Consider the following 53,486-nt stretch of genomic DNA (forward strand, 5'->3'; position numbering starts at 1 on the left):
GCGCTGCACTGCCGCGCGGCGCGGGAGCGCGGCGCGGCAGTGCAGCGCGGAGCCGCGGCGCGGGAGCGCGGCGCGGCAGTGCGGCGCGGCAGTGCGACTAGCGGGGGGTGCGGAGGGCTGCGGCTCGGCGGGCTCGCTCCACGGCGGCGGGGAGGGCCGCGACCACGGCGTCGATCTCGGCCTGGGTGCTGGTGTGGCCCAGGGAGAAGCGCAGCGAGGAACGGGCGCGGTCGTCGTCCGCGGCCATCGCGAGCAGGACGTGCGAGGGCTGGGCCACCCCGGCCGAGCAGGCGGAACCGGTCGAGCAGGCGATGCCCTGCGCGTCGAGCAGGAGCAGCAGGGCGTCACCCTCGCAGCCGGGGAAGGAGAAGTGCGCGTTGCCGGGCAGCCGGTCGACCGGGTCCCCGTTGTAGATCACCTCGGGCACCGCCTGGCGGACCCGCTCGATCAGGTTGTCGCGGAGGGCTGCCACCCGGGCCGCGTACTCCTGCTGGCCCTTGACCGCCGCCTCGACGGCGACCGCGAAGGCGACGATGCCGGCGGTGTCGAGGGTCCCGGAGCGAACGTCGCGTTCCTGGCCGCCGCCGTGCAGGAGCGGCGTAGCCGCCACGTCCCGGGCGAGCAGGAGGGCACCCACGCCGGTCGGACCGCCCAGCTTGTGACCGGTGACGGTCAGCGCGGACACGCCGCTGGCGGCGAAGTCCACCGGCACCTGGCCGACCGCTTGGATGGCGTCGGTGTGGAACGGCACACCGTACTCGGCGGCGGCGGCGGCCAGCTCGGCCACCGGCTGCACCGTGCCGACCTCGTTGTTCGCCCACATGGCGGTGACCACGGCGACCTGGTCGGCGTGTGCGGCCAACTCGGTGCGCAGGTCGGCCGGGTCGAGGCGGCCGGCGGCGTCCACCGGCAGCCAGCCGACCTCGGCACCCTCGTGCTGGGCCAGCCAGTCCACCGCGTCGAGCACCGCGTGGTGCTCCACCGCGCTGGAGACCACCCGCCGCCGGGCCGCCACGACGCTCCGGCGGGCCCAGAAGATGCCCTTGACGGCGAGGTTGTCGCTCTCCGTGCCACCACCGGTGAAGATCACCTCGGAGGGGCGGGCGCCCAGCACGGCGGCCACCCGCTCGCGCGACTCCTCGACCCGGCGGCGGGCACGGCGACCCGCCGCGTGCAGGGAGGACGCGTTGCCGACCTCGCGGGCGGTAGCGACGTACGCCTCCAGTGCCTCATCGAGCATCGGAGTGGTCGCCGCGTGATCCAGGTAAGCCATCACCGTTCAGCGTACGGCGGCCAGCGCGGCAACCGGATGCCGGAGGGGCGGTGCCGGGGTGGGAGGGGACTCATCCACCCCGGCACCACACCATCGGACCCGGTCAGGCCGGGACCGCGGTGACGACGATGTTGTCGCGGTACTTGCGCGCCTTGGCGTCGAACGGCCCGCCACAGGTGATCAGGGTCAGCCGCGGCTTGCCGTCCCGCGCGAAGTAGCGGTCCAACGGAATCCTGGTCTTGCGGTACTCCTCCCGGGCGACGACCCGGTACCGGCGGGTCTGCCCGTCACTGCCGGTCGCGGTCAGGGTGTCACCCTGGTTCAGCTCACCTAGCCGGAAGAACGCGCCCCTGCCCTGCCTGGCGCTGTCCACGTGACCGGCGACGACCACCGACCCGGCACGGGTCTCCAGGCCGGGGCCGTACCGGTACCAGCCGATCTCGTCGACGCTCGGCGGCACCTCGAACTCGTTGGTCCGCCCGTTGATGCCGACCGCGTTGACCGTGGCGGTGACGTCTATCTTCGGGATCACCAGTCGTACCGGCGGGATGATCTCCGGGTCGACCGGCAGCTCACCGGCGGTCACCGGGACCGACGGGGCACCGGCGGTGGCCGACGGGACGCTGGCCAACGTGTTCGCCTCCTCGGCGCCCACGGTCCCGGCGGGTTGGGCGCCGCACGCCACCAGGGTGGCGACGGTGAGCGCGGCAACGCCGGCGGCCATGGCCGCCAGCGCGCCGCGGTTGCGCACCGTCACTTGCGGCCGGTCCGCGCGGTGGCCAGCCGCACCCCGCCACCGAGCAGCAGGAGTACGCCGGCACCGGTGAGCACGTACCACCAGGTGTCCACGCCCGTGCCGGCCTGACCACCGTCACCGCTCGGCACGCCGCCCGGCGCGGAGTGCAGGCCGGTGATCGTCTGGGCCACCACGCCGAGGGTCTTGCCCTCGGCGGAGCCGATCGCGTAGACGATCGTCGCGGTGCCCTCCTTGAGGTTCAGGTCCTTCGGGCCGATGGCCACGGTGTCCGTACCGGCCAGCACCACGTCCGCCTTCACGGTGCCCGCGTCGACGTCGCCCTTGGCCTCGTTCGGGTTGGTCAGGCCCTTGAAGACCGGCGTGCCGCCGGCGCGTACGTCCACCGCCGGAGCTGCGGCGGTGTGCCGGACGATCAGCCGGGCCTTGCCGGCGTCGACCTTCGAGACGTCGTTCACGAACGGCGTGATCTTGGGTTGACCGGCGGCGTCGAGGTGCGCCGCGATGCTGATGTTCGCGCCGCCCGGCACCGCCGCGTTGTCGACCTTGAGGATCGCGCTGCCGATCGGCTCGCCCGGCTTGGTGAGCGCGATGTCGTAGTCGCCCTCCTCCAGGTTCAGCGGGCCGGCGACATCCCCGGGCTTGAAGTTCTCCAACGTCTTCTTGCCGTTGACGTAGACGTCGACCGGGGTGTCCGGAATGCCGTGCACGACGGAAACCTTCGACGTGGCGGCGTACGCGGGGCCGGCGGTGAAGGCGCCGACGCCGGCGAAGGCCAGCGCGGCGACCGCGCCGCCCGCGGCGACCCGACGGAAGTACGAGAGCTGCATGTCTGCCTCCTGGTAATTGGTGCTGATTCGTCAGGCCGGACTTGCAGAACGGGTTACGCCGGCTCTCCGGCGGGCGGATGCGTACCGAAGGCACTTTTCTTTTCCGGCCGCGACCGCATCCGGATCAGGGCCGGGAGACGAAGAGCTGGTGAGATGAGATCGATCGGGGAAGTGGGGCGGAGACTGTGGCAGCTACAGTCGGGCATGCCTCATCGAAGGCGAGTCGCCCGATGACGGCCCTACGACCGGAGTCGGATCCCCCGGTGGACGCGCTCGACCTCCGCTTCCGCGCGGGCGACGACGTGGCGCTCCGCGAGGCGTACGACCGGTACGGCCGGGCCGTGCTGCACCTGGCCACCTCGATGCTGGCCAACCGCAGCGACGCCGAGGACGTGACCCAGGCGACGTTCGTCGCCGCCTGGCTGGGGCGGGACACCTTCGACCCGGCCAAGGGGTCACTGATCGGCTGGCTGCTCGGCATCGGCCGACGCAAGGTGATCGACCGGATGCGCGCCTCGGCCCGGGAGACCCGGGTGGTGGAGACGGTCCGTCAGCTGCCCGAGCCGGCACGGACCGACCCCGACCCGGACCGCGTGGTGGACCGGCTGGTCATCGCCGACGAGCTGGCTCGTCTCCCGGACGACCAGCGACACATGCTGGAGTTGGCCTTCTACGACGACCTGACACACCAGCAGATAGCCACGGTGACCGGAGTGCCGTTGGGCACCGTGAAGAGCCACATCCGGCGCGGCATGGCGAGCTTGAAACGCAGATGGGAGGTGGACGGTGCAGCACCTGGACCACGACCGGCTGGTATTTCTGGCGCTCGGTGAGAGCGAGGCGGCCAACGGGGAGAGCACCCACCTCGACACCTGCGCGCACTGCCGCGCGGAGCTGGCGACGCTCCAGCGGGTGGCCGGGATCGGCACCGAGACGCAGGGCCTGTCTGACCTGCCCGAGCCGCCGGAGAGCATCTGGCAGGGGATCGCCGCCCAGGTCGCAGCGGCACAAGCTTCGCCGGCGCCGGCCGAGACCCGTCGGCCGCAGGTGCCGGGCCAGGTCGATGGCGCGACGGCCGACAGCGTGTCCGCGACGGCCGACAGCGTGTCTGGGCCGGCGGTCCGCCGGCTCGATCCGGCCCGCCGGTCCCGCCGGGGCCGTGGCTGGTCCCGCTGGGCGGCCACCGCGGTGATCGCGGCCGCCGCCGCGGTGATCGGTGTGGTGGGCACGATCGCCGTGTTACGACCGGGCGACCCGGCGCCCGCGCCGACGCAGGTGGTGGTGGCCAGCGCACCGCTGGCGGCCTACGGATCGACACCACCGGCAGCCAAGGGTGACGCCCGGATTTTCCAGGACGGCCAACTACATCTGCATGTGGCGAATCTCCCGCGCGTCCCTGGGTACTACGAGGTGTGGCTGATTGATCCGACGACGATGACGATGTTCTCGGTCGGCACCCTGGGTGGCGGCCCGGATGCCCTGCTACCTCTGCCACCGAACGTCGACCTGAAGAGCTACTCGGTGGTCGACGTCTCCGCGGAGCAGTACGACAACAACACCCGCCACTCCGGCGACAGCCTGCTGAGGGGCTCCCTGACGGGCTGATCGGCGGGCCGGCTCAGCTCCCCGGCCCACCGATCAGCCCTCACGAAGAGGCGTGGCCGCCCGACCAACGGGCGGCCACGCCTTCGTGCTGTGGTGCCAGCACCGTCACTTGCGCTTGCGGATCTCCTCCGCGGCCTGCGGCACGACCTTGAACAGGTCGCCCACCACGCCGAAGTCGGCCAGCTCGAAGATCGGCGACTCGCCGTCCTTGTTGACCGCGACGATGGTCTTCGAGGTCTGCATGCCGGCCCGGTGCTGGATGGCACCGGAGATGCCGAGCGCGACGTAGAGCTGCGGGGAGACCGTCTTGCCGGTCTGGCCCACCTGGAACTGGTGCGGGTAGAAGCCGGAGTCGACCGCGGCCCGGGACGCGCCGACCGCGCCGCCGAGCAGGTCGGCCAGCTCCTCGACCAGCTTGAAGTTGTCGGCGTTGCCGACGCCGCGACCGCCCGAGACGACCACGCCGGCCTCGGTCAGCTCGGGGCGGGAGCCCTTCTGCTCGGCGACCCGCTCGACGACCTTGGCCAGCTTGTCGGTGTCGGTGACCGACACGGTGAGCTGCTCGATCGCCGGGGTGGCCGCCGCCGGGGTCGGGGTGACCGAGTTGGGGCGGACGGTGACCAGCGGCAGACCCTTGGTGACCTTGGACTTGACGATGGTGGAGCCGGCGAAGGCGACCTGGGTCGCGGTGCCGTCGGCGTCCAGGCCGACCACGTCGGTCAGGATGCCGTTGTCCAGCTTGACGGCGAGCCGGGCGGCGATCTCCTTGCCCTCCTGGGCCGAGGCGAGCAGCACGGCGGCCGGCTGCACCCGCTGGACCAGCTCGGCCAGCACGGTGGCCTTGGGGGCCACCAGGTAGCCGTCGATCTCGTCACCCTCGGCGGCGTAGATCTTCTCCGCGCCGTACTCGCCCAGCTTGCCGCTCAGCGCCTCGGCCGCGCCGGCGCCGCCGAGCACGACCGCGCTGGGCGTGCCCAGCTCGCGGGCGAGGGTGAGCATCTCCAGGGTGACCTTCTTGACGCCGAATTCCTTGGTGGCTTCGACGACGACGAGAACCTCAGACATGTCCAGACCCGCTCTCACACGAACTTTTCGGTGGCGAGGAACTCGACCAGCTTGACGCCGCCCTCGCCCTCATCGGTGACCTTGGCGCCGCCGGAGCGCGCCGGGCGCTTGGTGTGCTCGACCACGGCGCTCGTGGCGCCGTCGAAGCCCACCTCGGTCGCCGCGACGCCGAGGTCGGCCAGAGAGTACGTCTGCACCGGCTTCTTCTTCGCGGCCATGATGCCCTTGAAGGAGGGGTAGCGCGGCTCGTTGATGGTGTCCCAGACGGAGACCACGGCCGGGGTGGCGGCGGTGACCACCTCGTAGCCCTCCTCGGTCTGCCGCTCGACGGTCAGCGTGGTGCCGTCGACGGTGAGCTTGCGGGCGCCGGTGAGCGCCGCGACGCCCAGCCGCTCGGCGATCATGTGCGGCATGACCTGGACCCGGCCGTCGGTGGACTCGGCGCCGCAGATCACCAGGTCGGCGTTCAGCTGGCCGAGCGCGGCGGCGAGCACCTTCGAGGTGGCCACCGCGCAGGAGCCGTGCAGGGCGTCGTCCACCACGTGGACGGCCTTGTCCGGGCCCATGGAGAGCGCCTTGCGGATCGATTCGGTCGCCCGGTCCGGACCCATGGTCAGGATGGTGACCTCGCCGCCGTGCGCCTCCTTGATCTTCAGCGCCTCCTCGATGGCGTACTCGTCCATCTCATTGATCACGTTGTTCGCCGAGCCGCGGTCGACGGTGTTGTCGTCATTGCGCAGGTTGCGGTCCGCGCCCGAATCGGGCACCTGCTTGACGAGTACGACGATGTTCATCGCGCTTCGACGACCCTCCTGTGTGGTGGTGCGATTCGCTCGCCCGGTCTGGGGCGCAGCCTCGCGCGTCTGTTGACGTCAGGTCAACCGCGGGATGCTGTGCAGTTGCCCACGGCGCAATGTTACCTGCCAGTAGGTTGCGGCTCCCGGGCACTCAGAGTGACACAGCTCACCACACGAGGCGACAGCGCCGGCCCGGTCAGACCGGGTCGACCAGCGCGTCCCGGATCCGCTCGATGACCGCCGCCTCCGCCGGCACGACCCCGGCGTGCGCCCGCGCCACCCGGTCCGCCGCCGACAGGACCACCGACCGGTACGCCGCCACGTCCGCCGGTGACTTCTCCCGCAGGATCCGCACCGCCCGGCACAGCGCCGGCAGCACCACCGACTCGATCTCCAACTGGGAGTCCCGCGGCAGCCGGGGCAGCGGTCCGGTGGTCAACGCCTCCTTGACCACCCCGCTGGCGTCGGCCAACGCGCCGGAGGCGGCGACGCTCTCCTTGAGCACCCCGAGCAGGCCCGGGTCGGCGTTGGAGACCAGGAAGACGGCACCGAAGACGCCCGTCTTGAGAGTCAGGCGCTCCTCGTCCGTCAACCGCTGCTCCATGATCACGGAGTGTAGACGTACGGGGTGGTGGTGGTGACCGGGACGAGACCGAGCCGCTGCAGGATCGGCCGGCTGTCCTCGGATGCGTCGACCTGCAGCAACGTGCGGCCGCGCTGATCGGCCAGCCGCGCCCGGTAGGTGACCAACGCCCGGTAGATGCCCTTGCGGCGCCACTGCGGGAGGGTCGAGCCGCCCCAGAGCGTGCCGAAGCCGGTGTTCGCCGGGAAGCGCACCCAACCGGCGCTCACGACCGTGTCGTCCGCCTCGGCCACCACGATGGTGATCGACTGCGGGTCGGCGTCGAGCTCCTTGGCCAGCCCCCACACGAGATGCGAGCGGTCCTCCTGCCAGACCTCCTCCTCCATGGCGGCGATCCGCTCCAGGTCGGCTCGGGAGGACACCTCACGCAGGCGTACCCCCTCGGGCGGGACCGGCAGCGCGGCGGCCAGCGCCGCGACCGGCCCGATCACGACGGTCTCCCGCTCCTCCGGCACGAAGCCGGCGGCGCGCAACCGGTCCGCCAGGTCGGCCGGCTCGTCGTGCTCGTTGAGCTTCCACTCCACCGACTGGCCGCGCTCGCGGAACAGCTCCACCTGACGCGCGATCAACTCGTCCAGCGCGTCGCCGGACAACCCGCCGAGGTCGCGGTAGGTCAGGAACCCGCCGGCGTCGAGCCCGGTGATCCGGACCAGCGGCCCGTCCCGTTCCACGGTCACCCCGGCGGGCACCGGGTCCGGGATCTCCGGGCGGAGCTGGTTGTCGTAGGCGGTGCGCAGCGTCAGCACGTCAAGATCGGTCACTGGCTCAGGCTAAGCCGGATGGGAAGCGGATAATCGGGGTCGTGTGGGAGGCGATCAGGCGGTGGTTCGACCCGCCGGAGCTGCGGTCGGTCGGCGAGGCTCCGGACTACCGGTTCTCCCTGGCCAACGAACGGACCTTCCTGGCCTGGCTGCGCACCGGCCTGGCCCTGGTCGGCGGCGGGCTGGCCGCCGCGCAGTTCCTGCCCGAGATGCCGCTGACCCACCTGCGGGAGGCGATCGCGATCGCGCTGCTGCTGCTCGGCGGCACCGTCGCGGTCCGCGCCGTGGACCACTGGGCGCGTACGGAACGGGCCATCCGACTCAACCAGGAGTTGCCGACCTCCCGCTTCCCGGCCGTCCTCGCCCTCTCCGTCGGCATCGGCGCGGTGCTGCTGGTGGTCGCGGTGCTGGTCCGGGCGGTCGGGCAGCGGTGACGACCGGGTCGCGCCGGCCGGGGCCCGGCGGGTGAGCGCCGAGGGTCGGGACCCGGGGCTGCAACCGGAGCGCACGCGGCTCGCCTGGCGGCGCACCGGGCTGACCCTGACCGTGGTGACCGCGCTGGCCGTCCGACTGGGATCGACCGGCGGCCCCACCGAGGTGCTCATCGCTGGCGTCACCGTCCTGCTCTGGGGTGCCGCGCTCGCGCTCTGCTGGCCCCGCGGCACCGGTACGGGGCCGGCGCCGATCGGCGGGCGGACGTTGCCCCTGGTCGCGCTGGCCACCGCCGGGCTCGCGCTGCTGGGTGCGCTGCTGGTGGTCCGCGGGCTGTGGTGACGCGACGGGGTGCGTCATGATGGGCGTATGGCCCGGCTGTACGTACTCCTCTTCCTGGTGCAGATCGTCCTCGCTGTCTGCGCGTTGATCAGCTGCCTCTCCGCCGAGGAGGGCCAGATCCGCGCCCTACCCCGGATCGCCTGGGTGCTGATCATCCTGTTCTTCCCGCTGGTCGGCTCGATCGCCTGGTTCGTCGCTGGCCGCGAGCCCGGCGTTGGCGGCCGCCCCACGACCCGGTCGACCGGCGGCGGCTCCGCCAACCGACGGCGCCGCCCGATCGCCCCGGACGACGACCCGGAGTTCCTCCGCTCCATGCAGGATCGCGCCAAGCAACAGGACCAGGAGCTCTTCCGCCGCTGGGAGGAAGACCTGCGCCGCCGCGAGGACGACCTGCGCCGCCGCGATGAGCCACCCCGCGAGGGTGATCGGCCCGAGGTGTGATCGGCAGCCCGACCGCGCCGACGGCCGGGCCGCCGCGGGTCACACCCGGCGCTTGAGCCCGCGCACTGCCAGCGGTGCGAAGATCACCGCGATGCCGAGGCCCCAGAGCAGCGTCTGGAGCACCGGGCCGGCCACCGGCCCGCCGACCAGGAGCCCGCGCAGCGCGTCGGCCACCACCGTCACCGGGTTGACCTCCACCCAGCTCTGCAACCAGCCCGGCATCCGGTCGGTGGGCACGAAGATGTTGCTCGTGAAGGTGAGCGGGAAGATCACCATGAAGCCGAAGATCTGCACCTTCTCCGGTTCGTTCACCAGCACCCCGACCAGCACCGAGATCCAGGACGCGGCCAGCGTGAACGCCAGCAGCAGGGCGAACGCCCCGACCACCCCGAGCAGTCCGTTGCCGACCCGGAAACCGAGGATCGCCCCGACGCCGAGCAGCAGCGCGATCGACCAGGCCTGCTTGACGGTGTCGGCGAGGATCCGGCCGGCCAGCGGCGCCCAGCGGGCGATCGGCAGCGCCCGGAGGCGGTCGAAGACGCCCTTGGTGAGGTCGTTGTTCAGCCCGAACCCGGTCGTCATGGTGGCGAAGAGAGCGTTCTGCACCATGATGCCCGGCAGCATGAAGGTGAGGTACTCGCCGGACGAGCCGGCGATGGCGGTGCCGAAGACGTAGGTGAACAGCAGCACGAACATCACCGGCTGGATGCTCAGGTCGAGCAGCTCCATCGGGTTGTGCTTGATCTGCACCAGGCTGCGCCAGGCCAGCGTGAAGGTGTGCCGCAGCCCGGCGGCCGGGCCGATCCGGCGGGCCGGGACCAGCGCGGGGCGGAGGGTGGCGGCGGTCATGCCGGGGTCCTTTCGAGGTCGGTGTCGGCCGGGGAATCCTCGGCCCGGTGGCCGGTGAGGGAGAGGAAGACCTCGTCCAGGCTGGCGCCGCGCAGCGCCAACTCCGCGACCGGGATCTCGGCGGCGTCGAGGCGGCTCACCACCGCGGGGAGCACACCGGGGTCGTTCACCGCGACGGTGACCGCGCTCTGGGCCACCTCGGGTGTCGCGCCGGACACCTCGCCGACAATGGCGACCACGGTGCCCAGGTCGGTGAGGTCGGCCGGCCGTACGGTCAGGGTCTGCCCGCCGGTCTTGGCCTTCAGCTCCTCCGGTGTGCCCTGAGCGATCACCCGACCGTGGTCGACGACCGCGATCTCACCGGCGAGCTGGTCGGCCTCCTCCAGGTATTGCGTGGTGAGCAGCACCGTCACCCCGTCGGAGACCAGGGTGCGGACGATGTCCCACAGGTCGTTGCGGCTGCGTGGGTCCAGACCGGTGGTCGGCTCGTCGAGGAAGAGCACCTGCGGCCTGCCGACCAGGCTGGCGGCGAGGTCCAGACGACGCCGCATGCCGCCGGAGAAGGTCTTGGCGGCCCGGTCGGCGGCGTCACTGAGCTGGAAGTCGGCGAGCAACTGGCGAGCCCGCAGCTTGGCGTCGGCCCGACTCATCCCGAGCAGCCGGCCGATCAGCAGCAGGTTCTCCGCGCCGGTCAGGGTCTCGTCGACCGAGGCGTACTGACCGGTCAGGCCGATGAGCTGGCGCACCTGGTGGGCGTCGCGAACGACGTCGAACCCGCCCACGCTCGCGTGCCCCTCGTCGGCGCGCAGCAGGGTGGCGAGCACCCGCACGGCGGTGGTCTTGCCCGCGCCGTTCGGCCCGAGCAGACCGAAGACCGTGCCGGTCGGCACCGCCAGATCAACTCCGGCGAGAGCCGTGGTGGCGCCGAAACGCCGCACCAGGCCCTCGGCGCGGATCGCGTAGTCCATCGCAACTCCTGTCGTCTTCACTGGTGACTTCACCATGGACGACAGGTCTGACAGCCCGCCGATCCCGGGCTGAGGTTACGACGACCGGCGCTGACATTCCGCTGATTTAGCTGCGGGAAGACGCCGCGCCGCCGCCCACCGGGGGGCGACGGCGGCGGCGGGTGCGACTCAGGCCAGGTTCGACGACCGGGGGTACGCGTCGGTCGGGTCGGTGAGCACGTTGACCAGGTACGGCACTCCGGCGTCGAACGCCCGCTGCAGTGCCGGCCCGAGGTCGGCGGCCTTGGCGACCGTCTCCCCCGCGCCGCCCAGTGCGCTGACCACATTGTCGTAGCGCAGCTCGGGCTGCAGGTCGGCGGCCACGTCGTAGCCGTACATGGCCTGCATGGGGTGCTTCTCCAGGCCCCAGATGCCGTTGTTGCCGACCACGATCACGACCGGCAGCTTCTGGCGGACCAGCGACTCGACGTCCATCAGGGAGAAGCCGGCCGCGCCGTCGCCCATCAGCACGCAGATCTGTCGGTCCGGGTGGCTGACCCGGGCGCCCATCGCGTAGCCCATGCCGGTGCCGAGGCAGCCGTACGGCCCCGGGTCGAGCCAGGTGCCGGGCTGGGCCGGCTCGAGGTACCGCCCGGCGTACGAGACGAAGTCGCCACCGTCGCCGATGGTGATGGCGTCGCGGGCCAGCACCCGGCGCAGCTCGCCGTAGATCCGGGCGGGCCGGATCGGGTCGGTCTCGGCGGTCATCTCCGCCGCGTCGCGGGCCTTGGCGGCGTCCTCGGCGGTACGCAGGTCGGCGATCCAGTCGGTGTGGTCGGCCCGGTCCCCCGCGTGGTCGGCCAGCGCGGAGAGGATCAGGCGCAGGTCACCGGCGGGAGCGGCGGCCGGCTGCACGTGCGAGGCCCGCTGGCTGGGCGCGTCGACGATGTGCACCACCTTCGCGTCGCCGAAGTCACCGAAGCTGAGCCGGAAGTCCAGCGGAGTGCCGACCACCACGACCACGTCGGCGCCGGAGAGCGCGGCCCGACGGGCCTTGGCGAAGGCGAGCGGGTGCTCCGGCGGGAGCGAGCCGCGCCCCATGCCGTTGGTGAAGACCGGCACCTGCAACGCCTCGGCTGCCTCGCGCAGCGCGGCCACCGCGTCGCTGGCGTACACGTCGGAGCCGGCGATGATGACCGGCCGCTGTGCCCCGGCGATCAACGTCGCGGCCCGGGAGACCTCGTCCGGGTCCGGCTCGATCGGATCGATGGGCGTCGTGTCGGGCAGGTCGGCGTCGGCGATCGAGAAGACGGTCTCCAGCGGGAAGTCGAGGAACACCGGCCCCCGGTGCGGCGTGAGCGCCGCGGTGAGCGCGGCGTCCACGGCGCGGGGAATGTCGTCGGTGCTGAACACCGTCTCGGCGTGCTTGGTGACCGGTGCCACCAACGGCAGGTGGTCCATCTCCTGGAGGCTGCCCGAGCCCCAACGGAACGCGGGGGCCCGGCCGCCGAGCACCAGCACCGGGGAGGCGTTGAAGAAGGCGCTGGTCATGCCGGAGATGCCGTTGGTGACGCCGGGACCGGCGGTGAGCACGGCGAGGCCGGGGCGGCGCTGCAACTTGGCCACCGCCTCGGCCGCGAAGACCGCGGACTGCTCGTGCCGAACGTCGTAGATCGGGAAGTCGTTCTTGTGCGCCGCGTCGTAGAGCGGAAAGACGTGACCACCGGAGAGGGTGAACATCTCGCGTACTCCGCGCGCCCGCAGCGCCGCGAGCGCCAACTCCCCGCCGTGACCTTCGATCCGCTCCGTCATCGCCGCTCCTCTTCCTCGCTGATGGCCGAAGTCACACGCTACTGGCCGGTAGGCAGAATGTGAACTGTTCTCGACTAACCGCCCCCGGGCGGCGTGAGCCGCCGACCACGGCCGGTCAGCGGCCGGTGAAGTCCGGCTTGCGCTTCTCGACGAAGGCGGTCATGCCCTCACGTCGGTCGTCGGTGGCGAACAGCGCCGCGAAGAGCTGACTCTCCCAGGCCAGGCCCGAGTTCAGGTCCATGTCCAGGCCGCCGTCGACCGCCAGCTTCGCCGCGCGCAGCGCCTGCACGGGCCCGGTCAGGTACGGCGTGACCAGCGTGACCGCCGCGTCGTAGACCTCGGCGGCCGGAACGACCCGGTCGGCCAGGCCGATCCGCAGCGCCTCCTGGGCATCCACCATCCGCCCGGACATGATCAGATCCTTGGCCCGGGCCGGGCCCACCAGTCGCGCCAGCCGCTGGGTGCCGCCCGCGCCGGGGATGATGCCCAGCTTGATCTCCGGCTGGCCGAGCTTGGCGTCCTCGGCCACCACTCGCCAGTCACAGGCCAGCGCCAGCTCACAGCCGCCGCCGAGGGCGTAGCCGGTGATCGCTGCGACCACCGGCTTGGGGATCCGGGCGATCGCGCCGAGGGCGCTGGACAGGTTGGCGGCCCGGTCAGCCATGTCCACGTAGGACATTTCGGCCATCTGCTTGATGTCCGCGCCGGCCGCGAAGACCTTCTCCCCGCCGTACACGATGACGGCGCGGACCTCGGGGTCGGCGGTGGCCGCCGAGGCGGCGGCGCGCAACTCCTCCTGCACCTGGGTGTTGAGCGCGTTCATCGGCGGCCGCTCCAAGCGGATGGTGCCGATGCCGTCCTTGGTCTCCAGCCGAACGAACTCGCCCACGCTGCCCTCACTTCCTCGTCGAAGTCGCGTGCCAACCTTACGACCCGGCTCGTTGGGGTAAGTAGTCTGGTGTGAGCCCGGCGGGTGGGAGTCCAGCGATGGTCACGTACTACGACGACAAGTCGGTGCAGGTCACCTCCGCCGCCATCTGGGTCGACGGTCGCAGCTTCGCACTGGCCGAGATCACCATGGTCTGGCATCGCCAGGGCAGCCGCTCCTGGCGGGTGCTGGTCGGGCGGGGCGCCATCGGCGCCGCACTGGCCGGCCCACTGGTCGCGGCCGTACTCGGCATCGCCCTGGCCGTCTGGCTGCACCGCTCACCCACCGTGACGATCGCGATCGTCGGCGCCTCGGTGCTTGTCGGGCTGGCCGTCGGGCCGGTCGCCGACTTCCTCTTCGAACACCTGGACCGGTCGTACGCCAAGGGCAGCCGGCAACTGGAGATCTGGGCGCGTTGGCGGGGCCAGCCGGTGCGACTGCTGTGCACCGGCGACGCGTTGCGCTTCGGTCAGATCTACCGGGCGGTGCAGCGCGCCGTCGAGCACAGCAACCCCGCCCGCCCCGCCGGCCGCCGCTAGCCCCACAGCGGCAGCGACGGCTCGGCGGGGTTGCCGCCGGGTGGTTAGGCTTAGTGATGACCCTCTATTACCGGGACGACGCGGTGCAGGTGACCTCCGAGTCGCTCCGGATGGGCGGTCAGGTGATCGCCCTCTCCGACGTGACGTTCGTCTGGCACGCGCGCGGGCCGAAAACACTCGCGGTGCACGGTCGGGTGCTCGGCCGTGGCGTTCTGATCCTGCTGCTCTCAATGCCGCCGCTGGTCGCGCTGGTCTGCGTGCTCTCGCTGGCCTGGGCCGCGCAGGACCGGGGCAACTGGAAGCTGGCGCTGACCATCCTCGCCGCGTGCGCGGTGGGGGCGCTGGCGTTGATGCCGTTCCTGGAGATCCCGCTCGGGTGGCTGGACCGCTCCTACGAGCGCGGCAGCCACGTGCACGAGTTGTGGGTGCAGCACCACGGCCGGGAGGAGTTGCTGCTCAGCACGCCGGACGCGTTACGGTTCGGCCAGATCTACCGGGCCGTGCAACGTGCCGTCGAACAGCAGGGGGACCACCGCTGACCAGGTCGCCTGGCCGCTGGTCAGCTCAACGGCAGGGTGGTGGCGATCGGCCAGCCCACCAGGACGGCACCCGCGAGGGCCGGCAGCCAGCGCGGGCCGGCGTACCGGCGCAGCACCGCCGCCCAGGCGGTCTGCCAGCCGAGCAGCACCGCGAACAGCGGCACCACCAGCAGCACGAACCCGGGCGCCACGCCGACCACCGCCGCCGCGGTCAGCACGGCCACGGTGACCGCGACGACCAACAGATGCCGCCCGGTCCGCCCGCCGGTGACCAGCTCGACGCTCAGCAGAAACAGCAGGCAGGCGGCCACCACCAGCGGGAGCAGCCACCAACGCGCACCGACCGGCACCGCCGAGGTCAGGCCCAGGTGGATGGGCAGTGCGACGGCGAGGACCGCGTACCCGGTCAGGCCCAGCGTCGCGACGACGGTCCGGGCCGGCGCGCGGTGGTCCACAGCCACGTCGGTCGCGCCGCGCAGGCCGGGCAGCCAGCGGTGGCTGGCAATCAACAGCACACTCGTGACCAGCAGGAATCCGGTGACATAGCCGCCGACCGCGAGCGGGATCCGGGTGGTCGGCAGCACCGCCGCGACGACCGCCCCGAAGCCGGCCGCGAGCACGGCCAGCCCGAGCAGAGACAGACCACCGATCGACGACCGGGTCTCGGGCGGAGCGGGCGGTTCGGTCGGCCGACGGCCGGGGGCCCGGGGTAGGAGCAGGCTCGCCAGGGGAACCACGCCGACGCCGAACGCGAGCAACAGGAGCGCCGCCCCGCCGAGCCGGGCGGTCGGGCGCGGCCGGGTCGTCCCGTCGCCGTCGGGCAGCCAGGCGGCGATCTCCTCGTGGGTACGCGGGGCGAAGAGCACCGAGATGTGTTCCACGCCGGGCACCACCACCGCCGACCGTCGACCCACCCCCGCGCCACGTCCGACGGCATCGTCGGCCGCCCGGCGGAAGCCCGGGAACTCTGCCCCGCCCACGATGAGCAGCAGCTCCGCCGGCCGCCCCGGGGGCAGCTCGCCGGCGTCGGGCAGCGAGATCGCCACGGTCCGGACGATCTCCGGGTGCTCGGCGGCGTACCGGGTGACCGCACCGGCACCCATCGAGTGTCCGACCAGGACGATCCCGTCCGCGTCGACGTCCGGCCGGGCGCGCAGGTAGCCGACGGCAGCGTCCAGGTCGGCGGCGAGCGCGGCGTGGGAGGTGCCCCCGGCCGCGCCGGTCAACCGGGCGGGGTTGGCGCCGTGCCCGGCGAAGTCGAACAGCAGCGCGACCGCGCCCTGTCGGGCGACGGTGTCGGCGATCGGACGCATCAGCCGCCCCGAGCCGGCGAAGCCGTGCGCGATCACCACCCCGGGCCGTCGGAGGCCGGGCGTCGGAGGGCCGGCGCGTACCTCGGTCATCGGCACCCCGTCGACGGTGACCTGCCGGGAGGTGAGGCCCGCGTCCGCCCGGACCAGCACCAACGTGCCGAGCGCAGCGGCGACCGCCGCCAGCAGGGCGAACAGAACGGCGGTACGGGTGCTCGGCGGGCGGTACGGCGAGGGGGCCGACATGCCGGCACCCTACCGCCGGGCGGCTCCTCCGAACGCTCACCCGACGGCGCTGGCCGGCACGCGCCGGGCGGTTGCGGCGCGGCCGACGCACACTGGTGGCATGGCGATTCCCCTCCCCCGGCCGACCGCGATGGTCGGCCTGACCCGAACCGCACTCGACCAGGCGCTCGGCTCGGCCGCCTCCTTCGCCGCCGTTCCCGCCCGCGCGTTCGCGGTGCTGGACGGGGTGGAGGCGCTGCTCGCCCGGATCAACGGCGTGGTGGACCGGATCGAGACGACCCTGGACCGGACCGACCAGGTGCTCACCGACGCCGAGACGGCGGTCCGCGAGGTGGCCGTGATCAGCGCCGCCGCGACCACCGCCATCGACACCGCCACCGAGGTGGCGACGGCCGCCGCCGTGGTGGTCCGGGAGGCCGACCAGGTTGCCCGAATCGCCGGCACGGTGGTCGCCGAAGCCGAGGCGGTGGCCGGCCGGGCCGCCACCACCGTGGGCACCGCGGCGGAGGCGGCGGGCACGGCGGCCGAGTTGCTGGCGGCGTACGAGCCGGCGCTGCGACGGGCCGCACCGATGGCGGGGCGGTTCGTGGAGCAGCTCAGCCACGAGGAGTTGACCGCGGCGATCCACCTGATCGACGAGCTGCCGAAGCTCAAGGAACACCTGACGGCCGACATCCTGCCGATCCTGGCCACCCTGGACCGGGTCGGGCCGGATCTGCACGACCTGCTGGACGTCACCCGTGACCTCAAGCTCGCCGTGGCGGGCATCCCCGGCCTGGGCATGCTGCGTCGGCGCGGCGAGAAGCTCAGCGAGGACGTCGCCGGCTGAGCCGCGCTCAGGCGGCGCGGGCGGTGTACCGCTCGCCGGACCGCTCGACCACCAGCGGCAGGCCGAAGGTCTTGGAGAGGTTGTCACCGGTCAGCGTGTCGGCGAGCAGGCCCTGCGCGACGACACCACCCTCACGCAGCAGCAGCGCGTGGGTGAACCCCGGCGGGATCTCCTCCACGTGGTGCGTGACCAGCACCAGGGCCGGGGCGTCCGGGTCGTACGCCAGCTCGGCCAGCCGGGCGACCAGGTCTTCCCGCCCACCCAGGTCGAGGCCGGCGGCCGGCTCGTCGAGCAGCAGCAGTTCCGGGTCGGTCATCAGCGCGCGGGCGATCTGCACCCGCTTGCGCTCACCCTCGGAGAGGGTGCCGTAGCGGCGCTCGGCGAGCCCCCCGATGCCGAGCTGGCTGAGCAGCGCCCGCGCCCGGGCCTCGTCGCCACGCTCGTAGCTCTCCCGGAAGCGCCCGACCACCGACCAGGCGGCGGTCACCACCACGTCGCTGACCTGCTCGTCGGCGGGTAGCCGCTCGGCGAGCGCGGCGGTGGAGAGCCCGATCCGGGTACGCAGCTCGTTGACGTCGGTACGGCCGATCCGCTCGCCGAGCACGTGGGCAACACCGGTGGTGGGGTGCAGCCGCCCGGCGGCGAGATTGAGCAGCGTGGTCTTGCCGGCGCCGTTGGAGCCGAGCACCACCCAGCGCTCGTCCAGCTCGACCCGCCAGGTCAGATCCTGCAGCAGCGCGGTGCCGGACCGGCGTACGCCGACGCCGTCCAGGCTGACCACCAGATCCGGGTCCACGGGCGAGGCGGCGGATGCGGCGCCGACGGCACCGGGGGTCAGGTCACCAGTCACCGGACCATCCAACCACGCAGCGCCGCGCCGCCCCCCACGGGCGGCGCTCCGGCCATAGGGTGAAGCGCCGTGTCGTTGATCACCCCACCCGGAGGACGCCTCATGCCCACTCGAGGTACGGATCCGCGCGGATGAGCGCGGTCATCGAGATCGAGGGTCTGTCCAAGACCTTCCAGAGCTTCCGGCGTGGTCGACGGGTGGCGGTCGACGAGTTCGACCTGCTGGTCGAGGCCGGCCAGATCCACGGCTTCCTGGGCCCCAACGGCTCCGGCAAGACCACCACCCTGCGTGCCCTGCTCGGCCTGGTCCAGGCCGACAGCGGGCGGATGACCGTGCTCGGCGAGCCGTCGCCGCAGTTGCTGCCCCGGGTGGCCGGCCGGGTGGGCGCCATCGTGGAGAGCCCGCAGTTCTTCGGCAACTTCACCGGCCACCGCACGCTGCGGCTGCTGGCCCGGGCCGGCGGGGTGCCGGTCGCGCGGGTGGACGAGGTGCTGGAGCAGGTGGGCCTGCGGGACCGTGGCGACGAGCGGGTGAAGGGCTACTCGCTCGGCATGAAGCAGCGCCTCGCGGTGGCGTCCGCGCTGCTGAAGGACCCGCAACTGCTCATCCTGGACGAGCCGGCGAACGGGCTGGACCCGGCGGGCATCCGCGAGATGCGGGATCTGATGCGGTCGCTGTCGGCGGCCGGCGTGACCGTGCTCGTGTCCAGTCACATCCTGGGCGAGATCCAGCTGATCTGCGACCACGTCACGATCATCTCGCGGGGGCGGCGGGTGGCGTCCGGCCGGGTCGAGGAGGTGCTGGCCGGCCATGACCGGCACGAGTTCCTGGTGCGGGTGGCCGAGCCGGAGCGCGCCGCCGAGTTGCTGGGCGCCGCCGAGCTGACGGCGACCGTGGACGGCGATTCACTGGTGGTGGGCGGAGCGACCGATCCGACCGTGATCAGCCGGTTGCTCGGTGAGCAGGGGTTGTGGGTCAGTGAGCTGACCCCGCTCCGACCGGATCTGGAGAGCGTCTTCCTGGAGCTGACCGGTTCCGGCGGGCACCTCTCGGTGCCCCGACAGGTCGACGGTTCGGGCCGGCCTCCGGGCGATCCGAGCAACGCTTCGATCGATCTCGACGTGCGGGGAGTGGACGCGTGAACCTGGTCCGTGCCGAGCTGGAGCGGCTGTCGGCACGCCGCTTCGTGCAGCTCATGGTCATCCTGTTGGTGTTGGCGTTCGGTGTCACCGCGGCGACCACCTTGGCGGGCACCCACCGGCCGAGCGCGGACGAGCTCGTCGACGCGCGGAACCAGGCCGCCGAAGCGCGGCAGAGCATGGAGGCCAGCTTCCAGGAGTGCCAGGCCCGGCAGACCGCTGAGTTCCCGTCGCTCGACGCGGAGAAGTCGTACCCCACCGACTGCTCGCAGATCGACCCCACCCGGCAGGAACGGCTGCCGATCGCCGCCGACTTCCTCCCCGGCGTGTTCAGCTTCGCCCAGCAGGCCCGCCCGCTGCTCTACTTCCTCATCGCGTTCCTGGTGTTGTTCGGGTTCCTGGTCGGCGCCTCGTACATCGGAGCGGACCTGAACTCCGGCGGCGTGGTCAATCTGCTGCTCTGGCGACCGCGCCGGCTGACCGTGCTCGGCACCAAGCTCGGCACCCTGCTCGGCACGGTGTTGGCGCTGGCGCTGGCAGCCTCACTGGTCTACCTCGTCACGTTCTGGGTGATCGGGCAGACCGCCGGGCTGTCCGGCCAACCGGGTGGCGAATTCTGGGGCGACCTCGCCGCGGTGCACGGACGCGGCATGGTGTTGGTGCTGCTGGCCAGTGCGGCGGGCTTCGCCATCGCCACGCTGGGCCGGCACACCTCGGCAGCGCTGGGCGCGATCGCCGCGTACGCGGTGCTCTGGGAGTTGGGTGCCCGGCTGGTGATGGAGATCGTCGACGCCCGACGCCCGGACCTGTTCATGCTCTCCAGCTATGTCGGGGGATGGCTCAGCGGTGAGGCGCGGTTCTATGACAGCCGACTCTGCCGGGGCAACTACGACGGCGGCTGCGAGGGTTTCTACACGCTGACCTGGACGCCGTCGCTGGCGGTGCTGCTCTTCGTCACCGGCGCGTTGACCGCGGCGGCGTTCGCCGTCTTCCGTCGCCGCGACCTGATCTGAGCTGCCGTCCGGGTCGCCCGTCTGGTGCGGGCGGCCCGGCGGCACAGAGGGCAAGACCTTGCAGCACGCCGACTGTCGGTGAAATATTCCTTCACATGACCGCCCCAGCGGGCTCAGCCGACGGTGGAGCCGAACACCTCGTCCCGTACGGCGTTCAGCGCGGTCCGCAGCGCGCCGTGCAGGATCGGCTCCTCGGTCAGCCCGGTCGGCAAAACCCGGGGCCGGACCAGGGTGATCGCCGCGACCTCGTCCTGCACCCGGTCGGCGAGCGCGGCGCCACCGGCCTGGCCGACCTCGCCGGCGAGCACCACGAGCGGCGGGTCGAGCACGACACAGGTGCTGGCGACCCCGAGCGCGAGCCGGCGGGCCAGCTCGTCGAGCATCGGGCCGCCCGCACCGCCGTCCGCCACAGCGGCACGGACCGCGTCGGCGGCGTCCGCGTCCGGGTAGCCGTGTTCGCGGGCCACCGCGCGCACCGAGTCCGCGCCGATCAGCTGCTGGAATGCCGGCTTGGCGCGACGGGAGACGTCGCGCGGGATGGGCGCCCCGGGCACCGGCAGGTAGCCGATCTCGCCCGCCGCGCCGCTGCTGCCGTGGTGCAGCCGCCCACCCAGCATGATCGCCAGGCCGACGCCGGCACCCACCCAGACCAGGACGAAGTCGGACAGCCCCTGCGCGGCGCCGGACTGCGCCTCGGCAACCGCGGCCAGGTTGACGTCGTTCTCGAAGACCACCGGGGTGTGCAGGTCGTCCCGCAGGGCGGCGAGCAGACCGCTGTGCCAGCGCGGCAGGTTGAACGCGAAGGTGATGTCGCCGGTGCCCGGGTCCACCAGGCCCGGCGTGCCGAGCACGATCCGCCGTACGCTGCTCAGCTGCGCCTGGGCGCTGCTCGCGGCCCGCACCACGGCGTTGTGCACCACACCCACCGGGTCGTCGGTGTCCCGGGTGGACTGCTCCACCCGACCGATCACCGCACCGGTGATGTCAGCGCAGGCGGCGACCACGCGGTCCGGGCCGACGTCCACTCCGACCACGTGCGCGCTGCTCGGACGGACGGCGTAGAGCTGGGCGTTCGGCCCCCGCCCGCCGGCCTGCTCGCCGACCCGGCTGACGAGGCCGCGCTCCTCCAGCCGTTCGACCAGCTGCGAGGCCGTGACCTTGGACAGCCCGGTCAGCTCGCCGAGCCGGGCGCGAGTCAACGGCCCCCGCTCGAGGAGCAGTTCCAGCGCCGCACGGTCGTTGAGCGCCCGCAACAGGCGGGGGGTGCCGGGCAGCCGGATCGCACTCATGCCACGTCCTCTAGTTTTAGAAAACTTTGCTAACTGTAACTGACCTGCGAACGGGTAGCCGTAGCGTATCGGCCACCCGCAGTCAGAGCGCTCGGCCAACCCGGCAGGGCGATGACCACCGCCGGTACGACTTTCGTGGCCAGCGGGCATCAGAGGGGAAGATCACGTGGGGCTGGATCCAGGACTGCGCCGACTCGCGCTGGGCACGCTGCTCGCCGCGTACCAGGGACCGGTCCCGCCGGGGTGGGCGGTCGACCTGGTGGCCGAGGGGCTGGCCGGGCACACCCTGTTCGGCACCAACGTGCACGACCCGGCCCAGTTGGCGGCCAGCACCGCCGCACTGCGTACGGGCCGTGCGGACGTGCTGATCGCCATCGACGAGGAGGGTGGCGACGTCACCAGGCTGGCGCACGCCACCGGCAGCCCGTACCCCGGCAATGCCGCCCTCGGCGCGATCGACGACGTGGCGCTCACCCGGCGGGTCTACCAGGCGATCGGCGCCGAGCTCGCCGATGTCGGCATCACCGTCAACCTCGCACCGACGGTCGACGTGAACTCCGCCGACGACAACCCCGTGATCGGCACCCGGTCGTTCGGCGCGGACCCGGTGCGGGTGGCCGCCCACTCGGCCGCCGCCGTGACCGGCCTCCAGGCCGCCGGCGTCGCGGCCTGCGCCAAGCACTTCCCCGGCCACGGCGCGACGGTCACCGACTCCCACCACGAGCTGCCCACCGTGGACGTCCCGCTGGACCTGCTGCGCCAGCGCGATCTGCCGCCGTTCGCCGCGGTCGTCGCGGCCGGAGCACGCGCCGTGATGACCGCGCACATCCGGGTGCCGACGCTGACCGGCACCGGCCCGGCCACCTTCAGCCGGGCCGTCTTGGTCGACCTGCTCCGCACCGAGTACGGCTTCACCGGCACCGTCATCACCGACGCGCTGGAGATGAAGGGTGCGGCGGTGGCGGCCGGCGGCGTCGGACCGGCCGCGGTGCGGGCCCTGGCGGCCGGCGCCGACCTGCTCTGCATCGGCGCCAAGGTCGACGCCGAGCTGGTCGAGCGGGTGGCCGCCGAGATCGTCGGCGCGCTCTCCGACGGGCGGTTGGCCATGTCGCGGGTCGAGGAGGCGGCCGGCCGGACCGCCGCGCTCGCGGCCTGGACCCGGACCGCCGGCGGGTCGCCGGCCGCCGACGACACCGACCTGGGGTACGCGGCGGCGCGGCAGGCGGTCCGGGTGGACGGGGTGCTCAGCGGCCTGGACCGACCACTGGTGGTGCAGCTGCACACCGAGTCGACGATCGCCGAGGGGCGGGTGCCGTGGGGCCTCGGCCCGCACCTGACCGGTGTGCCGGAGATCAAGGTGATCGCCACCGAGACCGATCCGGCGACGTTGCGTCAGATGGCCGACGGCCGTCCGATCGTGCTGGTCGGGCGGCACCTGCACCGGCTGCCCGGTGGTCCGGAGCTGATCGTCGGGCTGGCCGCGGAGCACCCGGTGACCGTCGTCGAGATGGGCTGGCCGGCGCAGTGGCGGCCGGCCGGCGTACGGGCCTTCGTCACCACGTACGGCGCGAGCCACGCCAACGGTCGGGCTGCGGCCGAGGCGCTCGGTCTGACCGACTGACCGGGGGCGGAAGCCCGCCCACCACTCGCACTTGAACATGTTCAAAGACTGTCCTAAGCTGACGCCGTCGGTAGTTGAACATGTTCAAGAAGGGCGTCCGCATGGACATCAAGGTCTGGATGTACCTGGTCTACCTCGCGGTCAGCATCGGCCTGACCATCTGGGTGGCCCGGGCGTTGTCCCGCAACGGGCTCGTCTTTCTCGAGGAGGTGTTCGCCGACGAGCGGCTGGCCCGAGCGGTGAACAGCCTCCTGGTGGTCGGCTTCTACCTGCTCAACCTCGGCTACGTGACGGTGGCCATGAAGCACCCCGACCCGGTGGGTTCGACCAGCGAGGCGATGGAGGAGCTGTCCCTCAAGATCGGCTTGGTGCTGCTGGTGCTCGGGGCGCTGCACTTCTTCAACGTCTTCGCACTCGGCCGCTATCGCCGGGGCCGGCTCCGTCAGTTCGCCACCCACCCGCCCCTCGCACCGGTCGGCCGGCTGCCCATGCAACCCACGCCGCACGGCCCCTACCCGGCCGCCCCGTACCCGACCAGGCCGCTCCCGCCGACCGGCGCTCCGACCACCACCCAGCCGACCACCACCCCGCCGACCGGGTCGCGGCCGGACGCCGGGCCGACCAACCCGCCGCCGCCGCCCCGATGACCGTCCCACCGACCGACGGCCCCGGCCGGTTCCCGGATCCCGCCGCTCACGGGGGCGGTGGGATCCGGGGGTTCACGGTCCTGTTCGACGCGAACTGCCCGCTCTGCCGTGCCGCCCGCCGATGGCTGTCGACCCGCGCTCAGCTCGTACCCCTGGAGTTCGTGCCGGCCGGCTCGACCGAAGCCCGGCGGCGCTTCCCCGGCCTCAACCACGAGACGACGCTGCGCGACCTGACCGTGGTGGCCGACACCGGCGAGGTGTACGCGGGCGACGGCGCCTGGTTCGCCTGCCTCTGGGCGTTGGCCGACCATCGCTCGACCGCGGATCGGCTGGCTCGGCCGCACCTGCTGCCGCTCGCTCGGCGGGTGGTGGCCACCGCCTCGGCGATCCGGGAGCAGGTCCGCGATCCGGGGGTTGAGCAGGTCGACGAACTGGCGGGATACGGTGACCTCGATGACCGAACAGACTGCGCCGCCGACCAGTGCGGGCGAGCCGACGACCACCCGAGGTGAGCAGACCCGCCTGCTGATCCGGGACACCGCGATGCGGTTGTTCCGGGAGCGCGGTTACGCCCAGACGACCATGCGGGCCATCGCGCAGGAGGCGGGCGTGGCGGTCGGCAACGCCTACTACTACTTCGGCTCGAAGGATCACCTGATCCAGGAGTTCTACGCCCAGTCCCAGGTCGAGCACCACGCTGCCAGCCGGCCGGTGCTCGACCGGGAGGACGCCTTCGGTGCCCGGCTCGCCGGGGTGCTGCACGCGGGCATCGACGTGCTCACCCCGTCGCACAGCTTCGCGGCCACCTTCTTCAAGACGGCGGCGGAACCCACCTCGCCACTCAGCCCCTTCTCCGCGGAGTCCTCCGGCCCGCGCGAGGCGGCGATCGCGCTCTTCGGCGAGGTGCTGACGGGGTCGACCACCAAGGTCGACGCCGAGCTGCGCCCCCAGTTGCCCGAGTTGCTCTGGCTGGCCTACATGGGCGTGATCCTCTACTGGGTGCACGACCGGTCTCCCGGGCAGACCAAGACCCGACAGTTGATCGACGGAGTGGTGCCGCTGATCGACCGGCTGGTGGCGCTGTCCCGGCTGCGGGTGCTCCGCCCGGTGACCCGACAGGTCCTCGACCTCATCCGCACGCTACGTCACTGATTCGGGCCCTCGCGCTTCAGCAACGAACCCCCAGGTCAAGTCCGCTATTCGACACACCGAACCGACAGCTCACACCTTGCCCCGAGCCTCTTCGATACGTAGCGTGATCGCCGCAGGGGGCGGCCCGCCCGCCGCGCGGCCGCTTGCCCGAACGGGGACCTGGGGGGAGACCGCGGACCGTGGATCCGGCCCGGGATCCACGGTCCGCGACCCGTGCACCCGGCGCTCCGCTCAGCGCGGATAGAGCCCGTACGCGCGCCAGCCCCGGTCCGGGAATCCAGCCTCGTCCGCGACCCGGGCCGAGGCGAAGTTGTCCCGCTCGTGCAGGTACGTCGGCACCGCGCCCTCGTCGAGCACCCGCCGCGCCGCCTGCGCCACCAGCCGGCGGGCCAGACCGCGACCACGGGCGGCCGGCACGGTTCCGACGGCCAACTCGTGCCCGTACGCGTCGTGCCGCTTGATTGCCGCGCCGGCCAGGTAGTTTCCGTCGGGGTCGAGGACCACCAGCACCGGCCGATCGAACAGCCGCAGCCACGGCGGCAGGCCGGGGGCGGTCGGCTCGGTCCACTCCCCCACGTCGGGCAGCGGCGCGGGGGCCAGGCTCCACCGGAAGGGGCCGTCGTGCACACAGAAGTCGGGCAGGCCGACAGCCTCGGGTAGCGCCGGCAGCAGTCGGGCCGTGCCGCGTCGGGCCAGCGTACGGATCGCCTCCACCCGGTCCGGCGACACGGAGAGCACGCCGCTCTGCCCGGTATCGACGGCGAGCGCCGGACGCAGTCGACCATCCCACGCCGGCTGGGCTCGTCGGCGCGACGCGACCACGTGCAGCCCCGGCCCGGCCGGCCACTGGCCGAGCCAACTGGCCAGGTGCAGCTGAAGCCGCCGGTCGAGCATGCGCGCACCTCCCCCGTCACCCGGCCCGTCATGATCACAGTACTGTCCGCCGGTGCGCTTACGTCCGAATTGCCGCCCGCGAGCCTCCGCTTGATCGACACGGTGTCGCCGATATCGCGGTATCCCGCCGGCGGTGACGACCCGATGTCGGTGATCTCGAGTCGATCAAGTGTCAACCCGGGAACCAAATGCATCGATCGGCCGTCATACGCATTTCCATACATTGACACCTTTGTTTGGGACGGTAACGTCATGCCGATTCAACCGAACGACCGCTGCCAGCAGGACCCCGACGGGCTCTGGCCCGCAGCGGAGGGCGCTGAGCGGTTCCCGATCCAGCCGCGCTACCGAAGGGCCCGCGCGGGGGGCAGCGTCGATCTCCTGCCGTGGTCCGAGCTGAACAAACTGCCCGTCGGCAGCTCCAGCAGGCACGGCCTGAACACTCGCTGACGCACCAATACAGTGCTGAAGATGGTGCGTCGAAGGCGTTCCGCCTGATGTATCGTCGAGGTCATGACCCGCATCACGGTGGACGTGAACGACGACTGGCTGGACGCGGCACGCGAGGTGCTCGGGACCGACACCAAGGTGGCCACCATCAATGCCGCGCTGCACGCGTTCGCCGTACGTCGGCAGGCCCGCGAGATCGTTGCCGCGTTCGACCAGGTGGAGATGGATTTCGAGGGGTCCGCTGACGCCTGGCGCTTCGGCGGCGGGCGCGACCTGGACCAGCTTGCCGAGCAGGCACGCGACGCAGAGGCTGCCTAATGGCTGGCCAGGTCTACCTTGCGGACACCTCGGTCTACGTTCTGCAGGGCCGCCACGGTTCCGTCCGGCGGCGCTTCGAGACACTGTTGGCCGAAGGGCGGCTCGCCGCCTGCCACATGACCAGCCTGGAATATCTCAACAACGCGCCCCATCCAAAGGGGTACGAGATCCTCTGGCAGGCACTGCACGGACATCGATGGATGGACGTGACGACAGCGGCGATGGACCGCGCCCTGACGGTCCATCGCATACTGGCCGCCGACAGTCAGCACCGTAACTTCCGGCTGCCCGATCTGATCATCGCGGCGACCGCCGAGGAGCATGGCGCGACCGTGCTGCACTATGACGCCGACTACGACCGGATCGCTGCCGTCACCGGGCAACCCACGGAGTGGGTGGCACCGAAGGGCAGCCTTTGAGTTCACCCGGGGACGACACACCGGGGTGGGTCCAGCGCGGGCTTTCGCACACCTGTCGGGTAATTTCTTGTGGTCCGGAATCCCGACCTACGACAGGAGTAGCTCCGCGCATGGGCAAGAAGACGATCCAGGTCTCCGACTTCAGCGGCACGGTTCTGCAGACCGACGACGAGGTGGTCCGCATCGTCGTCCTGGAGCACCCGGACCTGGTCGCGGGGCCCGTGCAGTTGGACGCCACTCCCGACGAGGTGGAGAACATCGACGACGCCGCACTCGACGTGGCGGTGGTCGAGATCCACGACCGACACGGTGGTGGCGAGCCGCGCCGGGTGGTGCTGACCGCCAGCGAGTTCGACGCGATGGCCACCGACGTGCCGATGGCGCAGCTGTTGAAGACCGCCGAGCGGGTCCGACCGCCGAAGGCCCGCAAGAGCCCCGAGAAGATCGACTACGGCACGCTGGAGCACGCGGGCCGGCCGCACCGGGGACGGGTCACCGAGGAGGAGGCCCGGCTCGTCCGCGAGCAGCTCGACGAGGTCAACAAGCGGCTCGCCGACGCGGGCGTACGCCAGATCGACCCGGCCGATCCCGAGCACGCCCTGCGTTACGGCTTTCCCGACGTCTCCTGATCGAGCACGTCAGCAGACCTTCTTCGCCCGGTCGCGGAAGGCGGTCTCGGTGACCGCCTTCCGCTTCGACCCGCCGTCGCCGACGAGGACCTGCTCCGGCCCGAGCCCGGTCACCTCGGCCAGGGTGAAGTGCACGGTCTCGGCGTCGTTCTGTCGGCCGGAGGCGGCGAGTGCATACTCGACATCGGGCTTGAGGGCGACGAGCGACTGCTCGCCGACCGTCCAACCGGATGGTGGCTGCAACAGGGTCACCGCCGTGACCTCCGTGGCACCGCCACGGTCGATCGTCCAGCTCTCGCTCGGGGTGGCGTCGGTGGTGGAGACGCTGATCCGGTCCGCGGTAAAGACGGAGCACTGCGCCAGGACGAGCGCCGGCTGCCCGTCGACGACCCGCAGCGCGCTCACCGGTTTCTCCGCCGGGGAGCATGCGGTGAGCCCCAGCAGAGCAGCGAGCGCCACCAGGGCGCCCGCCACCCGGACACGTGGTTGGGTCATCGCCCACCATCCCTCAGCTCGTCCGCGAGTTTCGCTCGGGACCTGAGACACCGAGGTTAGGTGTGGGCCACCACGTGCGCTTCCCCGTGGACGGATGTACGACTCACTACTGGCCGCCGGTGCCCGTCGTCGGCGGAGCGACCATCTTGAGTACGGCGAGCAGGTCCGCTTCGACGGCCGCCTTCTCCAGACCCAGGTCGGTGAGCACGCCCGTGCCGTCCTCCTGCTCCAGCAGGGCGAGCAGGATGTGCTCGGTGCCGATGTAGTTGTGCCCGAGCCGCAGCGCCTCCCGGAAGGTCAACTCCAGTGCCTTCTTGGCCCGCCCGTCGTACGGGATGAGATCCGGGACCTGGTCGGTCGACTGCGGGAGTGCGGCGGTCGCCGCCTCCCGCACGCCCTCCAGCGACAAGCCCTTGGCGACGAATTCGCGAGCGGCCAACGCCTCCGGCTCGGCCAGCAGGCCCAGCACCAGGTGCTCGGTGCCGATCTCGGCGTGCCCGCTGGCGCGGGCCTCCTCCTGCGAGGCGATCACGACGTTGCGGGCCCGGGGGGTGAACCGGCCGAAGCCGGCGCTCGGGTCGAGTGCCGCCGCCGCTTCGGTCGACACCTTCGGCACGAAGCGCTTCTGCGCGGCCTGCTTGCTGACCCCCATGCTGCGGCCGATGTCGGTCCAGGAGGCGCCCGAGCGCCGGGCCTGGTCGACGAAGTGGCCGATCAGGTGGTCGGCGACCTCACCGAGGTGGTCGGCCGCGATGACCGCGTCGGTGAGTTGGTCGAGGGCATCGGTGTGCACCTTCTTGATCGCCTGGATCAGGTCGTCGAGCTTGACCGTCTGGGAAACGTCGATGGGTTCCGTCATGCGTCAACCATAGGTTGACGCACTGATTTCGTCAACCCTAGGTTGACGATCGGCCGACCGACGTCGACGTTTCCGTTCGATTAACATTGACGATCTGCTATGTCAGGAGAACACTCGGACGTGGCTACGGGCGACCTGCCGACCCGAGCCCTCGACCGATGGACTCCGCCGCCGCGGGAGGACCCAGGATGCGTAGAACAGCTCGTCTCAGTGCCGCGTTGCTGCTGCTCGTGGCGACGACCACGACCGTCGTCGCGACCACCGAGGTGCCGGCGTCGGCACTGGAGAACGGTCTGGCCCGCACCCCGCAACTGGGCTGGAACGACTGGAACAGCTTCGGCTGCAACGTCAACGACGCTCTCATCCGACAGACCGCCGACGTCATGGTGTCGAGCGGAATGGCCGCCGCCGGCTACCAGTACGTCAACATCGACGACTGCTGGTCGACACGCAGCCGCAACGCCAACGGCGACCTGGTCCCCGATCCGCAGAAGTTCCCGAACGGGATCGCCGCGCTCGCGACCTACGTCCACAGCAAGGGTCTGAAGCTCGGCATCTACTCCTCCGCCGGGCTCACCACCTGCGCCGGGTACCCGGCGAGTCTCAACAACGAGCAGCGCGACGCCAACCTGTGGGCGTCCTGGGGCATCGACTACCTGAAGTACGACAACTGCGGCGACACCCAGGGCCGGACCGGCCAGCAGCGGTACACCGCGATGCGGGACGCGCTGGCCCGCTCCGGTCGCCCGATCCTGTACGCGATCTGCAACTGGGGCAACGACGGCGTCGGCTCCTGGGGCCCGGCCACCGGCAACTCCTGGCGCACCACCGGCGACATCGCGGGCAACTGGGGCTCGGTCATGGGCATCCTGGACGCGCAGCCCGGATGGGCCTCGTACGCCCGACCCGGCGCCTGGAACGACCCGGACATGCTCGAGGTCGGCAACGGCCTGACCGACACCGAGTCGCGGGCCCACTTCAGCCTCTGGTCGCTGCTCAACGCGCCGCTGATCGCCGGCAACGACCTCCGCTCGATGAGCGCGGCCACCCGCACGATCCTGACCAACACCGAGGTCATCGCGGTGAACCAGGACTGGGGCGGCCGGCAGGGCAACAAGATCAGCGACAACGGCGACCAGGAGGTCTGGCTCAAGCCGATGGCCAACGGCAGCGCCGCGGTGGTGCTGCTCAATCGGGGCGGCGGCACGGCGACCGTGTCGACCACCGCGTCCGCGCTCGGGCTGGGCAGCGCGTCGAGCTACTCGGTACGGGACCTGTGGGCGCACACCACCGGCACCTCCGGGCCCACGATCAGCGCATCCGTGCCGTCGCACGGCGCGGCGATGTTCATCGTCTCCGGCGGCGGCACCCCACCGCCCGGCGGCGGCACGAGCGTGCTGCGCGGCGTCGGCTCCAACCGCTGCCTCGACGTGCCGAACGGCAACGAGACCGACGGCACGCTGGTGACCATCTGGGACTGCAACGGCGGCGCCAACCAGCGGTGGACACGGACCAGCGCCGGCGAGTTGCGCACCGCCGGCGGCAAGTGCCTCGACGTGTACGACAACCGCACCGCCAACGGCACCGCGGTCGAGGTCTGGACCTGCAACGGACAGACCAACCAACAGTGGCGGCTCAACGGCGACGGCAGCGTCCTCGCAGTCGGGGCCGGCAAGTGTCTCGACGTCCTCGGCAACGCCACCGCCAACGGGTCCACCGTCGCTATCTGGGACTGCAACGGCGGCAACAACCAGAAGTGGGGCACCAGCTGAGCACACCGACTCATCGGTAGCCGGCGCGCGTCAGCGCATCGCGGCGTACTCCGGTAGGCGGCGGGCGACCTCGGCCGGCGCGGGCATCCGGGCGATCTCCTCGGCGATCGTCCGGGCCGCGTCCCGATGCTCGGCGCCCCCGCGCCGCCCCAACAACCTGCTGGTCTGCTCGGCGATCGCCGCCGCGGTCACCTCGCCGGGAAGCAAACGCAGCGCGGCGCCCGCGGCGCTGACCGCGTCGGCATTCGCGAACTGGTCGGCACCCTGGGGCAGGATCACCTGGGGTACGCCGACCGCGAGCGCACCGAGGGTGGTGCCGCTGCCACCGTGGTGCACCACCACGTCGGCGTACGGCAACAGGTCGGCCTGCGGCACCCAGCCCCGCACCGTGACGTGGTCGGGCACCACACCGAGCTGCTCCGGCGGCACCCGCCCGGCGGCGACCACCACGCGGGCGTCCACCATCGCCAACCCCGCGATGGCCGTGGTGAGCAGCTCGGCTGTCCCGAACGCGGTGCCGAGGGTCAGGTAGACCAGCGGCCGGGACGTAGCGTCGCGCACCCCGTCGGGCAGCGCGGCCGGCGTGGAGTACGGGACCGGTCGCAGCTCGATCCGGCGGGCCGTGGCGAGGAAGCCCCGGTCCTGGAGCGAGGGCGGGCAGATGTCGACGTGCGGCCGATCGGGGGCCTCGGTGTTCCGCGTGGGCAGTTCGAGGCCGATACCCTCGGGGAACATCCGGCCGAATCCGTGCCAGACGCCCGGAATGCCGGCACGCTGGGCGGCGAGCGCCGCACCCGGCAGACCCCACTCATGGACCACCAGGTCGGGCCGCAGTCGGGCCAGCTCCGGTTCGAGGTCCTCGGCGTACACCTCGTAGAACGCGTCGCCGGGCCGGAATGGCCGCAGGCCGTTCGCGGCCAGCGGCGCGTGCACCTCCGTGCCGGCGGCGAAGTGCACCTCGTGCCCGGCGTCCCGGGCGGCGACCGCCAGCGGGATCAGCGGATACGTGTGACCGACGGACGCAAGGCTGGCAAACAGCACGCGCATGGCGCTGGACCCTACCGGGAGCCGCGCGTATACCGTGGGGCCCGGTCAAGCGGGAGGGACGTTCATGCGTCTGCACGTGGGATGCGCGATGTGGACCCACAAGTCGTGGCCGGGGCGTTCGCTTCCGCCGCAGGAGCGGCTGCGGCACTACGCCAGTTGGTGCGACGCGGTCGAGGGGAACACGACGTTCTACGCGACGCCGACCAGGGAGACCGCCGCCTCGTGGGCCCGACAGACCGAGCCCGACTTCCGGTTCGTCCTCAAGATGCCCAAAACCATCACGCACGAGCGCCGGCTCACCGACGCCGACGAGCCCCTGCGCGCCTTCCTGGCGGCGATCGAGCCGCTCGGCCCGCGTACGCACGCTCTCTGGATCCAGTTGCCGGGGTCGTTCGCGCCCACCGACGTGCCGACGCTGAGCCGCTTCCTGGGCCAGCTCCCCCGGTCGCACCGGTACGCGGTCGAGGTGCGCCATCCCGCGTTCTTCGACGATCCCCACGCGATCCGGCTCCTCGAGCAGACCCTCACCACCGCGGCAGCCGAGTGGATACCCTTCGACACCACCGCGTTCTTCGCGAACCCGCCGACCAGCGACGCGGAACGGGACGCGTGGACCAAGAAGCCGCGGGTGCCGTTCCGGGCCCGCGCGTTGACCGACCGGCCGATCGTCCGCTATCTCGGCCGCGACGACACCACGCGGACGACCGAGGGATGGCAGCGCTGGATCGACGTCGCCGCCGATTGGCTGCGCGAGGGACGCTCGCCGACGGTGTTCATCCACACGCCGGACAACGCCGACGCGCCCGTGCTCGCCCGGCGCTTCCATGACGAGGTACGCGCCCGCGTTCCCGAGCTTGCGCCACTGCCCGAGCCGATACCGGTGGAGCCGCTGACCCTCTTCTAACGCATGCCTTCGGCGTCGTTGAGGAGTTTGTCGAGGTGGAGCGACGTGTTGATCAGCGCGAGGTGGCTGAACGCCTGCGGGAAGTTGCCGATCTGCTCACCGGTGGGGGCGATCTCCTCGGAATAGAGGCCCAGCGGGTTGCTGTACGTGTGCATCTTCTCCATGGTCAACCGCGCCTCGTCGAGCCGGCCGGCCATCGCGAGGGCATCGACGTACCAGAAGGTGCACATGCTGAAGGTGCCCTCGGTGCCGGCCAGACCGTCCGGCGAGGCGGTCGGGTCGTACCGGTAGACGAGGCTGTCGGAGACCAGTTCGGCGTCCATCGCCCGCAGCGTCGACTCCCACATCGGGTCGGTCGCCGAGATGAAGCCGAGGCTCGGCATCGTGAGCAGCGACGCGTCCAGGATGTCGGTGCGGTAGTGCTGCACGAACGCGCCACGGTCGCGGTGGAAGCCGCGGGCGAAGACCTGCTCGTAGATGGCGTTGCGTTCCTTGGTCCAGCGGACGATGTCACTGGGTCGCCCGCGGCGCTGCGCGATACGGATCGCACGGTCGAGCGCCACCCAGGACATCATCCGGCCGTAGGTGAAGTCCTGCCGGCCCGAGCGGGTCTCCCAGATGCCGTCCTCGGGCTGGTCCCAGTGCTCGCAGAGCCAGTCGACCAGCTGTGCCGTTTTCCGCCAGCCCTCGTAGGGGGCGAGCAGCCCCTCGCGGTCGGCGCGTTCCAACGAGTTGAGCGCTTCGCCGTAGATGTCGAGCTGCAACTGCCCGGCGGCGCCGTTGCCCACCCGTACCGGTGCGGAGCCGCAATACCCCTCCAGGTGACCGAGCACCTCCTCGGGGAGGTCGGATGAGCCGTCGATCCGGTACATGACCTGCAGAGGCGTGTCGCCGTCCTGGGCGTCTCGGATACGCGCGTCGAGCCAGCCCAGATACTTCCGAGCCTCATCGGTGAAGCCCAGGCCGAGCAGCGCGTGCACCGAGAAGGACGCGTCGCGGATCCAGGTGTAGCGGTAGTCCCAGTTCCGCTCCCCACCCACCTGCTCGGGCAGCCCCGCCGTGGGCGCGGCGACCAGGGCGCCGGTCGGGGCGTACGTCATCAGCTTGAGCGTCATGGCCGACCGCTCGACCATCTCACGCCAGCGGCCGGTGTAGCGCGAGCCACCCAGCCACCTGCGCCAATGGTCGCGGGTCTCATCGAGTAGTTCCTGCGCCTCCTCCGTCGTCATCGCGCGGGGCGGGTGCGGGCACTCGGTCTCGATGACCACCCCTGCGGTGTCTCCCTCGTGCAGGGTCAAGACCGCGCTCACGCCCCCCTCATCGCGCCGGATGTCTGGCTGGTCGACGAAGCGTCTCGAATTCTTGAACGGGCTCAGGGTGAGGGCGAGCGTGGCGCTCCGAAAGACGTCGCCCTCCGAGTACACCTCAAGCTCGAACGGATCACGCCCGTAGTTGAACCGGGGCTGGCAGTCCAAGCGGAACCGCATGCTCCCCCGCACCATCCGCACCATCCGCACCAAACGGTGGTGGTCGGTGGCTTGCTCGCCGGTGACGGGCATGAAATCCAACAACTCACCCACGCCATCCACGCTGAGGAAGCGGGTGATCAGGATCGGCGTCTCGGGCAGGTAGAGCTGTTTGCTCGTGTAGTCGACGCCGTCCGGCGAGAACTGGGAAAAGCCGCCCTTACGGCGGTCCAGCAGGGCCCCGAAAATGCTCGGCGAGTCGAAGCGGGGCGCACAGAACCAGTCGACCGTGCCGTTCTTGCTGATCAGTGCCGCGGTCTGCAGATCACCGATCAGACCGTGGTCCCCCACTCTCGGGTAGGTGTTCACGCCGACTCCCGCCTCGTCAGACCGACTGCGGCGACTACCCAGGAGAGGCGCGCATACACGGGGGCGGGGCGGAAGAGCTTTCTCTCCCGCCCCGCCCCCCGCGCTGGGGGTCAGACGGCGCGGAAGGTCAGGTAGCGCCCGGCCGGGTAGGTGCGGAGGGTGCCCACGCCCGTCGCCTGGCCGGTGCAGTTCGACGTCTGGTAGAAGGTGACGTCCCGGAAACCGCTCCAACCGACGTGGCTGTCCGCGGTCCGGGGCACCGCCGCACAACCGGCTGGCGGGGCGGCGTAGTGCCCGACCTGCGTGGCGAAGGTTCCACTGTAGAAGGTCAGGCCGGCGTTCTCCTGCGCCGAGGCGGGCGAGGCCAGGGCGCCGAGCCCAGCGGTCATGATCGCGGACATGGCCAGAACGGCACCGGTCCTGCCTGCTCTTGCTCGCATGTGCAACCTCCAGTGCATCGACAGCAACTGACGTCATCGTTGTCGCACTTTGTTGCCATCGCAAGTACTTCTGGTCGTTAAGGGGACAACCGGAACAGTGACCCCGATCCTGACCACCGCAGACGCGGCTGCAAATTTTTCGTGGGCACCCGTTCATTGCGGAACCGCAGCTTCCACAATCGTCGTTAGCGTGGCCGTAGAAGACATCGACGAGGGAGGACGACCATGGGTCTGCGCGGATTTGCCACCTTGAACTTCTGGGCCGACGACGTGGCGGCAGCCACAGCCTGGTACGCGGAGTTTCTGGGCACCGAGGCCTACTTCCTGCGGCCGGGCCCCGACGGACGCCCGGCCTACACCGAGTTCCGCATCGGCGACTACCAGGGCGAGCTGGGCATCATCGACCGCAGGTACGCGCCGCCCGGCGCCACCGAGCCCGGCGGCGCCGTCATGCACTGGCACGTCGACGACCTCGAGGCCACTGTCGCGCGACTGCTGGCGATGGGCGCCACGGAGTACCAGCCGATCACACCGCACGGCGACGAGGGCTTCATCACGGCGGCGGTGGTCGACCCGTTCGGCAACGTGCTGGGCGTCATGAACAACCCGCACTACCTCGAGATCCTCTCCACGGTGAAGCCCGCCTGACGTGGCCGTGGACGTACTCGACTTCCCCGACGCCACGGCGTGGGAGACTTGGCTCGCCGCGCAGCACGAGGTGCGGAGCGAGGCGTGGCTGCGAATCGCCAAGCGGCACTCCGGGCTCGCCTCGATCGCGATCGCGGACGCTCTCGACGTGGCCCTCTGCTACGGCTGGATCGACGGTCACCGCAAGGGCCTGGACGACGTGTCGTTCCTGCAGCGGTATTCGCGCCGCCGCCCGACGAGTTCGTGGTCGCAGGTCAACGTGGCGAAGGTCGAGGTGCTGACGGCGGCCGGACGGATGCGGCCCGCGGGGCTCGCGGAAGTCGCGGCCGCCAAGGCGGACGGCCGCTGGGAGGCGGCGTACGAGTCACAGCGCACCCACCAGGTGCCGCCCGATCTCACCGCGGCACTGGATGGTGATCCCCGTGCGAACGCCGCCTTCGAGCGGCTCGGCCGCTCCGCCCGCTACGCCGTGATCCTGCCGCTGCTCAAGGCCCGCTCCCCGCAGACGCGCGCGAAGATCCTGGCCCAGGCGGTCGCACGACTGGCAGCTCAGGAGCAGCGGTGAGCCGTCCTGTCAGAAGCCGGTGGTACGAACTGCGCTGACCGGAGACGCGCGGATCAACGGAGGGGACGATCATGGAAACACGGGAGGCTGCTCGGCGCTGGGCCGAGACCTGGACCACCGCCTGGCCGGGTCAGGACGTCGACGCGATCCTCGCGCTGCAACGAGAGGACGGCGACCACTGGGCCTCCCTGTTCCGCCCGTACCGGGGGCGTACCGGTCTCCGGAGTTACCTGGAGGAGTCCTTCGCCGAGGAGTCCCGGCCCGCGCAGGTGTGGTTCGCCGAGCCGCGGGTCGACGGAGATGCCGCAGCCGTGGAGTACTGGGCGGTGATCCACATCAAGGACCAGCCGATGACCATCTCCGGGTGCACGCTGCTGCGCTTCGACGAGGCCGGCCTCGTTGCGGAGGCACGCGACTACTCACACGTCACGGAAGGCGAGCACACCCCGCCGGTCGGCTTGTTCGGGTGACCCCGAGGCGAGCAACGGCCCTCGGGGCGACGGCGCGGCGAGTCCGGCCGTTCAGACCCGCTCGTGCCGCTCCATGGCCCGCCGCACCAGCTCTGCCGCTCTGCCGGCATCCAACCCGCTGGCGATGAGCAGGTCGTGTGCGGCCGTCCGGAACAGCCCGATGGCGATCATCCCCGAATAGCCCAACCGGTGGGTGTGCGGGCGGGTGGGGTCGGGCGGCCGCATCTCGCCCTGTGCGCGTCCGGCCATCTCGACGGCCGCCAGGATCTGCTCGCGCGGCCCCTGCGGCTCCTTACGGGCGCGGATCGTGCACCTCAGGGTCTGCACGCTGGTGGCCAGCAGGTCGATGGCCTCCGGGAGCTCGTCCGGTATCGGTTCATCGTCCTTGAGGGCTGTCGTCAGCAGCCTCGCGATGGACCGGCAGCTGTGCAGGCTGCGCTCCAGTTGCCGGACGGCCCGGGTGTAGAGAGCCAGAGACGGCCGGTCGTGCCAGCGTAACGGCGCCAGGCGCACCACGTCCTGGGCGGCATCGAGCCCCTCGTCCAGCGCGGTCAGCCGGGGGTCGAGGCTGCGCAGCCAGCGGAGGCTCCGCTCGGCTCCACCAAGATCACGGGCGCGCAGCGCGGCAGCCAGGTCGTGCATGGCGGCGATCGCCGGATCGAGCACGGGCTCGGCCAGGCGCCGCACCGTCCGCTGGGGGTGGATGGGCACCAGCAGCAGACCGACCGCCAGCCCGATGAGCCCTCCGACCGCGGCGTCGACGAAGCGCGGGATGGAGAGGTCCCGCACGGGCGGCTCCAGGGTGGCGATGAGCACCGCGGTGCCCCCGGCCTGGGTGAGCAGCGAACCACCGCCCTTGAGCAGGATGGCGACGATGATCGCCAGCACGACGACCACGCCGGTCTGCCAGGGTCCGATGCCGAACAGGGGCATGAGCGCGTCGCCGACGGCGAGGCCGAGAACCACCCCCGCCAACAGTTCGACGGTACGCCGTAGGCGTGACCCCATCGAGGCGGCCACGATGCCGACCGCTGTGGTGGGCGCGAAGACCGGGGCGGAATTGTCCAGGAACTGGTACCCCACGAACCAGGCGAGTCCCGCCGCGATGCCGGCCTGTAGCGCGAGCAGGCCGTACAGGCGTAACCGCCAGGCGCGGGCCCTCAGCGCAGGCTTACCCCACTCCCGCAGTCGCGCGAAAATACGGCCAACCCGTGACCGCCGGTGCGGTGCCGGGTCGACGTCGGCTGCCGGCTCCTGATCAGCGGACACCCGCGCCGGTTACCCGCCGCAGGCGAACTTATCCGACGAGTACGGGTGACCCGCTCAGTGGGCCGGGTTCGGGGTGTGCGGGAGTCGACCCAGTTGGTGCCAGTCGGTCTCCGCGACCTCGACGTCGTAGTGGGCGGCTGCGGCGAGGATGTTTTGAAAGGCCAGCTCTCGGTCCTTGTCGCTGACGCCCTGCACCTGATCGAACCGGGCGATGGCATTACGAACGTGGCCCGCGTCGGTCAACGGCTCCTTGCGCTTGCCGGGAAACGCGAAAACGCTCTCCGGCAGCTCGCGCTTGTCCTTGTCCGACAGGCCGCCGTGCTTCTCGTGGGGCTTCCAGGTCGACTTCATCGCTCACCATTACCCACTCGCCGCCCGTCAGCACCCGCGCCGCAAGATCCATATCATGCGGGCGAGGCGGGCCAAGATCGAACCCACCCTCAAACCGTCCTTTGTGGAGTGCGAGCATGGCCGGCATGGATATCTACGAGGACGCCCGTACGGTGTCGCGCGCCGACCTGGCTGCCTGGCTGCGGCAACTGGCGAACCAGCTGGAGTCTGATGGGCGGATCTTCTACGGCGCCGCCGGCGCGGTGACCGTCGCCGACACGGTGCGGTGCGAGTTGGAGATCGAGCGCGAGAGCGAGACGGAGCTGTCCGTCGAGATCGAGTTCTCCTGGACCGTCCCCGCTCCGGCGAAGGCGGCGGACGACGACGCGGAGACCGAGGAGGACGACGAGGCAGCCGAGGCGACGCCGACGGCGTGACCCCGTACCGACCGGCGGTTGACGGCGGCCACCGAGCGATGGTGGCCGCCGTTCCCGTTCCCTCACCCAGGGCGAATGTTGATCCTTTGTGGCCATCCCGCCCGCTTCCCGAAACCTGGACGCCCTACTGTGCAGCGCGGTACAGGACGGGCCAAGGAGAGTCATGACGAGTGCGGTTCATCGCCGGGGGCACCGCCTGGCCGACATGTGCCAGGACCTGGTGGGCGCGCCCTGGTTCAACCTGGCCAGCTTCGTCGTCATCGTCGTCAACGCGCTGGTGCTGGGTCTCGAGACGTACGACAGGACGGGCCTCGTCTCCGAAGCCCCGCTGCGGACCGTCGAATCCGCGTGCCTGGGCTACTTCGTGCTGGAGTTGGTGGTGCGGTTCGGCGCACACCTCCGAAGCCCGGTCGGCTTCTTCCGGGACCCGTGGAACGTGTTCGACCTGCTCATCGTCGTCGCGCCGCTGGTGCCCGGCGTACGGGAGAACGTGACCATGCTGCGGCTGCTGCGCCTGGTCCGCATCGTCCGCGCGTTCCGCCTCTTTCCCAGCCTGCGGGTCATCCTCGTCGGGATCCGGCGCAGCCTTCCCGGGCTCGGCAGCTTCCTGCTGGTCATGATCCTCGTGCTGTACGGGTACGCGATGGTCGGCTGGATGCTCTTCGGCACCGCCTATCCCGACCGCTTCGGCACCGTCGGGCAGGCGATGCTCACCCTGTTCCTGCTGCTGTCGCTGGACGGCATCACCGATGCGCTCCAGGCCGGCCGGGAGGTCACGGGATGGGCGGTGGTGTTCTACGTCTCGTACATGGTCAGCGCCTGCTACCTGCTCACCAACCTGCTGGTGGGCGTGGTCATGAACGCACTCGACGAGGCCCACCAGGAGGAGCGCGCCGCAGCCGCGCAGGCCGCCGTGCCGGTGCCTCCCGGCGAGCCCAGCGGACCCTCGGTCCACGAGCAACTGGCCCAACTGCGCGCGATCATCACCGACCTGGAACATCGGCTGCCGGAAGCTCATCACGCCGAGTGACGGAACAGTCCCTTATGTACAGTCCTGCGTCGTGATGATCTAATTCATCCGGAAGTCTCACGTTTGGGCGGGGCGACCCGCCCATGAACTCGAGGGAGCGCGCATGACCGTCACCGCCGATTTCAGCAAGCTGGTCGTCAAGGCCTACCAGGAGAAGAGCCTCGCCGAGCTGGTCGACTCCCCGGTGGACGCGCTCACCGGCGTCAGCGCCGGCGACGCCAAGCTGCTCAAGGAGGCGTTCAACATCGTGACCGTCGGCGACCTCGGCCGCAGCCCGTACTTCCGCACCGCTCAGGCCCTGGTCGCTCTGGCCGCCGCCAAGTAATGACGCGCTAGCGCAGAACGCTGCGGGGGCACCCACCGTCGGAACCGACGGTGGGTGCCCCCGTTTGCGGGACGCAGGTCAGCTCTGCCGATGAACCGCAGCAGACCACCCTCGTTGGTGCCGCCATCGCTGAGGTACTCGAAGCCGAGCAGCACGGTCTTCCCGGAAACACGGACCCTCTTCTAAGGGGTTACGGAACGATCGGCGGCACGTCGTCGATGCGCTCGGCCTGAGGTAGCCCAGCGGCCGCCGCGATGACCTCGATGGCGTCCTCCAGTGAGGTGGCCTCCGGAAGGACGAGTTCGCCGGGCCAGCCAAGAACGTCAACCGCGGCATACCAGCCGCTCATGTCCGCGGCCGAGAACTCGCTGGCCTGCGGACGCGTGAGGTGCCGCCGCAGTGTCTCGGGCAGGGACACGTCGAGGTAGCAGAACAGGGATCGACCGCGATGGCCGTCTCGGAGGTTCGTCAGCATGGCCCGGTGGCGGCTGGTGTGCAGGATGCCCTCCAGCACCACGTGGTAGCCGTGGTCGAGGGCGAAACGAACCGTCTGCTCGATCAACGCGGGTGCGGCGCCGCCGGGCTGGTCCCGTTCGCGAAGCACGATCCGGCGGAGGTAGTCCTGCTCGACCAGGGCACACCCCCGACCGTGCCGACGCCGCAACTCCCGCGCGATGCTGCTCTTGCCCGAGCCGGAATTACCGCGGATACAGACGAGGATCGTGTCCGGGGTGCCGGCGAAGACCCGACGCGGCAGCTCACCCTGGGTCATCAGCCGATCCTAGGGTGAGGCACCGTCGGCGGTTGTCAGGAAGCGGGCGGCCGGTGGTGGTCGCGATGTGCGGCTCCCCCGGGGGCCGGGCAGACCTCTGACACGGCGAGGACCGGGTCCGAGCGGACCCGGCCCTCGCCGTCGCTGTCGGGCTACGGCCTCGGATCGTGGATCAGGCGATCCAGGCACCCTCGTTGCAGTTGTACCGATTGCTTCCGGCGTACTCGCAGACCTCGACGTAGATCCACTCTTCTTCCGGGAACATGTTGCTCGACGCGGAGGAGCACTTGCCGTCGTTGGACTGGTCGTAGACCCAGTAGGTGGTCCCCGAGACGGTCGACTCCGCCATGGCGACCACACCACGGCCGTCCGACTCGTTGTCGCAGACCGTGATCTTCTCGACCCCGGGGTAGCCGTTCAGGTCGCCGTCGAAGAACGCTCCGCTGGTGCTGAATCCAGTGCCGCTGAAGGTGTACCACCAGCCCAGGTTGCTGGAGGCGGACGCCTGGGTGCCGGTGCCCAGGACCGCCAGGGCCGCTACCGCCGGGATGATCGCGGCCTTTCGAAGCCATCGCATAGGACTGTCTCCCTCGTTGTTGCCGTCACGCCCGCGCGAAGCCAGTGGCGCAGGCGGGATCTTCTTGTGTCGTACCGCCTCAGCGCGCTGACGTGTACCTGCAGTACGTGACGACATCGCCGGCGTAGTTACACACCTTGATGTTGATGGCGATCGACTCGCTGATGTCCGCTGACGCCGAGGCGCAGTCGGAGTTGGAGCTGGGGTCGCTCACCTTGATGAGTACGGTGCCGTTCGCGGGGTCACCCGCGTTCGGACGGTAGATGTAGCCGCGGACCCCCCAGCCGTCCGCGGCCTGGTCACAGACGGTGAGCCTGTCACCGTCCTCGGTCCAGTTCGCCACGCCACTGCCGTCACTCAGCCAGATCGGCGAGGCCGCCTGTGCCGCGCCGGCGGTCAGGAGGACTCCGGCGGTGGCCGTGGCGACCACGGCGGTGATCCGGTGTCTCCAGGCGCCGCCAACCACCGGGTGGATCATGGCCTTCCGAAGCCGCAGCATGTGACTAGCTCCTCCGTCGTTCACGTCAGGCCCGGGCGAAGCCGACGGCGCAGTTGAGTCTTTCGCTGGACCCCATGTACTCGCAGACCTCGACCTTGACCGGGGTCTCCTCGGCGACCATGTTGTAGGCCATGCTCGTGCAGGCGCCGTCGTTCGACGGATCCTTGATCCAGTCGATGAGGCCGTCGCCGTTGCTGGTGATGCCGTCGAAGTAGAGCCGCCCGATGAGCCCTCGGCCATCGCTCTTGTTGTCGCAGACGGTGATCTTCTCGACGTTCGGGTAGCCGTTCAGGTCAGCGTCGAAGAACACCCCGCCACTCGCGCCGACCGTGTAGAGCCAACCGAGGTTGCTGCTCGCCTGCACCGGCGCGGCGCTACCGAGGATGACCGCCGCCGCGCTGGCGACGGCCAGACCAAACTTCAAAGACCGCTTCATGAGTACGTGTGCCTTCCCTTGGTCCGCTGTTCTCGCCAAAGGGACACTGGGCTACCAGGCTTGACATTTGCTTACCATCCGGTCGCCAACGGTCGGGGCGCTGGCCGCACTACGTCCTTTAAGGATGGTTTAAGAACCTGTCGGGGACGGGGGTGCAGCGCTTAACATTCCGGCGGCCACGGTCGTCCGGCCAGCTGCTCGTGTCTTGCCTGTTGGGGAGTGACACCCGTGTCGTACGCCTCGTTCCGCGACCCCGACGCAAGCCCGGCACCGGCACGTCCCGGCCGCCCGGGGTGGTTCGCCCCCAGCAAGCTGGGCATGGCCGCCGGTGGAGTGGCCGTCGTCCTCGTGGCCGCGGCCGCAGTCGTGTACCTGGCTGACGCCCCCACCAAGCCCGACCCGTCGAACGCGGCCAACGCCCTCGCCGACACCTCGCCGGCGGCCGCGCAGCTCGGGTCGCCGAGCGCACCGCCGTCCGCCCCCGCTACGTCGACCTCTGTAACGCCGCCGGCCGCTGCCGCACCGGTGATTCCCAAGACCGGCTGGGTCCCTGTCGACCAGGCGGCCTGGAAGGCACAGGCCGACGCGTACAGAGCATTGAAGGTCGACCCCGCCCCGGCCAGCGTCGGCAACCTCCCGGAGTTCCGCGCCGACTGCACGTACAGCCACCGTCTGCCGGACGACCCGATTGTCGCGCCCGGCCTGCCGGGCGCCTCGCACATGCACTCGTTCGTCGGCAACAAGGCCCTGACCGCGAACACTCAGGCCAAGGATCTGCTGAAGTTCACGGCCACCTCCTGCAAGCCGATGCAGGACCACTCCGCCTACTGGGTGCCGACGCTCTACGACAACGCGACTGGCAAGCCGGTCGAGACCTCGGGCTTCCGGGTCTACTACCGCTCGGCCATGAAGAGCTCGACCGGTCAGATGCCCACGCCCAACGGCCTGCGCATGATCACCGGCGACGCCAAGAAGAAGCAGCCGACACCGCGTGGCGCGACCGGCCAGTTCTACTGCGCCTTCTACGGCCCCGGGGACCTCGACGGCATCGCCCGCAGCACCAACGGCAACTGGCCCATCTGCGGTGGGGACGCCACGCTGCACTTCATGATGCAGTTCCCGGATTGCTGGGACGGCAAGCACCTGGACAGCCCCAACCACAAGGACCACGTGGCGTACGGTGCCAACAACGCCTGCCCGCGCAGCCACCCGGTGAAGATCCCGGCGATCACCTTCGACATCCAGTACCCGGTGAAGGGCACCCCGGCGGGCTACTACCTCTCCTCGGACAAGGGCGGTAAGAGCGCCTCGTCGATGCACGGTGACGCCTTCGTGATGTGGGACGTCGCCACCATGAACAAGCGCACCAAGAACTGCCTCCTCCAGCGAAGGACCTGCGACAACTACGGCTACCAGAAGTAGCGGGCCGTTGGCCTACCTGGAGCGCGACGCCGACGGCGCCTCGCCTAGTGGGAGATGGGCAGCCAGACGGGTGCACGGGGTCGACGCGGGCAACCTCGTCGAGGTCGTCGCCAAAGTCGGGTGAAACAACATCTGGGCACCCACCCGTGAGGGTGGATGCCCAGATTATTGCTGGTGCGCCGCCAGGGACTTGAACCCCGAACCCGCGGATTAAGAGTCCGCTGCTCTGCCAATTGAGCTAGCGGCGCTCGTCGGCAACGGAGGAAACATTAGCACCCACCTGAGCCGGGCTCCAATCCGGTTCCCCGGCTCCCCCCTTCGGTCGAGCTTACCGGGCAAAAACCTGCAAACCGTCCAGTACGCGAAGGACGGGACCGTGGGCGAAGGCGGTGATGGGGCACTATGTCCGCCAGGTACGCGAGAACAGAGGTGGGGATGGCAGGGTTCACGCGGGCTGGGGCGGTGCTGGGTGCTCTGACCCTGGCGGCGTCGCTGGCACTGACCGGGTGTGGCGACAAGCAGAAGAAGCCGGAGTTCGTCGGCGGAGCCGGATCGAGCGCAAGCGCCGCACCTGGCGCGACCGACCCGTCCACAGCGGCGGCGCCGAGCGGGACCGCGCTGACGCTGAGCCCGGCCGACGGCACGAAGAACAGGCCGGTGAGCACGGAGATCAGCACCACACTCCCGGACGGCGCAAAGGTGTCCGAGGTCACTCTGACCGCTGCGAGCGGCGGCACGGTCGAGGGCAAGCTGCGTGCGGACGGCTCGTCCTGGGTGCCGTCGGCCCCACTGAAGTGGAGCACCCGCTACACGGCCACGCTGACCGCGACCGGGCCGGGTGGGACGACCAGCCAGGGCACGAGCAGCTTCACCACGATGGCCAAGCCGAAGTCGACCATCGGGTCCGGCCTCTATCTCTTCGACGACAAGACCTACGGGGTGGCCATGCCGGTGGTCACCGAGTTCACCCCGGGCATCCCGAAGAAGGACCGGGCGGCGGTGCAGAAGCGGATGTTCGTGAAGACCGACCCGCCGCAGCCGGGGGCGTGGCACTGGCTCGACAACGGCACGCAGGCCTACTACCGGGCGCCGGAGTACTGGAAGCCGGGCACCACGATCACGGTGCGGATCGCTCTGGCCGGCATGCCGTTGAGCAACGGCAAGTACGGCAACGTCGACCGCAAGGCCACCGCGAAGATCGGCCGGGCGTTCGAGATGAAGGTCGACAACGCCAACAAGCAGATGACGGTGTACGAGAACGGTGCGGTGGTCCGCACGTTGCCGGTGAGCCTCGGCGCGAAGAGGACCCCGTCCTCCAGCGGCACCCTGGTCGTGATGGAGAAGAAGGAGGCGACGGTCTTCGACACCCGCGACGACCCGGACCCGGCCAACCGCTATGTCACTGACATCCAGTTCGCGCAGCGGCTGACCTGGGGTGGCGAGTACATCCACGCCGCGCCGTGGTCGGAGGACAAGCAGGGCCGGGTGAACGTCTCGCACGGCTGCGTCAACGTGTCGACGGCGAACGCCCGGTGGCTGTTCGACAAGACGCGGATCGGTGACCCGATCACGATCAAGGGCACCGAGCGCAGGCTGGCCGCCGGAAACGGCTGGACCGCCTGGAGCCTGAGCTGGTCGGACTTCGTCAAGGGCAGCGCTCTCCCGGTGCCCGAGGGCGGGTCGGGCCCGGCGCTCTGAGGCGTCCGGCACGCGCGCCGGCCCGTACCGTCGGTACGGGTCGGCGCGTACCCTTGCACTGCCCGCGACGCGACGACGCCCGCGCGCGCACCCCGCAGGCCCGGCCAGGACACAAGCCAGATTCACGAAACGCCGGATACTACCCTTATTCCGGCATTTTCGTCGGCGTGTTTCGGTTCACCCTCGGCAACCGGGGCCGGCTCTCGCGCGTCAGTAGGACGATGGGTCAGGGACCACGACTGTGAGGACATCATGCGAGCTAGCCAGGACCAGCTGATCCGGCCCCGTGGGCGACGCCGCGCACTCGCTGTGGGGCTACTCGCCGTGGCGCTGACCTTGACGTCCGCCTGCACCGACAGCGACGGCGGCGGAAAGCCGTCCTCGTGGCAGGGCGGCGGTCAGAGCGAAGCCCCGAAGGCGGCGGCGACGATCAGCGAGCCGGCGGCCGACGCCAAGGACGTGCCGGCGTCCACCGGCATCACCTTCACGACGAAGGACGCCACGAAGACCGCCGTCGAGCTCAAGGACGCGGGCGGCAAGGCGGTCGAGGGCACCCTCGCCGCGGACGGCAAGAGCTGGGTGCCGGTCGGCGCTCTGGACTACGGCACGAGCTACACGGCCACGGTGACCGCTACCGGTGACGACGGCCGTCCGGCCACCGCGACCAGCACCTTCACCACGATGGCGAAGCCGAGCAACCAGGTCCGCGTGAGCAGCTTCCTCGGCGACAACCAGGTGGTCGGGGTCGGTATGCCGCTGATCGTGAAGTTCAGCCGGGCCATCCCGGAGAGCTACCGCGACGACGTACAGCGCCGGATGACGGTGAAGTCCACGCCGGCCCAGGAGGGCATCTGGCACTGGGTGAGCCCCACCGAGGTGCGGTACCGGCCGAAGACGTTCTGGAAGGCCGACAGCAAGGTCTCCTACCGGGTGCAGGCCGGCGGCCTGCCGATGGGTGACGGCTGGTTCGGGCGCGCCGACCTCAGCGTGGACGTCAAGATCGGCCCCTCGCTGGTCATGACGGTGGACGACAAGACCAAGCGGATGACGGTGACCCGCAACGGCTCCGTGATCAAGACCATCCCGGTCAGCCTGGGCAAGAAAAGCACGCCGTCGTCCAGCGGGACCATGGTGGTGATCGAGAAGCTGCGCAAGACGGTCTTCGACACCATGGAGGAGCTGGGCCCGGAAGAGGGCTACCGCACGAAGATCGACTACGCCCAGCGGCTCACCTGGGGCGGCGAGTTCATCCACGCCGCCCCCTGGTCCGAGGGGCAGCAGGGCACCACGAACGTCTCGCACGGCTGCGTGAACGTCTCGATGGCCAACGGTGCCTGGCTCTTCAACAACACCCGGGTCGGCGACCCGATCACGGTCAAGGGCACGATCCGCAAGCTCCAGAACGGCAACGGCTGGACCGACTGGAACATGAGCTGGGACCAGTACGTCAAGGGCAGCGCCCTGCCGTACGAGCCCGCAGCCGACCCGGACGCCGCAGCCACCCCCGGCGCCACGGGCAGCACCCCCACCCCCACGCCGACCGCGTAACAGCCGCACACGCGAAAGCCCCCTCCGCGGAGGGGGCTTTCGTCGTTTCCATCCCCGAACAAACGACTGAGGCCCCCTCGTGAGAGGAGGCCTCAGTCGCAACTCGCTGGGTGACTGATGGGAATTGAACCCACGACAACCGGGACCACAACCCGGTGCTCTGCCAACTGAGCTACAGCCACCATGCCGCCGTCGCCCGGTGAATCGCCCCGGGCGGGGTGCGGACCAATAATAGCCACACCCCGGCCGACCGCGTCCAGCGGGTTCCCGGGTCAGCGTGCGCTCAGAGCTCGGCGGCGATCGCCTTGGCCGTCTCCACGTCCGGGCCGGGCAGCGGGACGAAGACGGTCCGTCGGTAGTACTCCAGCTCGCGGATGCTCTCCCGAATGTCGGCCAACGCCCGGTGCGCCAGGCCCTTCTGCGGCTGACCGAAGTACACGCGGGGGTACCAGCGCCGGCAGAGCTCCTTGATCGAGGAGACGTCGATCATCCGGTAGTGCAGGTGCGCGTCGAGGCGCGGCATGTCCCGGGCGATGAAGCCCCGGTCCGTGGCGATCGAGTTGCCGCACAGCGGGGCGGTACGCGGGTCCTTGACGAAGCTGCGGACGTACTCCAGGACCCGGTCCTCGGCCTCGGCCAGGGTGACCGCCGAGCGGCGGACCTCCTCGGTGAGGCCGGACTTGGCGTGCATCGTCTGGACGATCTCCGGCATCGCCTCCAACGCGGCCTCGTCGGCGTGGATCACCACGTCGACCCCGTCACCCAGCACGTTGAGGTCTGGATCGGTGACCAGTGCCGCAACCTCGATCAGCTTGTCCCTGCCGAGGTCCAACCCGGTCATCTCACAGTCGATCCAGACGAGAAGATCAGCCACCGGGACAGCCTACGCGTCGCCGCCGACCCGCGGCTGCGCGCTCTCGCCGGACCAGCCCGCTAGGGTTTCGGGGTGCCAGCCGAACCAGTCGCACCGCCCGCCGTCACCGACGACGATCCCGGCGGCCGTACGGTCCGTCGGCTGGTCGCCGTGGTGGCGCTGATCGCCGTGCTCCCGGCGCTCTACCTGCCCGGCCTGGTGCACAACTTCTTCGACCTGAAGATCTACATGTCCGCCATGGACTGGTGGACGGCGGGCAACCCGCTGTACGACTACGTCCAGCCGGACCGGGTGCAGGGTGAGCTGTACTTCACCTACCCGCCGTTGAGCGCGCTGCTGCTCTGGCCGTTCGGGCTGCTGCGGCTGGGCGCCACCGTGACGATCTTCACGGTGCTCACCGTGGTGGCCCTGGTGGTGACCACCCGGTGGCTGGTGACGCCGGTGATCGCCCGGCACGACCTGCCGCGGGCGTTCACCCTGACCGTCGCCGTGCTGTTGGTGCTGGCGGTGGAGAGCACCCGCGAGACGATCACCTTCGGACAGATCAACATGCTGCTGGTCGTGCTGATCCTGGCCGACCTGCTGTTCGCCGTACCGCAGGGGCGGCGCTGGGCCGGGGTCGGCATCGGGCTGGCGACGGCGCTCAAGCTCTTTCCCGGCATCTTCATCGTGTATCTGCTGGTCACCCGGCGGTGGCGGGCCGCGGCGGTGGCGAGCGCGACCGCAGCGGCGGCGACCCTGCTCGCGGCGGTGGTCGCACCCGGCGACTCGTGGCGGTTCTGGACCCACGAGTTGTGGGCCACCGATCGGGTGGGGCGCACCGACTACACCGGCAATCAGTCGCTCTTCGGGCTGCTCAGCCGCTTCAGCGCGCCGGACAAGCCGAACCAGTTGCTGTGGCTGCTGGTGGTCGCCGTGGTGGCCGCCTACGGGCTGTGGCGGGCGGTGCGCGCGGCCCGGGCCGGCGACGGGTTGACCGGCCTGACCCTGACCGGGCTGGTCGGCGCCCTGGTCAGCCCGATCACCTGGACCCACCACATCTACTGGTTCGTGCCGGCGGTGGTGCTGCTCACCGACGCGGCGCTGGCGGCGAGAGGCCCGGACGAGGTGCGTCGGCGACGGTGGCTGGGCGGGCTCGCGGTGGGCACCGCAGTCCTGATCATCTACGGCGTGGTGTCGTTCCACGACTGGGGCGTGGCCCCGGTCCGCACCGACGACCCGGTGGACTTCGTGCTTCGCAACGGGTACGTGCTGCTCAGCCTGCTGTTGCTGGTGGCCCTGCCGGTCCGGCCGGCCCGTGCGACGGAAAAGTCGCACCAAATGGACAGATCTCCCCAGTAGTCACGATCAGCGCTAATCTGGGCTCACCTACCTCAAGCGTCGCTCGGGTAGCACCGATCCCCCGGTGAGGGTGGCCCTCCGTGTCGGCAGCGCGGAGGGCCACTCGCCGTCTCATCCACCACCACCGGCCGGGGCGTGGGCCCAGGGGCGGCCGGCGGCCAGGCCAGGCTGAGCGTCACCTGCGGCGGGCCGGGCATCCGGGGCGGCGTCTCCAGGTCGGCGAGAGTGGCTGGGCGGACGGCGCCGAGCGCCGATCGGGACCGCTCGCCCGCGCCGGAGGCGACCGACGCGAACTGCCGTTCGCCCACGCCTGAGCCGACCGAGGTGAGTTGTCGCTCGGCCGGCAGCGGCCGGGCCGGGTCGCCGTCGTCGGCCGGTCGGGCGCGCAGACCGCTCAACGAGCTGACCCCGAGCCGGCCGGCGAGCACCGGCACCTGGTCCGGCTCGACCACGAAGACCACCTCGCGCGGGCGCAACGGTCGCAGCAGGAGCAGCACCGCACACGCCACCAGCAGCACCCCCACGGCCAGGAGCCCTCCGGGATCGGCGTGCCGGGTCACCAGCCAGAGCGCTCCGCCGGCGAAAAGCGCCGGAATCCCGATGACCAACAGCAGCATTCCGGCGACCACCCGCACGAACCGCATCCGTTCCGTCTCCCTCCGTAGCCAGGTACCCGGCAGACCTTACCGACGTACGCCGCTTGATCTGCGGATATTCATGGCACGGCCAAAAGCACGCTGGCCCGCCGGATGCTCCGGCGGGCCAGCGGGTGCGGCGGGGTCAGGACTTGGCAGCCGGCTCCCGGCGGGTCCGCGCGAACGCCAGCCCGCCCAGCACCAGGCCGGCCAGACCGGCGACGAGCCCGGCGATGCCGAGGCCGAGCGCGGCGCCGTTGCCCTCGTCCTCGTCATCGTCGTCCCCGTCGGCGACGGCCGCGGCGGCCGGCGCGGCCGATGCCGACGGCGCGGCGGCGGTCAGGGTGAGCACCGGCGCCGGGTGCTCCGGCTCGGTGCCGGCCGCCGGCGGGTCGATCCAGCGCACGATGTTGCCGTCCGAGTAGGTCTGCAGGGTCTTGAAGACCATCGAGTCGACCTTCGGCAGCGGGCCCAGCGAGACCGGGAACTCCTGGAACTGGCCCGGCTTCACCGCCGCGTCGCCGGTTGCCGTCCAGGTCAGCTTGGCCACCGCCTCGGTGAGCTGGCTGCCGTGCACCTCGATCGGCGGGTTCACCTTGCGCTTCTCCACCGCCAGCGTCCAGCCGGGAACCGGCATGGTCGACACCGAGCCGATCGGGGATTCCTCCGGCAGCACCACCTCCACCTTGGTGGTCGACGTGCTGTCGCTCTCGTTGGGCACCCGGAACGCCACCCGGGCGTAGCCACCCTGAACCGCCTCCTTCGGGTTCACGGTGACGTGAGCCGAGGCGGGCCCGGCGAAGCCGAGGACAGCGGTGGCGGTGAACGCCAGGGCGGCAGCGGCGGTTGCGGTGCGCCGGAGTCGGATCATGGGATTCGGGAACCTCTCTAACGGATGGGCACGGTGGCGGTCACCGTGGCCTGGTCGATGTCGGTCGTGCGGACGGTGAACGTCAGTTGCCACTCACCGGCGGCCGGCAGGCTGACGTCGCCGTACGCGTGGTAGTCCGTCAGCGGCAGCAGCGGGACCTCGATCGGCTCGATCCCGGCCGACGGCAGGGCGGCGGTCGCCCGCCACTCCTTGACCGGCTGCGGCTTGTTGTCCTTGGTGTAGGCGTACAGGTGCAGCGAGTTGTTGCCCCGCGTGGCCGGGTCCAGCTCGACCTGCAACGAGAACAACGGGCTGGACAGGGTGGTGGTGAAGAGGCCCGCCTCGATCCCGGCCGGCTCGGCGGCGGCGGTCCGCGCGGGAGTGGTCTGCACCAGCGTCGCGGACAGGCCCAGCACCACCACGGTGACGGCCAACTCCACCCAGACCGCCCGACGCACCGGCACCGGCCGTTGCGCCGCGACGCGCCGACGCACCAACTGCCGGGAGTACGCGGCCACCGCGATCACCACCGCGAACAGCCCGATCTTGGCCAACAGCAGTTGTCCGTACGTGGTGCTGACCAGAGCGCTCGGGGTCGCCACCTCGATCAACGCCTGGACGGTGCCGGCCAGCAGCAGCGCCGAGACGGCGAGCGCCGCCCAGCGGGACCAGATCGGCAGGATCGCGCTCAGCTCCCGTTCGTCGGCCTGGCGCAGCAGGAAGCCGCCGAGCATCAACAGGCCGCCCAGCCAGACCGCCATGCTGCCCAGGTGCACCGCGTCGACCACCACGGAGACCGCCGGTGCCGGGGAGGCCGCCGGGTGCCCGGCCAGCGGCCAGGTCAGCAGGGCGGCGGCGCCCAGCACGGCCAGGATGATCGAGTCGGCGCGGCCGGCCGGGCGGGTCAGCAGGGGCCGGAGCAGGAACACCGAGGCCGCCAGCAGGCCGAGCCGGACGAGGTGGGCGGCGCCGAAGGCGCTGCCGAACACGCTGCCGAACCCCTCGCCGGTGACGTCGAAGAGGCCACCGCCGGCGGTGTAGGGCACCTGCAACCACAGGTCGGCGAGGGTGGCGAAGGCCACCAGGCCGAGGCCGGTCCAGGCCAGCCGGCTCGGGCCCCGCCGGGACAGCCGCCGCGGCCACAGCGCGGCGAGCACCAGCGCCGGCCCGACCAGCAGCACCAGGCCGACGTAGCCGAGGAACCGGGCCACCTTCACCCCGGCGCCGACCACCGGGTCGGCTCGGCTGTCGGTGCCGTCGTCGACCGGCGGAGCCGAGGGCGCACCCACCGAGTAGGTGAACGCGCCGGAGACCGGGTGGCTGTCGGCGGAGATCACCCGGAAGCTGACCAGGTAGGTGCCGCGCTCCCCGGCCGGATCCACCGGGATCGTCACCGCGGTGCCGTCGAAGCTCGGCTCACCCCGATCGGCCCGGGAGCCGTCCGGTGCGATGACCCGGATCTTGCCGGGCACCTTGCGCACCGACTCACTGAAGGTGAGGACCACCTCGGACGGCCCGCTCGGCACCACCGACGAGGCGGCCGGGCTGCTGCTCTCCAGCACCGCGTGGGCACTGGCGGGGGTGGCCGGAGCGATCAGCAGGGCGACGACGGTGACCAGGAGGCCGGCGGTGGCGGCCAGCCGGGCGAGCCAGCGGCGGGGGGCGACAGTCATGTCAGCCATGCTCGCCGACCGGAGTGGATCTCGGCGACCCGAGGCGGGTGAGCGGCTCACCCGCGCCCCGTCGCCAGCGCCGGCGCGAGTGGCCGGTCGTCCCCGCCGGTGCGGCCCAGCGCCCACAGCAGCCCTGCCTGCACCACGGCGGCCAGGTGGCCGGCCTCGTGCACCAGCGCGGTCGTCGAGTTGGCGATGTCCACCACGCTGGTGCCGGCCAGGCAGACCGCCAGCACCAGGGCCACCGGCAGGAACGCGCGGGCCCGCTCGGGTCGCCAGGCGGCCAGCGCGAAGCCCACCGCCAACGCGACGTCGAACGAGGCCATCTCCCGACCGGTGTGCGGGTCAGCCGACACGCCCAAGCCGGCGAGCAGGATCGGCAGGGCGATGGCCAGTTGGGCCACCGCGGCCACCGCCACCGCGATCCGTAGCACCTGCCGGCGTGCCTGCCGGACGGCGGCCGGGCTCCGGGAGGCGGAGTCGGCGGCTACCGCGGCCAGAACGGTCGCGGTCAGGTCGGGCACCTCCACCGGCTGCACCCGGAGCAGCCGGGTCACCTGCTCGGCCTGGGCCAGCCAGTGGCGGCAGCCGGCGCAGGTGGCGGTGTGGGCGTCCAACACCGTCGGCGACGCCTGCGGATCCTCCCCGTCCAGCCGCGCCGACAGCGCCGCGCGTACGTGGTCGCATGTCATGACGGGTAGTCGACCGGCGGCGGGGAAAAGTTCCCGACGTGTCGCAGGACATCCGCAAGCCGAACGACTCCGCTGCCGCGCCCCGCGCCGCGTAATCTGGTTTGTCGTGATCCCCGCCCCGCGCGACACCGGCGCCGCCGGCCCGGCCGACCCGGCCGGTGACCTCGCCCGGGACGCCGCCACCGAGTGGGCGCTGACCGCGCGCTCCGGCGATCCGGCCGCCCAGGCCGCGTTCGTCCGACTCACCCAGGTCGAGGTCTGGCGCTTCGCCGCCGCCCTGGTCGACCCGGACAGCGCCGACGATCTGACCCAGGAGACGTACCTGCGGGCGTTCCGGGCGCTGCCGTCGTTCGAGGGGCGCTCCAGCGTCCGCACCTGGCTGCTCGGCATCGCCCGGCGGACCTGCGCGGACCACCTGCGCACGGTGGTGCGCCGCCGCCGGCTCGACGAACGGCTCGCGGCGAACGCGTACACCGACCGCCCGCACCCGGACCCGGCCGGTCAGCTCGGCGCCGCCGATCTGGTGCGCCGGTTGAGCCCCGAACGGCGCGGCGCGTTCGTGCTCACCCAACTGCTCGGTTTGTCGTACGCCGAGGCCGCCGCCGTCGAGGGAGTGCCGGTCGGCACCATCCGATCCCGGGTCGCCCGGGCCCGTGACG

The 53,486-nt window shown here is 71.1% G+C and carries 62 protein-coding genes and 2 tRNA genes (1 of these 64 running past the window's edge); 31 read left to right on the forward strand and 33 right to left on the reverse strand.

The features are described 5' to 3' along the window. Positions 1–97 precede the first annotated feature (97 nt). The 3 genes from V6V47_RS08110 to V6V47_RS08120 all read right to left on the reverse strand — a co-directional run bounded on the left by V6V47_RS08110 (position 98) and on the right by V6V47_RS08120 (position 2,857). Entirely contained in the window at positions 98–1,273 is a 1,176-nt protein-coding gene (locus V6V47_RS08110; protein ID WP_334627452.1) for a cysteine desulfurase family protein, read from the reverse strand. Between the two features lie 103 nt (positions 1,274–1,376). Beyond that, the gene (locus V6V47_RS08115) at positions 1,377–2,030 is read right to left on the reverse strand and encodes a class F sortase (RefSeq protein ID WP_334627453.1); all 654 of its coding nucleotides are present in this window, start codon (positions 2,028–2,030) and stop codon (positions 1,377–1,379) included. Next, positions 2,027–2,857, reverse strand: a complete 831-nt coding sequence (locus tag V6V47_RS08120; protein ID WP_334627454.1) for a DUF4397 domain-containing protein — start codon at positions 2,855–2,857, stop codon at positions 2,027–2,029. The genes V6V47_RS08115 and V6V47_RS08120 overlap by 4 nt, the downstream gene beginning before the upstream one ends. Before the next feature lie 230 nt (positions 2,858–3,087). On the opposite strand from V6V47_RS08120, the gene V6V47_RS08125 reads away from it, so the two are divergent. Together V6V47_RS08125 and V6V47_RS08130 are read left to right on the forward strand one after the other, a co-directional pair. Beyond that, positions 3,088–3,690 carry an RNA polymerase sigma factor gene (locus V6V47_RS08125; protein WP_334627455.1) on the forward strand — a complete coding sequence of 201 codons (603 nt, stop codon included), beginning with the start codon at positions 3,088–3,090 and terminating at the stop codon, positions 3,688–3,690. Then, positions 3,644–4,462, forward strand: coding sequence for an anti-sigma factor (locus tag V6V47_RS08130; protein WP_334627456.1), 819 nt, complete (start codon positions 3,644–3,646; stop codon positions 4,460–4,462). The genes V6V47_RS08125 and V6V47_RS08130 overlap by 47 nt, the downstream gene beginning before the upstream one ends. 105 nt (positions 4,463–4,567) lie before the next feature. Here the strand turns inward: V6V47_RS08130 and V6V47_RS08135 are convergent, their stop codons facing one another. The 4 genes from V6V47_RS08135 to V6V47_RS08150 form a co-directional block, all read right to left on the reverse strand. Then, positions 4,568–5,527, reverse strand: a complete 960-nt coding sequence (locus V6V47_RS08135; RefSeq protein WP_334627457.1) for an electron transfer flavoprotein subunit alpha/FixB family protein — start codon at positions 5,525–5,527, stop codon at positions 4,568–4,570. A 14-nt stretch (positions 5,528–5,541) separates the two neighbouring features. Then, positions 5,542–6,321: an electron transfer flavoprotein subunit beta/FixA family protein gene (locus V6V47_RS08140; RefSeq protein WP_334627458.1), complete on the reverse strand. Its 780-nt coding sequence runs from the start codon at positions 6,319–6,321 to the stop codon at positions 5,542–5,544. A 199-nt stretch (positions 6,322–6,520) separates the two neighbouring features. Further along, positions 6,521–6,934: a hypothetical protein gene (locus tag V6V47_RS08145; protein ID WP_334627459.1), complete on the reverse strand. Its 414-nt coding sequence runs from the start codon at positions 6,932–6,934 to the stop codon at positions 6,521–6,523. Next, positions 6,931–7,728 (reverse strand): GNAT family N-acetyltransferase, encoded by a 798-nt coding sequence (locus V6V47_RS08150; protein WP_334627460.1) that lies wholly within the window; start codon positions 7,726–7,728, stop codon positions 6,931–6,933. Before V6V47_RS08150 ends, V6V47_RS08145 begins: the two co-directional genes overlap by 4 nt. Before the next feature lie 41 nt (positions 7,729–7,769). On the opposite strand from V6V47_RS08150, the gene V6V47_RS08155 reads away from it, so the two are divergent. From V6V47_RS08155 to V6V47_RS08165, 3 genes are read left to right on the forward strand one after another with little or no spacing between them, the layout of a single operon-like run. After that, positions 7,770–8,162, forward strand: coding sequence for a YidH family protein (locus tag V6V47_RS08155; protein ID WP_334627461.1), 393 nt, complete (start codon positions 7,770–7,772; stop codon positions 8,160–8,162). 31 nt (positions 8,163–8,193) lie between these two features. Next, complete coding sequence (locus tag V6V47_RS08160; RefSeq protein WP_334627462.1) at positions 8,194–8,502, forward strand: DUF202 domain-containing protein; 309 nt, start codon at positions 8,194–8,196, stop codon at positions 8,500–8,502. A 27-nt stretch (positions 8,503–8,529) separates the two neighbouring features. Continuing rightward, positions 8,530–8,943, forward strand: a complete 414-nt coding sequence (locus tag V6V47_RS08165) for a PLD nuclease N-terminal domain-containing protein (RefSeq protein ID WP_334627463.1) — start codon at positions 8,530–8,532, stop codon at positions 8,941–8,943. Positions 8,944–8,982: 39 nt separating this feature from the next. Here the strand turns inward: V6V47_RS08165 and V6V47_RS08170 are convergent, their stop codons facing one another. The 4 genes from V6V47_RS08170 to V6V47_RS08185 form a co-directional block, all read right to left on the reverse strand. After that, positions 8,983–9,792: an ABC transporter permease gene (locus tag V6V47_RS08170; RefSeq protein WP_334627464.1), complete on the reverse strand. Its 810-nt coding sequence runs from the start codon at positions 9,790–9,792 to the stop codon at positions 8,983–8,985. Continuing rightward, complete coding sequence (locus tag V6V47_RS08175; RefSeq protein ID WP_334627465.1) at positions 9,789–10,760, reverse strand: ATP-binding cassette domain-containing protein; 972 nt, start codon at positions 10,758–10,760, stop codon at positions 9,789–9,791. The genes V6V47_RS08170 and V6V47_RS08175 overlap by 4 nt, the downstream gene beginning before the upstream one ends. 168 nt (positions 10,761–10,928) lie before the next feature. Further along, entirely contained in the window at positions 10,929–12,551 is a 1,623-nt protein-coding gene (locus V6V47_RS08180; RefSeq protein WP_334627466.1) for an acetolactate synthase, read from the reverse strand. 115 nt (positions 12,552–12,666) lie between these two features. After that, positions 12,667–13,440, reverse strand: a complete 774-nt coding sequence (locus V6V47_RS08185) for an enoyl-CoA hydratase/isomerase family protein (RefSeq protein WP_334627467.1) — start codon at positions 13,438–13,440, stop codon at positions 12,667–12,669. Between the two features lie 98 nt (positions 13,441–13,538). Between V6V47_RS08185 and V6V47_RS08190 the strand changes: the two genes are divergently transcribed. Both V6V47_RS08190 and V6V47_RS08195 read left to right on the forward strand, forming a co-directional pair. Continuing rightward, the gene (locus tag V6V47_RS08190) at positions 13,539–14,018 is read left to right on the forward strand and encodes a DUF6232 family protein (protein WP_334627468.1); all 480 of its coding nucleotides are present in this window, start codon (positions 13,539–13,541) and stop codon (positions 14,016–14,018) included. A 56-nt stretch (positions 14,019–14,074) separates the two neighbouring features. Then, on the forward strand, positions 14,075–14,557 hold the full coding sequence (locus tag V6V47_RS08195) for a DUF6232 family protein (RefSeq protein ID WP_334627469.1): 483 nt from the start codon (positions 14,075–14,077) through the stop codon (positions 14,555–14,557). 20 nt (positions 14,558–14,577) lie between these two features. On the opposite strand, the gene V6V47_RS08200 is transcribed toward V6V47_RS08195, so the two are convergent. Beyond that, complete coding sequence (locus V6V47_RS08200) at positions 14,578–16,113, reverse strand: dienelactone hydrolase family protein (protein ID WP_334627470.1); 1,536 nt, start codon at positions 16,111–16,113, stop codon at positions 14,578–14,580. A 100-nt stretch (positions 16,114–16,213) separates the two neighbouring features. On the opposite strand from V6V47_RS08200, the gene V6V47_RS08205 reads away from it, so the two are divergent. Then, entirely contained in the window at positions 16,214–16,942 is a 729-nt protein-coding gene (locus V6V47_RS08205) for a hypothetical protein (protein ID WP_334627471.1), read from the forward strand. 7 nt (positions 16,943–16,949) lie between these two features. Here the strand turns inward: V6V47_RS08205 and V6V47_RS08210 are convergent, their stop codons facing one another. Continuing rightward, on the reverse strand, positions 16,950–17,792 hold the full coding sequence (locus tag V6V47_RS08210) for an ABC transporter ATP-binding protein (protein WP_334627472.1): 843 nt from the start codon (positions 17,790–17,792) through the stop codon (positions 16,950–16,952). Between the two features lie 131 nt (positions 17,793–17,923). Here V6V47_RS08210 and V6V47_RS08215 point away from each other — a divergent pair, with 131 nt between their 5' ends. After that, on the forward strand, positions 17,924–18,934 hold the full coding sequence (locus V6V47_RS08215) for an ABC transporter ATP-binding protein (protein ID WP_334627473.1): 1,011 nt from the start codon (positions 17,924–17,926) through the stop codon (positions 18,932–18,934). Then, entirely contained in the window at positions 18,931–19,944 is a 1,014-nt protein-coding gene (locus V6V47_RS08220; protein ID WP_334627474.1) for an ABC transporter permease, read from the forward strand. The genes V6V47_RS08215 and V6V47_RS08220 overlap by 4 nt, the downstream gene beginning before the upstream one ends. Before the next feature lie 113 nt (positions 19,945–20,057). Here V6V47_RS08220 and V6V47_RS08225 read toward each other — a convergent pair whose 3' ends face one another. Next, on the reverse strand, positions 20,058–21,233 hold the full coding sequence (locus V6V47_RS08225; RefSeq protein ID WP_334627475.1) for an ROK family transcriptional regulator: 1,176 nt from the start codon (positions 21,231–21,233) through the stop codon (positions 20,058–20,060). Between the two features lie 166 nt (positions 21,234–21,399). Here V6V47_RS08225 and V6V47_RS08230 point away from each other — a divergent pair, with 166 nt between their 5' ends. The 4 genes from V6V47_RS08230 (at position 21,400) to V6V47_RS08245 (ending at position 24,653) form a co-directional block, all read left to right on the forward strand. Next, on the forward strand, positions 21,400–22,854 hold the full coding sequence (locus V6V47_RS08230; RefSeq protein WP_334627476.1) for a glycoside hydrolase family 3 N-terminal domain-containing protein: 1,455 nt from the start codon (positions 21,400–21,402) through the stop codon (positions 22,852–22,854). Positions 22,855–22,955: 101 nt separating this feature from the next. Further along, complete coding sequence (locus V6V47_RS08235; RefSeq protein ID WP_334627477.1) at positions 22,956–23,501, forward strand: hypothetical protein; 546 nt, start codon at positions 22,956–22,958, stop codon at positions 23,499–23,501. Beyond that, entirely contained in the window at positions 23,498–24,013 is a 516-nt protein-coding gene (locus tag V6V47_RS08240) for a thiol-disulfide oxidoreductase DCC family protein (RefSeq protein WP_334627478.1), read from the forward strand. Before V6V47_RS08235 ends, V6V47_RS08240 begins: the two co-directional genes overlap by 4 nt. Continuing rightward, on the forward strand, positions 23,955–24,653 hold the full coding sequence (locus V6V47_RS08245) for a TetR family transcriptional regulator (RefSeq protein WP_334627479.1): 699 nt from the start codon (positions 23,955–23,957) through the stop codon (positions 24,651–24,653). The genes V6V47_RS08240 and V6V47_RS08245 overlap by 59 nt, the downstream gene beginning before the upstream one ends. Before the next feature lie 231 nt (positions 24,654–24,884). Here V6V47_RS08245 and V6V47_RS08250 read toward each other — a convergent pair whose 3' ends face one another. Then, positions 24,885–25,547, reverse strand: a complete 663-nt coding sequence (locus V6V47_RS08250; RefSeq protein ID WP_334627480.1) for a GNAT family N-acetyltransferase — start codon at positions 25,545–25,547, stop codon at positions 24,885–24,887. A gap of 30 nt (positions 25,548–25,577) precedes the next feature. Between V6V47_RS08250 and V6V47_RS08255 the strand changes: the two genes are divergently transcribed. The 4 genes from V6V47_RS08255 to V6V47_RS08270 all read left to right on the forward strand — a co-directional run bounded on the left by V6V47_RS08255 (position 25,578) and on the right by V6V47_RS08270 (position 27,363). Then, positions 25,578–25,997 carry a hypothetical protein gene (locus V6V47_RS08255; protein WP_334627481.1) on the forward strand — a complete coding sequence of 140 codons (420 nt, stop codon included), beginning with the start codon at positions 25,578–25,580 and terminating at the stop codon, positions 25,995–25,997. Positions 25,998–26,060: 63 nt separating this feature from the next. After that, the gene (locus tag V6V47_RS08260) at positions 26,061–26,315 is read left to right on the forward strand and encodes a type II toxin-antitoxin system VapB family antitoxin (protein WP_334627482.1); all 255 of its coding nucleotides are present in this window, start codon (positions 26,061–26,063) and stop codon (positions 26,313–26,315) included. Beyond that, complete coding sequence (locus V6V47_RS08265) at positions 26,315–26,734, forward strand: PIN domain nuclease (RefSeq protein WP_334627483.1); 420 nt, start codon at positions 26,315–26,317, stop codon at positions 26,732–26,734. The genes V6V47_RS08260 and V6V47_RS08265 overlap by 1 nt, the downstream gene beginning before the upstream one ends. A gap of 110 nt (positions 26,735–26,844) precedes the next feature. After that, complete coding sequence (locus tag V6V47_RS08270; protein ID WP_334627484.1) at positions 26,845–27,363, forward strand: hypothetical protein; 519 nt, start codon at positions 26,845–26,847, stop codon at positions 27,361–27,363. A 9-nt stretch (positions 27,364–27,372) separates the two neighbouring features. On the opposite strand, the gene V6V47_RS08275 is transcribed toward V6V47_RS08270, so the two are convergent. Both V6V47_RS08275 and V6V47_RS08280 read right to left on the reverse strand, forming a co-directional pair. Next, positions 27,373–27,858, reverse strand: coding sequence for a hypothetical protein (locus tag V6V47_RS08275; protein ID WP_334627485.1), 486 nt, complete (start codon positions 27,856–27,858; stop codon positions 27,373–27,375). Positions 27,859–27,964: 106 nt separating this feature from the next. Then, a complete protein-coding gene (locus tag V6V47_RS08280) occupies positions 27,965–28,717 on the reverse strand; it encodes a Clp protease N-terminal domain-containing protein (protein WP_334627486.1) in 753 nt (250 codons plus the stop codon). A 188-nt stretch (positions 28,718–28,905) separates the two neighbouring features. Between V6V47_RS08280 and V6V47_RS08285 the strand changes: the two genes are divergently transcribed. Continuing rightward, positions 28,906–30,489, forward strand: a complete 1,584-nt coding sequence (locus V6V47_RS08285; RefSeq protein WP_334627487.1) for a ricin-type beta-trefoil lectin domain protein — start codon at positions 28,906–28,908, stop codon at positions 30,487–30,489. A gap of 30 nt (positions 30,490–30,519) precedes the next feature. Here V6V47_RS08285 and V6V47_RS08290 read toward each other — a convergent pair whose 3' ends face one another. Further along, positions 30,520–31,536, reverse strand: a complete 1,017-nt coding sequence (locus tag V6V47_RS08290; RefSeq protein WP_334627488.1) for a glycosyltransferase — start codon at positions 31,534–31,536, stop codon at positions 30,520–30,522. Between the two features lie 88 nt (positions 31,537–31,624). Here V6V47_RS08290 and V6V47_RS08295 point away from each other — a divergent pair, with 88 nt between their 5' ends. Then, complete coding sequence (locus V6V47_RS08295) at positions 31,625–32,440, forward strand: DUF72 domain-containing protein (protein WP_334627710.1); 816 nt, start codon at positions 31,625–31,627, stop codon at positions 32,438–32,440. Here V6V47_RS08295 and V6V47_RS08300 read toward each other — a convergent pair. After that, positions 32,437–34,275, reverse strand: a complete 1,839-nt coding sequence (locus tag V6V47_RS08300; RefSeq protein ID WP_334627489.1) for a glycoside hydrolase family 15 protein — start codon at positions 34,273–34,275, stop codon at positions 32,437–32,439. The two genes, V6V47_RS08295 and V6V47_RS08300, sit on opposite strands and share 4 nt — an antisense overlap. A gap of 110 nt (positions 34,276–34,385) precedes the next feature. Continuing rightward, positions 34,386–34,676 carry a hypothetical protein gene (locus tag V6V47_RS08305; protein ID WP_334627490.1) on the reverse strand — a complete coding sequence of 97 codons (291 nt, stop codon included), beginning with the start codon at positions 34,674–34,676 and terminating at the stop codon, positions 34,386–34,388. Between the two features lie 264 nt (positions 34,677–34,940). Here V6V47_RS08305 and V6V47_RS08310 point away from each other — a divergent pair, with 264 nt between their 5' ends. From V6V47_RS08310 to V6V47_RS08320, 3 genes are all read left to right on the forward strand, one after another. Continuing rightward, a complete protein-coding gene (locus V6V47_RS08310) occupies positions 34,941–35,363 on the forward strand; it encodes a VOC family protein (RefSeq protein WP_334627491.1) in 423 nt (140 codons plus the stop codon). Between the two features lies 1 nt (position 35,364). Beyond that, positions 35,365–35,928, forward strand: coding sequence for a YdeI/OmpD-associated family protein (locus V6V47_RS08315; protein ID WP_334627492.1), 564 nt, complete (start codon positions 35,365–35,367; stop codon positions 35,926–35,928). Between the two features lie 71 nt (positions 35,929–35,999). Then, positions 36,000–36,398 carry a nuclear transport factor 2 family protein gene (locus V6V47_RS08320; RefSeq protein WP_334627493.1) on the forward strand — a complete coding sequence of 133 codons (399 nt, stop codon included), beginning with the start codon at positions 36,000–36,002 and terminating at the stop codon, positions 36,396–36,398. A gap of 51 nt (positions 36,399–36,449) precedes the next feature. On the opposite strand, the gene V6V47_RS08325 is transcribed toward V6V47_RS08320, so the two are convergent. Both V6V47_RS08325 and V6V47_RS08330 read right to left on the reverse strand, forming a co-directional pair. Beyond that, positions 36,450–37,667 carry an FUSC family protein gene (locus V6V47_RS08325; RefSeq protein WP_334627494.1) on the reverse strand — a complete coding sequence of 406 codons (1,218 nt, stop codon included), beginning with the start codon at positions 37,665–37,667 and terminating at the stop codon, positions 36,450–36,452. 54 nt (positions 37,668–37,721) lie between these two features. Next, positions 37,722–38,018, reverse strand: coding sequence for a DUF6582 domain-containing protein (locus tag V6V47_RS08330; RefSeq protein ID WP_334627495.1), 297 nt, complete (start codon positions 38,016–38,018; stop codon positions 37,722–37,724). Positions 38,019–38,134: 116 nt separating this feature from the next. On the opposite strand from V6V47_RS08330, the gene V6V47_RS08335 reads away from it, so the two are divergent. From V6V47_RS08335 to V6V47_RS08345, 3 genes are all read left to right on the forward strand, one after another. Next, a complete protein-coding gene (locus tag V6V47_RS08335) occupies positions 38,135–38,434 on the forward strand; it encodes an amphi-Trp domain-containing protein (RefSeq protein WP_334627496.1) in 300 nt (99 codons plus the stop codon). Positions 38,435–38,597: 163 nt separating this feature from the next. Then, positions 38,598–39,464 carry an ion transporter gene (locus V6V47_RS08340; protein WP_334627497.1) on the forward strand — a complete coding sequence of 289 codons (867 nt, stop codon included), beginning with the start codon at positions 38,598–38,600 and terminating at the stop codon, positions 39,462–39,464. 103 nt (positions 39,465–39,567) lie between these two features. Next, positions 39,568–39,789, forward strand: coding sequence for a hypothetical protein (locus tag V6V47_RS08345; protein WP_334627498.1), 222 nt, complete (start codon positions 39,568–39,570; stop codon positions 39,787–39,789). 190 nt (positions 39,790–39,979) lie between these two features. Here V6V47_RS08345 and V6V47_RS08350 read toward each other — a convergent pair whose 3' ends face one another. The 4 genes from V6V47_RS08350 to V6V47_RS08365 form a co-directional block, all read right to left on the reverse strand. Further along, positions 39,980–40,561: a kinase gene (locus V6V47_RS08350; RefSeq protein ID WP_334627499.1), complete on the reverse strand. Its 582-nt coding sequence runs from the start codon at positions 40,559–40,561 to the stop codon at positions 39,980–39,982. A gap of 172 nt (positions 40,562–40,733) precedes the next feature. After that, positions 40,734–41,138, reverse strand: a complete 405-nt coding sequence (locus V6V47_RS08355) for a hypothetical protein (protein WP_334627500.1) — start codon at positions 41,136–41,138, stop codon at positions 40,734–40,736. Between the two features lie 79 nt (positions 41,139–41,217). Then, positions 41,218–41,637 (reverse strand): hypothetical protein, encoded by a 420-nt coding sequence (locus V6V47_RS08360; RefSeq protein WP_334627501.1) that lies wholly within the window; start codon positions 41,635–41,637, stop codon positions 41,218–41,220. A gap of 25 nt (positions 41,638–41,662) precedes the next feature. After that, on the reverse strand, positions 41,663–42,061 hold the full coding sequence (locus tag V6V47_RS08365; protein WP_334627502.1) for a hypothetical protein: 399 nt from the start codon (positions 42,059–42,061) through the stop codon (positions 41,663–41,665). A gap of 240 nt (positions 42,062–42,301) precedes the next feature. Here V6V47_RS08365 and V6V47_RS08370 point away from each other — a divergent pair, with 240 nt between their 5' ends. Then, positions 42,302–43,495: a DUF1996 domain-containing protein gene (locus V6V47_RS08370; RefSeq protein WP_334627503.1), complete on the forward strand. Its 1,194-nt coding sequence runs from the start codon at positions 42,302–42,304 to the stop codon at positions 43,493–43,495. A 172-nt stretch (positions 43,496–43,667) separates the two neighbouring features. Here V6V47_RS08370 and V6V47_RS08375 read toward each other — a convergent pair. After that, a tRNA-Lys gene (locus V6V47_RS08375) sits at positions 43,668–43,743 on the reverse strand. A 187-nt stretch (positions 43,744–43,930) separates the two neighbouring features. On the opposite strand from V6V47_RS08375, the gene V6V47_RS08380 reads away from it, so the two are divergent. Beyond that, positions 43,931–45,193 (forward strand): L,D-transpeptidase, encoded by a 1,263-nt coding sequence (locus V6V47_RS08380; protein WP_334627504.1) that lies wholly within the window; start codon positions 43,931–43,933, stop codon positions 45,191–45,193. A 252-nt stretch (positions 45,194–45,445) separates the two neighbouring features. Continuing rightward, positions 45,446–46,741 carry a L,D-transpeptidase gene (locus V6V47_RS08385; protein WP_334627505.1) on the forward strand — a complete coding sequence of 432 codons (1,296 nt, stop codon included), beginning with the start codon at positions 45,446–45,448 and terminating at the stop codon, positions 46,739–46,741. Between the two features lie 109 nt (positions 46,742–46,850). On the opposite strand, the gene V6V47_RS08390 is transcribed toward V6V47_RS08385, so the two are convergent. After that, positions 46,851–46,923 (reverse strand) — tRNA-His (locus tag V6V47_RS08390). A 101-nt stretch (positions 46,924–47,024) separates the two neighbouring features. After that, positions 47,025–47,615, reverse strand: a complete 591-nt coding sequence (orn, locus tag V6V47_RS08395) for an oligoribonuclease (RefSeq protein WP_334627506.1) — start codon at positions 47,613–47,615, stop codon at positions 47,025–47,027. A 72-nt stretch (positions 47,616–47,687) separates the two neighbouring features. Here orn and V6V47_RS08400 point away from each other — a divergent pair, with 72 nt between their 5' ends. Continuing rightward, positions 47,688–48,956, forward strand: coding sequence for a glycosyltransferase 87 family protein (locus V6V47_RS08400; RefSeq protein ID WP_334627507.1), 1,269 nt, complete (start codon positions 47,688–47,690; stop codon positions 48,954–48,956). Positions 48,957–48,988: 32 nt separating this feature from the next. Here V6V47_RS08400 and V6V47_RS08405 read toward each other — a convergent pair whose 3' ends face one another. From V6V47_RS08405 to V6V47_RS08420, 4 genes are all read right to left on the reverse strand, one after another. Next, the gene (locus tag V6V47_RS08405; RefSeq protein ID WP_334627508.1) at positions 48,989–49,600 is read right to left on the reverse strand and encodes a hypothetical protein; all 612 of its coding nucleotides are present in this window, start codon (positions 49,598–49,600) and stop codon (positions 48,989–48,991) included. 136 nt (positions 49,601–49,736) lie between these two features. Further along, positions 49,737–50,462 carry a YcnI family copper-binding membrane protein gene (locus tag V6V47_RS08410; protein WP_334627509.1) on the reverse strand — a complete coding sequence of 242 codons (726 nt, stop codon included), beginning with the start codon at positions 50,460–50,462 and terminating at the stop codon, positions 49,737–49,739. A gap of 17 nt (positions 50,463–50,479) precedes the next feature. Then, on the reverse strand, positions 50,480–52,144 hold the full coding sequence (locus V6V47_RS08415; RefSeq protein ID WP_334627510.1) for a copper resistance CopC/CopD family protein: 1,665 nt from the start codon (positions 52,142–52,144) through the stop codon (positions 50,480–50,482). A gap of 47 nt (positions 52,145–52,191) precedes the next feature. Continuing rightward, entirely contained in the window at positions 52,192–52,827 is a 636-nt protein-coding gene (locus V6V47_RS08420; protein WP_334627511.1) for a zf-HC2 domain-containing protein, read from the reverse strand. Between the two features lie 106 nt (positions 52,828–52,933). On the opposite strand from V6V47_RS08420, the gene V6V47_RS08425 reads away from it, so the two are divergent. Then, a protein-coding gene (locus tag V6V47_RS08425; RefSeq protein WP_334627512.1) for a sigma-70 family RNA polymerase sigma factor crosses the window boundary here: on the forward strand, positions 52,934–53,486 show its 5' portion. The gene runs 38 nt beyond the window's last position; the window shows 553 of its 591 coding nt (coding positions 1–553); the start codon lies at positions 52,934–52,936; its stop codon lies beyond the right edge, outside the window.

This window comes from Micromonospora sp. CPCC 205539, assembly GCF_036906815.1.
Classification (GTDB): domain Bacteria; phylum Actinomycetota; class Actinomycetes; order Mycobacteriales; family Micromonosporaceae; genus Micromonospora.

Coding starts and splice junctions, on each gene's coding strand:
- V6V47_RS08170 (WP_334627464.1), bottom strand. CDS start 9,792: ATGACCGCCGCCACCCTCCGCCCCGCGCTGGTCCCGGCCCGCCGGATC.
- V6V47_RS08350 (WP_334627499.1), bottom strand. CDS start 40,561: ATGACCCAGGGTGAGCTGCCGCGTCGGGTCTTCGCCGGCACCCCGGAC.
- V6V47_RS08125 (WP_334627455.1), top strand. CDS start 3,088: ATGACGGCCCTACGACCGGAGTCGGATCCCCCGGTGGACGCGCTCGAC.
- V6V47_RS08305 (WP_334627490.1), bottom strand. CDS start 34,676: ATGTCCGCGATCATGACCGCTGGGCTCGGCGCCCTGGCCTCGCCCGCC.
- V6V47_RS08420 (WP_334627511.1), bottom strand. CDS start 52,827: ATGACATGCGACCACGTACGCGCGGCGCTGTCGGCGCGGCTGGACGGG.
- V6V47_RS08340 (WP_334627497.1), top strand. CDS start 38,598: ATGACGAGTGCGGTTCATCGCCGGGGGCACCGCCTGGCCGACATGTGC.
- V6V47_RS08245 (WP_334627479.1), top strand. CDS start 23,955: ATGACCGAACAGACTGCGCCGCCGACCAGTGCGGGCGAGCCGACGACC.
- V6V47_RS08240 (WP_334627478.1), top strand. CDS start 23,498: ATGACCGTCCCACCGACCGACGGCCCCGGCCGGTTCCCGGATCCCGCC.
- V6V47_RS08200 (WP_334627470.1), bottom strand. CDS start 16,113: ATGTCGGCCCCCTCGCCGTACCGCCCGCCGAGCACCCGTACCGCCGTT.
- V6V47_RS08385 (WP_334627505.1), top strand. CDS start 45,446: ATGCGAGCTAGCCAGGACCAGCTGATCCGGCCCCGTGGGCGACGCCGC.
- V6V47_RS08320 (WP_334627493.1), top strand. CDS start 36,000: ATGGAAACACGGGAGGCTGCTCGGCGCTGGGCCGAGACCTGGACCACC.
- V6V47_RS08345 (WP_334627498.1), top strand. CDS start 39,568: ATGACCGTCACCGCCGATTTCAGCAAGCTGGTCGTCAAGGCCTACCAG.
- V6V47_RS08405 (WP_334627508.1), bottom strand. CDS start 49,600: ATGCGGTTCGTGCGGGTGGTCGCCGGAATGCTGCTGTTGGTCATCGGG.
- V6V47_RS08195 (WP_334627469.1), top strand. CDS start 14,075: ATGACCCTCTATTACCGGGACGACGCGGTGCAGGTGACCTCCGAGTCG.
- V6V47_RS08165 (WP_334627463.1), top strand. CDS start 8,530: ATGGCCCGGCTGTACGTACTCCTCTTCCTGGTGCAGATCGTCCTCGCT.
- V6V47_RS08265 (WP_334627483.1), top strand. CDS start 26,315: ATGGCTGGCCAGGTCTACCTTGCGGACACCTCGGTCTACGTTCTGCAG.
- V6V47_RS08190 (WP_334627468.1), top strand. CDS start 13,539: ATGGTCACGTACTACGACGACAAGTCGGTGCAGGTCACCTCCGCCGCC.
- V6V47_RS08110 (WP_334627452.1), bottom strand. CDS start 1,273: ATGGCTTACCTGGATCACGCGGCGACCACTCCGATGCTCGATGAGGCA.
- V6V47_RS08250 (WP_334627480.1), bottom strand. CDS start 25,547: ATGCTCGACCGGCGGCTTCAGCTGCACCTGGCCAGTTGGCTCGGCCAG.
- V6V47_RS08275 (WP_334627485.1), bottom strand. CDS start 27,858: ATGACCCAACCACGTGTCCGGGTGGCGGGCGCCCTGGTGGCGCTCGCT.
- V6V47_RS08225 (WP_334627475.1), bottom strand. CDS start 21,233: ATGAGTGCGATCCGGCTGCCCGGCACCCCCCGCCTGTTGCGGGCGCTC.
- V6V47_RS08380 (WP_334627504.1), top strand. CDS start 43,931: ATGGCAGGGTTCACGCGGGCTGGGGCGGTGCTGGGTGCTCTGACCCTG.
- V6V47_RS08410 (WP_334627509.1), bottom strand. CDS start 50,462: ATGATCCGACTCCGGCGCACCGCAACCGCCGCTGCCGCCCTGGCGTTC.
- V6V47_RS08205 (WP_334627471.1), top strand. CDS start 16,214: ATGGCGATTCCCCTCCCCCGGCCGACCGCGATGGTCGGCCTGACCCGA.
- V6V47_RS08140 (WP_334627458.1), bottom strand. CDS start 6,321: ATGAACATCGTCGTACTCGTCAAGCAGGTGCCCGATTCGGGCGCGGAC.
- V6V47_RS08290 (WP_334627488.1), bottom strand. CDS start 31,536: ATGCGCGTGCTGTTTGCCAGCCTTGCGTCCGTCGGTCACACGTATCCG.
- V6V47_RS08215 (WP_334627473.1), top strand. CDS start 17,924: ATGAGCGCGGTCATCGAGATCGAGGGTCTGTCCAAGACCTTCCAGAGC.
- V6V47_RS08120 (WP_334627454.1), bottom strand. CDS start 2,857: ATGCAGCTCTCGTACTTCCGTCGGGTCGCCGCGGGCGGCGCGGTCGCC.
- V6V47_RS08270 (WP_334627484.1), top strand. CDS start 26,845: ATGGGCAAGAAGACGATCCAGGTCTCCGACTTCAGCGGCACGGTTCTG.
- V6V47_RS08235 (WP_334627477.1), top strand. CDS start 22,956: ATGGACATCAAGGTCTGGATGTACCTGGTCTACCTCGCGGTCAGCATC.
- V6V47_RS08280 (WP_334627486.1), bottom strand. CDS start 28,717: ATGACGGAACCCATCGACGTTTCCCAGACGGTCAAGCTCGACGACCTG.
- V6V47_RS08310 (WP_334627491.1), top strand. CDS start 34,941: ATGGGTCTGCGCGGATTTGCCACCTTGAACTTCTGGGCCGACGACGTG.
- V6V47_RS08175 (WP_334627465.1), bottom strand. CDS start 10,760: ATGGACTACGCGATCCGCGCCGAGGGCCTGGTGCGGCGTTTCGGCGCC.
- V6V47_RS08355 (WP_334627500.1), bottom strand. CDS start 41,138: ATGCGATGGCTTCGAAAGGCCGCGATCATCCCGGCGGTAGCGGCCCTG.
- V6V47_RS08255 (WP_334627481.1), top strand. CDS start 25,578: ATGATCACAGTACTGTCCGCCGGTGCGCTTACGTCCGAATTGCCGCCC.
- V6V47_RS08295 (WP_334627710.1), top strand. CDS start 31,625: ATGTGGACCCACAAGTCGTGGCCGGGGCGTTCGCTTCCGCCGCAGGAG.
- V6V47_RS08285 (WP_334627487.1), top strand. CDS start 28,906: ATGCGTAGAACAGCTCGTCTCAGTGCCGCGTTGCTGCTGCTCGTGGCG.
- V6V47_RS08180 (WP_334627466.1), bottom strand. CDS start 12,551: ATGACGGAGCGGATCGAAGGTCACGGCGGGGAGTTGGCGCTCGCGGCG.
- V6V47_RS08330 (WP_334627495.1), bottom strand. CDS start 38,018: ATGAAGTCGACCTGGAAGCCCCACGAGAAGCACGGCGGCCTGTCGGAC.
- V6V47_RS08335 (WP_334627496.1), top strand. CDS start 38,135: ATGGCCGGCATGGATATCTACGAGGACGCCCGTACGGTGTCGCGCGCC.
- V6V47_RS08415 (WP_334627510.1), bottom strand. CDS start 52,144: ATGGCTGACATGACTGTCGCCCCCCGCCGCTGGCTCGCCCGGCTGGCC.
- V6V47_RS08260 (WP_334627482.1), top strand. CDS start 26,061: ATGACCCGCATCACGGTGGACGTGAACGACGACTGGCTGGACGCGGCA.
- V6V47_RS08360 (WP_334627501.1), bottom strand. CDS start 41,637: ATGCTGCGGCTTCGGAAGGCCATGATCCACCCGGTGGTTGGCGGCGCC.
- V6V47_RS08135 (WP_334627457.1), bottom strand. CDS start 5,527: ATGTCTGAGGTTCTCGTCGTCGTCGAAGCCACCAAGGAATTCGGCGTC.